This window comes from Aliidongia dinghuensis, assembly GCF_014643535.1.
Classification (GTDB): domain Bacteria; phylum Pseudomonadota; class Alphaproteobacteria; order ATCC43930; family CGMCC-115725; genus Aliidongia; species Aliidongia dinghuensis.
Genome location: NZ_BMJQ01000011.1, coordinates 1 through 54,994, shown reverse-complemented (window position 1 = coordinate 54,994; position 54,994 = coordinate 1). Strand labels below are relative to the sequence as shown.

Annotated in this window: 55 protein-coding genes; 30 read left to right on the top strand and 25 right to left on the bottom strand. The window is 68.0% G+C overall.

Annotation, left to right across the window (positions count from 1 at the left end; translation table 11 throughout):
- Positions 1–456 precede the first annotated feature (456 nt).
- From IEY58_RS20505 to IEY58_RS20485, 5 genes are all read right to left on the bottom strand, one after another.
- Positions 457–1,761 carry a DUF2336 domain-containing protein gene (locus IEY58_RS20505; RefSeq protein ID WP_189049223.1) on the bottom strand — a complete coding sequence of 435 codons (1,305 nt, stop codon included), beginning with the start codon at positions 1,759–1,761 and terminating at the stop codon, positions 457–459.
- Entirely contained in the window at positions 1,758–3,506 is a 1,749-nt protein-coding gene (locus IEY58_RS20500; RefSeq protein ID WP_189049221.1) for a GGDEF domain-containing protein, read from the bottom strand. The genes IEY58_RS20505 and IEY58_RS20500 overlap by 4 nt, the downstream gene beginning before the upstream one ends.
- 199 nt (positions 3,507–3,705) lie before the next feature.
- Complete coding sequence (locus IEY58_RS20495) at positions 3,706–4,434, bottom strand: Bax inhibitor-1/YccA family protein (RefSeq protein WP_189049219.1); 729 nt, start codon at positions 4,432–4,434, stop codon at positions 3,706–3,708.
- Positions 4,435–4,548: 114 nt separating this feature from the next.
- Complete coding sequence (locus IEY58_RS20490; RefSeq protein WP_189049218.1) at positions 4,549–7,134, bottom strand: ABC transporter permease; 2,586 nt, start codon at positions 7,132–7,134, stop codon at positions 4,549–4,551.
- A complete protein-coding gene (locus IEY58_RS20485) occupies positions 7,127–7,855 on the bottom strand; it encodes an ABC transporter ATP-binding protein (RefSeq protein ID WP_229743846.1) in 729 nt (242 codons plus the stop codon). The genes IEY58_RS20490 and IEY58_RS20485 overlap by 8 nt, the downstream gene beginning before the upstream one ends.
- A 139-nt stretch (positions 7,856–7,994) precedes the next feature.
- Between IEY58_RS20485 and IEY58_RS20480 the strand changes: the two genes are divergently transcribed.
- From IEY58_RS20480 to IEY58_RS20455, 6 genes are all read left to right on the top strand, one after another.
- Positions 7,995–8,600: an arylesterase gene (locus IEY58_RS20480; RefSeq protein ID WP_229743845.1), complete on the top strand. Its 606-nt coding sequence runs from the start codon at positions 7,995–7,997 to the stop codon at positions 8,598–8,600.
- Positions 8,601–8,639: 39 nt separating this feature from the next.
- Entirely contained in the window at positions 8,640–9,767 is a 1,128-nt protein-coding gene (locus IEY58_RS20475) for an FIST signal transduction protein (RefSeq protein ID WP_189049214.1), read from the top strand.
- Positions 9,768–9,845: 78 nt separating this feature from the next.
- On the top strand, positions 9,846–10,355 hold the full coding sequence (locus tag IEY58_RS20470; protein WP_189049212.1) for a winged helix-turn-helix transcriptional regulator: 510 nt from the start codon (positions 9,846–9,848) through the stop codon (positions 10,353–10,355).
- An 80-nt stretch (positions 10,356–10,435) separates the two neighbouring features.
- Positions 10,436–11,476 carry an NADP(H)-dependent aldo-keto reductase gene (locus tag IEY58_RS20465; RefSeq protein ID WP_189049210.1) on the top strand — a complete coding sequence of 347 codons (1,041 nt, stop codon included), beginning with the start codon at positions 10,436–10,438 and terminating at the stop codon, positions 11,474–11,476.
- 74 nt (positions 11,477–11,550) lie between these two features.
- Positions 11,551–12,087 (top strand): RNA 2',3'-cyclic phosphodiesterase, encoded by a 537-nt coding sequence (gene thpR / locus IEY58_RS20460; RefSeq protein WP_189049208.1) that lies wholly within the window; start codon positions 11,551–11,553, stop codon positions 12,085–12,087.
- A 130-nt stretch (positions 12,088–12,217) separates the two neighbouring features.
- A complete protein-coding gene (locus tag IEY58_RS20455; protein WP_189049206.1) occupies positions 12,218–14,284 on the top strand; it encodes an ATP-binding protein in 2,067 nt (688 codons plus the stop codon).
- Positions 14,285–14,294: 10 nt separating this feature from the next.
- Here IEY58_RS20455 and IEY58_RS20450 read toward each other — a convergent pair whose 3' ends face one another.
- Complete coding sequence (locus IEY58_RS20450; RefSeq protein ID WP_189049204.1) at positions 14,295–14,915, bottom strand: TetR/AcrR family transcriptional regulator; 621 nt, start codon at positions 14,913–14,915, stop codon at positions 14,295–14,297.
- A 101-nt stretch (positions 14,916–15,016) separates the two neighbouring features.
- On the opposite strand from IEY58_RS20450, the gene IEY58_RS20445 reads away from it, so the two are divergent.
- The 4 genes from IEY58_RS20445 (at position 15,017) to IEY58_RS20430 (ending at position 18,212) form a co-directional block, all read left to right on the top strand.
- Positions 15,017–15,967: an NAD-dependent epimerase/dehydratase family protein gene (locus IEY58_RS20445; RefSeq protein WP_189049202.1), complete on the top strand. Its 951-nt coding sequence runs from the start codon at positions 15,017–15,019 to the stop codon at positions 15,965–15,967.
- Between the two features lie 87 nt (positions 15,968–16,054).
- The gene (locus IEY58_RS20440) at positions 16,055–17,047 is read left to right on the top strand and encodes a hydroxyacid dehydrogenase (RefSeq protein WP_189049200.1); all 993 of its coding nucleotides are present in this window, start codon (positions 16,055–16,057) and stop codon (positions 17,045–17,047) included.
- A gap of 165 nt (positions 17,048–17,212) precedes the next feature.
- A complete protein-coding gene (locus tag IEY58_RS20435; protein ID WP_189049198.1) occupies positions 17,213–17,698 on the top strand; it encodes a DUF334 domain-containing protein in 486 nt (161 codons plus the stop codon).
- Between the two features lie 28 nt (positions 17,699–17,726).
- Positions 17,727–18,212, top strand: coding sequence for a hypothetical protein (locus IEY58_RS20430; protein WP_189049196.1), 486 nt, complete (start codon positions 17,727–17,729; stop codon positions 18,210–18,212).
- 187 nt (positions 18,213–18,399) lie between these two features.
- Here the strand turns inward: IEY58_RS20430 and IEY58_RS20425 are convergent, their stop codons facing one another.
- Together IEY58_RS20425 and IEY58_RS20420 are read right to left on the bottom strand one after the other, a co-directional pair.
- Positions 18,400–19,557 carry a pyridoxal phosphate-dependent aminotransferase gene (locus IEY58_RS20425; RefSeq protein WP_189049194.1) on the bottom strand — a complete coding sequence of 386 codons (1,158 nt, stop codon included), beginning with the start codon at positions 19,555–19,557 and terminating at the stop codon, positions 18,400–18,402.
- Positions 19,558–19,616: 59 nt separating this feature from the next.
- Complete coding sequence (locus IEY58_RS20420) at positions 19,617–20,237, bottom strand: TetR/AcrR family transcriptional regulator (RefSeq protein ID WP_189049193.1); 621 nt, start codon at positions 20,235–20,237, stop codon at positions 19,617–19,619.
- A gap of 83 nt (positions 20,238–20,320) precedes the next feature.
- On the opposite strand from IEY58_RS20420, the gene IEY58_RS20415 reads away from it, so the two are divergent.
- The 5 genes from IEY58_RS20415 (at position 20,321) to IEY58_RS20395 (ending at position 25,078) form a co-directional block, all read left to right on the top strand.
- Positions 20,321–21,490, top strand: a complete 1,170-nt coding sequence (locus IEY58_RS20415; protein ID WP_189049191.1) for a serine hydrolase domain-containing protein — start codon at positions 20,321–20,323, stop codon at positions 21,488–21,490.
- A 112-nt stretch (positions 21,491–21,602) separates the two neighbouring features.
- Positions 21,603–21,848, top strand: coding sequence for a hypothetical protein (locus IEY58_RS20410; RefSeq protein WP_189049189.1), 246 nt, complete (start codon positions 21,603–21,605; stop codon positions 21,846–21,848).
- A 122-nt stretch (positions 21,849–21,970) separates the two neighbouring features.
- The gene (hmpA, locus tag IEY58_RS20405) at positions 21,971–23,188 is read left to right on the top strand and encodes an NO-inducible flavohemoprotein (RefSeq protein ID WP_189049187.1); all 1,218 of its coding nucleotides are present in this window, start codon (positions 21,971–21,973) and stop codon (positions 23,186–23,188) included.
- A gap of 196 nt (positions 23,189–23,384) precedes the next feature.
- Positions 23,385–23,789, top strand: coding sequence for a YciI family protein (locus tag IEY58_RS20400; protein WP_189049185.1), 405 nt, complete (start codon positions 23,385–23,387; stop codon positions 23,787–23,789).
- A complete protein-coding gene (locus IEY58_RS20395) occupies positions 23,786–25,078 on the top strand; it encodes an RNA polymerase sigma factor (RefSeq protein WP_229743844.1) in 1,293 nt (430 codons plus the stop codon). The genes IEY58_RS20400 and IEY58_RS20395 overlap by 4 nt, the downstream gene beginning before the upstream one ends.
- On the opposite strand, the gene IEY58_RS20390 is transcribed toward IEY58_RS20395, so the two are convergent.
- The 7 genes from IEY58_RS20390 to IEY58_RS20360 form a co-directional block, all read right to left on the bottom strand.
- Positions 25,053–25,877: a sulfotransferase domain-containing protein gene (locus tag IEY58_RS20390; RefSeq protein WP_189049183.1), complete on the bottom strand. Its 825-nt coding sequence runs from the start codon at positions 25,875–25,877 to the stop codon at positions 25,053–25,055. The genes IEY58_RS20395 and IEY58_RS20390 overlap by 26 nt on opposite strands.
- Before the next feature lie 112 nt (positions 25,878–25,989).
- Positions 25,990–26,640 carry a CoA transferase subunit B gene (locus IEY58_RS20385; RefSeq protein ID WP_189049181.1) on the bottom strand — a complete coding sequence of 217 codons (651 nt, stop codon included), beginning with the start codon at positions 26,638–26,640 and terminating at the stop codon, positions 25,990–25,992.
- A 20-nt stretch (positions 26,641–26,660) separates the two neighbouring features.
- Positions 26,661–27,371: a CoA transferase subunit A gene (locus IEY58_RS20380; protein ID WP_189049179.1), complete on the bottom strand. Its 711-nt coding sequence runs from the start codon at positions 27,369–27,371 to the stop codon at positions 26,661–26,663.
- A gap of 435 nt (positions 27,372–27,806) precedes the next feature.
- The gene (locus IEY58_RS20375) at positions 27,807–29,906 is read right to left on the bottom strand and encodes a phosphocholine-specific phospholipase C (RefSeq protein ID WP_189049177.1); all 2,100 of its coding nucleotides are present in this window, start codon (positions 29,904–29,906) and stop codon (positions 27,807–27,809) included.
- 125 nt (positions 29,907–30,031) lie between these two features.
- Complete coding sequence (gene aroQ / locus IEY58_RS20370) at positions 30,032–30,481, bottom strand: type II 3-dehydroquinate dehydratase (RefSeq protein ID WP_189049175.1); 450 nt, start codon at positions 30,479–30,481, stop codon at positions 30,032–30,034.
- A 105-nt stretch (positions 30,482–30,586) separates the two neighbouring features.
- A complete protein-coding gene (locus IEY58_RS20365) occupies positions 30,587–31,390 on the bottom strand; it encodes an ABC transporter substrate-binding protein (RefSeq protein WP_189049173.1) in 804 nt (267 codons plus the stop codon).
- Between the two features lie 104 nt (positions 31,391–31,494).
- Positions 31,495–33,936, bottom strand: coding sequence for a response regulator (locus IEY58_RS20360; RefSeq protein WP_189049171.1), 2,442 nt, complete (start codon positions 33,934–33,936; stop codon positions 31,495–31,497).
- 309 nt (positions 33,937–34,245) lie between these two features.
- Between IEY58_RS20360 and IEY58_RS20355 the strand changes: the two genes are divergently transcribed.
- Complete coding sequence (locus tag IEY58_RS20355) at positions 34,246–35,007, top strand: SDR family NAD(P)-dependent oxidoreductase (protein WP_189049169.1); 762 nt, start codon at positions 34,246–34,248, stop codon at positions 35,005–35,007.
- Between the two features lie 38 nt (positions 35,008–35,045).
- Here the strand turns inward: IEY58_RS20355 and IEY58_RS20350 are convergent, their stop codons facing one another.
- Complete coding sequence (locus IEY58_RS20350) at positions 35,046–35,525, bottom strand: Lrp/AsnC family transcriptional regulator (protein WP_229743843.1); 480 nt, start codon at positions 35,523–35,525, stop codon at positions 35,046–35,048.
- A 114-nt stretch (positions 35,526–35,639) separates the two neighbouring features.
- Here IEY58_RS20350 and IEY58_RS20345 point away from each other — a divergent pair, with 114 nt between their 5' ends.
- Entirely contained in the window at positions 35,640–36,254 is a 615-nt protein-coding gene (locus IEY58_RS20345) for a glutathione S-transferase family protein (RefSeq protein WP_189049167.1), read from the top strand.
- Positions 36,255–36,263: 9 nt separating this feature from the next.
- Here the strand turns inward: IEY58_RS20345 and IEY58_RS20340 are convergent, their stop codons facing one another.
- A complete protein-coding gene (locus IEY58_RS20340) occupies positions 36,264–36,611 on the bottom strand; it encodes a 4a-hydroxytetrahydrobiopterin dehydratase (protein ID WP_268237588.1) in 348 nt (115 codons plus the stop codon).
- A gap of 107 nt (positions 36,612–36,718) precedes the next feature.
- Here IEY58_RS20340 and IEY58_RS20335 point away from each other — a divergent pair, with 107 nt between their 5' ends.
- Complete coding sequence (locus tag IEY58_RS20335) at positions 36,719–37,120, top strand: metallopeptidase family protein (RefSeq protein ID WP_189049163.1); 402 nt, start codon at positions 36,719–36,721, stop codon at positions 37,118–37,120.
- A 156-nt stretch (positions 37,121–37,276) separates the two neighbouring features.
- Positions 37,277–37,819 (top strand): PAS domain-containing protein, encoded by a 543-nt coding sequence (locus IEY58_RS20330; RefSeq protein ID WP_189049161.1) that lies wholly within the window; start codon positions 37,277–37,279, stop codon positions 37,817–37,819.
- 32 nt (positions 37,820–37,851) lie between these two features.
- Here IEY58_RS20330 and phoU read toward each other — a convergent pair whose 3' ends face one another.
- From phoU to IEY58_RS20315, 3 genes are all read right to left on the bottom strand, one after another.
- Positions 37,852–38,529, bottom strand: coding sequence for a phosphate signaling complex protein PhoU (gene phoU / locus IEY58_RS20325; protein WP_189049159.1), 678 nt, complete (start codon positions 38,527–38,529; stop codon positions 37,852–37,854).
- 71 nt (positions 38,530–38,600) lie between these two features.
- Positions 38,601–39,263, bottom strand: a complete 663-nt coding sequence (locus tag IEY58_RS20320) for a TetR/AcrR family transcriptional regulator (RefSeq protein ID WP_189049157.1) — start codon at positions 39,261–39,263, stop codon at positions 38,601–38,603.
- Positions 39,264–39,336: 73 nt separating this feature from the next.
- A complete protein-coding gene (locus IEY58_RS20315; protein WP_229743842.1) occupies positions 39,337–39,954 on the bottom strand; it encodes a uracil-DNA glycosylase family protein in 618 nt (205 codons plus the stop codon).
- 244 nt (positions 39,955–40,198) lie between these two features.
- Here IEY58_RS20315 and cobB point away from each other — a divergent pair, with 244 nt between their 5' ends.
- Entirely contained in the window at positions 40,199–40,909 is a 711-nt protein-coding gene (gene cobB, locus IEY58_RS20310; RefSeq protein WP_189049156.1) for a Sir2 family NAD+-dependent deacetylase, read from the top strand.
- 118 nt (positions 40,910–41,027) lie between these two features.
- On the opposite strand, the gene IEY58_RS20305 is transcribed toward cobB, so the two are convergent.
- The 3 genes from IEY58_RS20305 to IEY58_RS20295 all read right to left on the bottom strand — a co-directional run bounded on the left by IEY58_RS20305 (position 41,028) and on the right by IEY58_RS20295 (position 44,378).
- Entirely contained in the window at positions 41,028–41,858 is an 831-nt protein-coding gene (locus IEY58_RS20305; protein WP_189049154.1) for an SDR family oxidoreductase, read from the bottom strand.
- 6 nt (positions 41,859–41,864) lie between these two features.
- Positions 41,865–42,983: an alanine dehydrogenase gene (gene ald / locus IEY58_RS20300; RefSeq protein ID WP_189049152.1), complete on the bottom strand. Its 1,119-nt coding sequence runs from the start codon at positions 42,981–42,983 to the stop codon at positions 41,865–41,867.
- 72 nt (positions 42,984–43,055) lie between these two features.
- Positions 43,056–44,378 (bottom strand): aspartate aminotransferase family protein, encoded by a 1,323-nt coding sequence (locus IEY58_RS20295; RefSeq protein ID WP_229743841.1) that lies wholly within the window; start codon positions 44,376–44,378, stop codon positions 43,056–43,058.
- A 161-nt stretch (positions 44,379–44,539) separates the two neighbouring features.
- On the opposite strand from IEY58_RS20295, the gene IEY58_RS20290 reads away from it, so the two are divergent.
- Together IEY58_RS20290 and IEY58_RS20285 are read left to right on the top strand one after the other, a co-directional pair.
- Positions 44,540–45,088 carry a cupin domain-containing protein gene (locus IEY58_RS20290; RefSeq protein WP_189049150.1) on the top strand — a complete coding sequence of 183 codons (549 nt, stop codon included), beginning with the start codon at positions 44,540–44,542 and terminating at the stop codon, positions 45,086–45,088.
- A gap of 133 nt (positions 45,089–45,221) precedes the next feature.
- Complete coding sequence (locus tag IEY58_RS20285; RefSeq protein ID WP_229743840.1) at positions 45,222–45,614, top strand: RidA family protein; 393 nt, start codon at positions 45,222–45,224, stop codon at positions 45,612–45,614.
- A 4-nt stretch (positions 45,615–45,618) separates the two neighbouring features.
- Here the strand turns inward: IEY58_RS20285 and IEY58_RS20280 are convergent, their stop codons facing one another.
- Entirely contained in the window at positions 45,619–46,476 is an 858-nt protein-coding gene (locus tag IEY58_RS20280; RefSeq protein WP_189049148.1) for a LysR family transcriptional regulator, read from the bottom strand.
- 114 nt (positions 46,477–46,590) lie between these two features.
- Between IEY58_RS20280 and IEY58_RS20275 the strand changes: the two genes are divergently transcribed.
- The 3 genes from IEY58_RS20275 (at position 46,591) to IEY58_RS20265 (ending at position 49,505) form a co-directional block, all read left to right on the top strand.
- Positions 46,591–47,376 (top strand): SDR family oxidoreductase, encoded by a 786-nt coding sequence (locus tag IEY58_RS20275; protein ID WP_189049147.1) that lies wholly within the window; start codon positions 46,591–46,593, stop codon positions 47,374–47,376.
- A 245-nt stretch (positions 47,377–47,621) separates the two neighbouring features.
- Positions 47,622–48,614 (top strand): substrate-binding domain-containing protein, encoded by a 993-nt coding sequence (locus IEY58_RS20270; RefSeq protein WP_189049145.1) that lies wholly within the window; start codon positions 47,622–47,624, stop codon positions 48,612–48,614.
- 69 nt (positions 48,615–48,683) lie between these two features.
- Positions 48,684–49,505 (top strand): alpha/beta hydrolase, encoded by an 822-nt coding sequence (locus IEY58_RS20265; RefSeq protein WP_189049143.1) that lies wholly within the window; start codon positions 48,684–48,686, stop codon positions 49,503–49,505.
- Positions 49,506–49,515: 10 nt separating this feature from the next.
- On the opposite strand, the gene IEY58_RS20260 is transcribed toward IEY58_RS20265, so the two are convergent.
- Positions 49,516–50,067: a cysteine hydrolase family protein gene (locus IEY58_RS20260; protein ID WP_189049141.1), complete on the bottom strand. Its 552-nt coding sequence runs from the start codon at positions 50,065–50,067 to the stop codon at positions 49,516–49,518.
- A 120-nt stretch (positions 50,068–50,187) separates the two neighbouring features.
- Here IEY58_RS20260 and IEY58_RS20255 point away from each other — a divergent pair, with 120 nt between their 5' ends.
- The 5 genes from IEY58_RS20255 to IEY58_RS20235 all read left to right on the top strand — a co-directional run bounded on the left by IEY58_RS20255 (position 50,188) and on the right by IEY58_RS20235 (position 54,897).
- Positions 50,188–51,177 carry a GlxA family transcriptional regulator gene (locus IEY58_RS20255; protein ID WP_189049139.1) on the top strand — a complete coding sequence of 330 codons (990 nt, stop codon included), beginning with the start codon at positions 50,188–50,190 and terminating at the stop codon, positions 51,175–51,177.
- 225 nt (positions 51,178–51,402) lie between these two features.
- Entirely contained in the window at positions 51,403–51,612 is a 210-nt protein-coding gene (locus IEY58_RS20250) for a hypothetical protein (protein WP_189049137.1), read from the top strand.
- Positions 51,613–51,721: 109 nt separating this feature from the next.
- Positions 51,722–52,654: a dihydrodipicolinate synthase family protein gene (locus IEY58_RS20245; RefSeq protein ID WP_189049135.1), complete on the top strand. Its 933-nt coding sequence runs from the start codon at positions 51,722–51,724 to the stop codon at positions 52,652–52,654.
- A 2-nt stretch (positions 52,655–52,656) separates the two neighbouring features.
- The gene (locus IEY58_RS20240; RefSeq protein ID WP_189049133.1) at positions 52,657–53,445 is read left to right on the top strand and encodes an SDR family oxidoreductase; all 789 of its coding nucleotides are present in this window, start codon (positions 52,657–52,659) and stop codon (positions 53,443–53,445) included.
- Between the two features lie 444 nt (positions 53,446–53,889).
- Positions 53,890–54,897, top strand: a complete 1,008-nt coding sequence (locus IEY58_RS20235) for a hypothetical protein (protein ID WP_189049131.1) — start codon at positions 53,890–53,892, stop codon at positions 54,895–54,897.
- The last annotated feature ends 97 nt before the right edge of the window (positions 54,898–54,994 follow it).

Below are 54,994 nucleotides of genomic sequence, written 5' to 3'. Positions count from 1 at the left end.
CATCACCTCCAAGCGGGACGTTTCCCGGCTTCAAGGCGACGCACGATCCCCGTCAGAAGGTGGGGGCCCGTACGCCGGCACTCGCGGCCGGCGAGAAACTTCCGTAATTTTGCGCGGTGCCCAGGCCGGAAGGATCGACTTCGATATCGACTCCGACAAGGGCGCCACTACTGTGACTGGCCATTTCACTCTCTGAAGGGCGATGGGCGTTCCGGAACAAGGCATTGGCGCCGCCCCGGAACGGTCTCGCATTAGGCCGTTCGCCGCAGGCTGTCAATCCGCAGAAGATGACAATTGTGACAGTCGAAAAGCGAGTGAAAACCTGTGTCGCGGAAGCACCACGCGACGGGCGGTAGAATTTCCTTCATCGGCGCCTGACCGAGCGTCAATTCCCTGAAGGGCCGAAGGCATCGGCCACATGCTCAGGCGACGCGATCGGTCATTTCGGAGGCGAGCTTACAGGGCGCTCTGCCGCTGGCTGCCTTCGGCCGTCATGTCGGCGAAGAAGTCCAGCTGCCAGGCGAGCGCCTCTTCCGACAAGGGGAAACCGCCGTCGGCCCGCGGCTTCAGGGTCTGGGGCGCCGGGATGCGCGCCACGACGCTCTGCAGCCGCACGGAAAACCGCATGGACAGGCCGGCCTTCCAGACGAGCGCCGTGATGCCCTTGGGACTGTGCGACGACAGGATCTTCTCGACGACGCCGAGCGGCTGTTCCGCCAGGACCGCGAGCCCGGCGTTGACCAGCTCCCGCCGGCCGTCGATGAGCGCGTCGACGAGTGCCGATTCGGTGAGCTTGCCGGCGTCCTTGAGCCGCCTCGCCTCGGCCAGCAGTCTGTCGCCGGCCGGCTCCGCCGCCGCCTCGCTGCCACCCTCGGCTTCGAGCCGGGCGAGCACGACCGCCTGCAGCGCCTTGATCGTGTCGAGCGCCAGGTCGCCGCGCGCCGTCAGATGCTGGATCAAGTCCTGTGCCACGAAACGGGCGAGCCGCTTCGCCGCACTGTCCGACAGGCGCGGACGCTCGACCAGCGGGCGGTGCCAGGCCTTGTGCGCCGGCGCCCGCTCGATGAGCACGTCGAGCGTCTCCTCGCGGATCTGTGCGCTCCCATTGCTCAAGAGCGCCGTAATCGCGTCGACATCGTCGCCGGCGCTGATCTCGTCCGAGACCGCAGCGGACAGGCCCTTCCGCTTGGCGATCGCCCGCACCGCGCCCGGGATCGGCATCTGGCGCACCAGGTCCAGCAGATCCTCGTCTGTCAGCAGCGGCGAATATTGCAGGAGCGGCCCGGCGACCGAGAGCTCCGGATCGCGCGCCAGATGCTGCACGATCTCGGGCGGGGCGTCGGGCATCTTTTTCAGCGTGTCGGCGACGATCTTGCGCACCTTCACGGTCTGGTCTCGGACGAGCGCCTCCAGCACCTGATAGGTGATTTCCTTGACCCGGTCGCTCTGACGCTGGGTCAGGGTCGGGGCCAGCCGAGCAATCTTGTGCGCGAGATCGGCGCGCACCGCCTCGTGTGCGTCCCGGGCGAGGATCAGGTCTGCCTGAACCGGCGTCGCCTCGTTGCCGGCGACCGCCGTGCGCACAGTCGGGTCGGGATCGCTCGCGAGGAAATAGAGGACTTCGGGCTTGACCTGCAGATTGCCGGCGACACGGCGCCGGTCGGCCGGATTCCGGCTCTGGATGAGACGCTTGGACTCTTCGTAGTCGATCACCGGCGACCCGGCGCCGATTTGAAAAATGCGTTGAAGCAGACCCTTCATTCCACCGACCCATCCGCTCGGATGGGCTCTCCGGCCATGCCGGCCATGGCGTCGAGCGGCTCCGGCGGGCCAGTATCGTCAGGCAGGAGCCGAGGCGCAATCTCGTATCCGCTCTTGCGCCGGGCCTTGACCCGGTACATCGCCGCGTCCGCGGCTGCGAGCAGCCGGTCGAGTGCCACCGGTGCCGCACCATCGTAGAGCGCCATGCCGATCGAGACGCCGAGCGGGCGATCCGGGACCACGGACAATTGCTCGAGCCGGTTCATCTGGAGGAGCAGCGCCTCGGCGCGCACGGGAGCGCTCTCCGCCGTGACGCCGTCGAGCCAGATCAGGAACTCGTCGCCGCCGATGCGCGCGATCAGGTCCGAGGCCCGCGTCGCCGCCTTGGTCAACTCGGCAAAGGTCAGGATCGCCCGGTCGCCGGCCAGGTGGCCGGCATAGTCGTTGAGCGCCTTCAGGTTATTGATGTCGAGATAGACGAGCGCGCCGCCGGTCTGCGCCACCATGTGCCGACCGAGCCGCCGTTCCAGATCGGCGAAGAAGGCGCGCCGGTTCAAGACGCCGGTCAGGCTGTCGGTGTTCGAGATCGTGACGATCTCGTGGAATTTCTTCAGCTGCGCGATCGCGAGGCCGATCTGGGCCGCGACGTCGCTCAAGACCGCCCGATCGCCGTCGCCGAAGCCGCGGCTCTCGGTCTTGCACCAGAACAGCACGGCACCGTTGATGCGGCCGTCGCCAGCGCTCGCATCCTCGGTCAGCTGGCCGATGAGCTGCAGGCCGCCACGCAGCAGATCGACCGCGCCCTGCTCGACGAGCGCCGCATGCGCTTCGGGGAAATCATGCTCGGGCAGCGGTTCGCCCCACGAGACGACGTCATAGCTCGCAGCCGCCGGATGGCCGGCGAGGATCATGCCGCCGTCGGCGCCGATCGCGAGGCCGGTGCCCGAGAGCGCCGCCGGCAGCGTCTTTTCGGGATTGATCTCGGTGCGGATCGTGTCGCCCAGATAGGTCATGAGCCGGTCGCGCAAGAGCCGCTGCTTCTCGGCCCGCTCCCGCTCGCGCTGCTCGGTCACGTCGCGGCCCATGCCGCGCGTGCCGCACCATTGGCCGTCGGGATCGTAGATCGGCACCGCGGTGATCGACTGGCACGAGGTGGTGCCGTCGGCCCGCTGCAGCCAGACGTCGGTCTGCAGCACCGTGTCGCGCGCCTGGAACACCGGATAGGGCAAGGGCGAGGCGTCGACCACGAAATCGGTCGCAAGCCGGCCGAGCAAATCGCGGGTCGCGTAGCCGAAGGCGCCGGAGCCCGACAGGAAGACGAAGCGGCCGTGGCGGTCGGTCTCCCAGACGAACTCGCTCGCCGCCTCGACCAGGTCGCGATAACGCTGCCGACTTTCGATGAGCGCGCGGCGCAGCGCACTTTCCGCCGGGTTGGTCGCGATCAGCACCAGGGCGCCGGCCGCACGGCCGACGAGCGGCTGAATGATCACGTCGGCGCAATCGCCGGGGAACGGGCCATTGAGCCGCTCCAGCCGGAGCGCCCCGGCCGCGATGGCCCGCGCGCCGGCGATCGCGACCTCGTGGACCGTGTCGTCGTCGAAATTGGCGAGCAGGTCGATGCCGAGGTCGTTCGCGCCCCGGACCTCGCCGGACGGCTCGACGACGAGGGCGGCCCCGCCGAAGCCCACGAGATTGGTGAGCGCGTGCGGCAGACTCTCGACGGTCTCGATGTTCGCTTGGCTCATCGGCCCCACGTTCGTGACGTCCTTTGGACGCGGATGCGCAAGGCCCCACCGCCGAATCGATTCCAGGGCGGGCCGTTCGCTCAAATTGTCGCGAAATCCATAAGAACCGGTAAACTCAGGCGCTACCGCTGCGCCACAAAGAAAACCGCCCGGAAGCGGTCGCTTCCGGGCGGTTCGCAGACACCGGCTGCAGCGTGGGTCAGTCGCGGCGTTGGCCGAAGAACTGCAGCAGCAGCATGAACAGGTTGATGAAGTCGAGATAGAGCGTGAGCGCGCCCATGATCGCCGTCTTGCCGACCGTCTGGCCGTCATAACCGGCGACATAGTCGTACTGCTCCTTGATGCGCTGCGTGTCCCAGGCGGTGAGGCCCGTGAACACGATCACGCCGATCACCGAGATCACGAACTGCAGCCCGCTCGAGTGGAAGAACATATTGACCAGGCTGGCGAGGATGATGCCGATCAGGCCCATCATCATGAACGAGCCCATCTTCGTCAGGTCCGCCTTCGTCGTGTAGCCATAGAGGCTCATGCCGAGGAAGGTCGCGGCCGTGATGAAGAAGGTGAGCGCTATGCTGGTGTGCGTAAACACCAGGAAGATGCCGGCGAGCGACAGGCCCATCAGGGCCGAATAGGCCCAGAACGTCGCCTGGGCGCCGCCGAAGCTCATCTTCTGGATCCGGAAGCCCAGCACCATGACCAGGATGAACGGTGCGAACATCACCACATAGATCAGCGGCGTGTGCGCGATCTGCAGGTAGAAACCGGTCTCGGCGGCGAGCCAGGCCGTGATGCCCGTCAGCGCCAAGCCCGAGGCCATGTAGTTGTAGACGCGGAGCATGAAGGCGCGGAGACCGAGATCGTACTCGGCCCCAACCGCCGCCGCGCTGCGGCCTACCGACCAGGGATCCTGAGAACCGTAAGACATTTAAGCCTCATATCGTAAACGTGGGTAAACCCAGCACCCGAGAATATTGGGATTTTCGTCCCCGATTCAATAAATAGCACAGGTCCGGAACATTAACGATTATTCATCCCGGAGCTATTCGTCCCGAAGCCGGGCGGCCGCCTTGGCGCCCAAGGCCCGCCAGGTGCCGGCGAAACCGACGACGAGGGTGAGGGCGACGCTCGCGAGCGCCGTCTCGACGACGCGCCAGCCGTCGAAGCTCCATTCGCCGTGCATCACCCGGGTAGTGAGCGCCCAGGCGGCGATCGTGCCGAGCCCGGCAGCGATCGCGGCCGCAGTCAGGCCCAAGAGCCCGTATTCAATGAGGAATCCGAGCGCGATGCGCCGGCGCGTGCCGCCCAGCACCTTCAGCACGATCGCCTCGTAGACCCGGCGCTGCTGGCCCGCGGCGATGGCGCCCGACAGCACGAGCGCGCCCAATCCCAGCGTGATGGCGGCGGTGATGCGGATCGAGGTGGCGATGTCGCCCATGATCTGGTTGATCGTGTCGAGCACGTCCTTGACCCGGATCGCCGACACGTTCGGGAACTTGTCGGTGACCGAGCGCTCGAGGGCCGCCGCCGCCGCCGGCGTGTCGGCGCGCACGGTCGCGAGATTGGTCTGCGGCGCATGCTCGAGCGCGCCCGGTGAGAAGATCGTGAAGAAATTGATGCCGAGGCTCGACCACTCGATATGCCGGAAATTGGCGAGCGTGCCGCTCACCTCCCGGCCCGCGACCGAGAAAGTAATGGTGTCGCCGAGCTTCAGATGCAGGCCCTCGGCCAGATTCGCATCGAGCGAGACGAGCGGCGGCCCCTGATAGTCGGCCGGCCACCAGGCGCCATTCACGACCCGGCTGCCGGCGGGCAGCGTCGCGGCGTAGGTCAACCCCCGCTCGCCGCGCACGGCCCAGAGCGCCGACGGCTCGACCGGCGCCTGGTCGACCGGCACGCCGTTGAGCTTGACGATGCGCGCGCGCAGGTTCGGCACCCGCTCGAGATCGGTGATGCCGGGCGCCTGGCGCGCAAGATCGGTGAAGCCCGGAACCTCGTCCGGCTGGATGTCGATGAAGAAGGTGCTGGGTGCCGCGGCCGGCAGCCGTTCCGTCACCTCGCGCCCGAGGCTCGATTCGACGAGGGCCACCGCGACCAGCACCGTCAGGCCCAGCCCCAGCGACAGGACGACGCTCGGCGTCGCGGCCCCGGGCCGGTGCAGGTTGGCGACCGCCAATCGAAGACTAGGCCAGCGCATCGCCGGCAGCCGCCGGGCCGCCGCCATGATGCCCGCGCTGGCGCCGCGGAACAGCACGAGTGCCGCCACGACGCCGCCGACGAACCAAAATGCCAACCGCTTGTCGTCAGCCGTGCCGATCGCGAGGCATGCCAGCGCCAGCGCCACCACGACGGTCGCGAGCCCGTCGCGCCAGCCGAGCCGGCCTTCGAGGCCGAGGATCGCCGCGCGGAACAGCGCCGCGGCCGGCACACCGCGCGCGCGGGCCAAGGGCCAGAGCGAGAAAGCGAGCGCCACCAGCGCGCCGAACAGCGCCGAGAGACCCAAAGGCCGCGGATAGAGTGCCAGCCGCGCCGCGACCGGCAGCTTGTCGCCGGCCAGCGCCACGACGCCCCAGGGCGCCACGGCGCCGATGACAAGGCCCAAGGCCACGCCGACGAGCGCGAGCGCCGCAATCTCGATCAGATAGGCCGTGAAGATCACGCGCGCCGAGGCGCCGAGGCATTTGAGCGTGGCGATTGTCTCGGTCTTCTCGCCGAGATGCGCCGCGACCGCATTGCCGACGCCGACGCCGCCGACGAGCAGGGCCGTGAGGCCGACGAGCCCCAGGAACAGGCCGGTGCGGTCGAGGAAATTGCGGATCGAGGGTGCTGCCTCCGTCGTGTCGCGCGCACGCCAGCCGGCGTCGGGGAAGGTCCGGTTCGCAGCCGCAATCACGTCCGCGGCCTTGACGCCGGCATCGAGCTTGAGGCGCGCCACGGTGACCGAGATGGTGCCCGGCTGGTCGAGGCCGGTTCCGGCCAGTGCTGCGCGCGCGATCATGACGCGGGGCCCGAGCTTGAACGGGTTGGCGCCGGCGTCGGGCTCGCGCGTCAACCGGGCGCGGATCTCGAACTGGCCGTCCCCCAGCCGGATCCGGTCGCCAAGCTTCAGGCCGAGCCGGTCGAGCACCAGCGGATCGACCACGGCACCGGGCACCCCGTCCTGGTCGGCGAGCGCTTGACCCAGCGACATTGCAGGATCGAGCACGACCGTACCGTAGAGCGGATAGGCGACGTCGACCGCCTTCAGCTCGACGAGCGCCCGCGCACCGCCGTCCGCCGTGCGCGCCATGCCGCGCATCTCGCGCGCGACGCTCAGGCGCCCCTCCCCGGCCAGATAATTCTCCTCCGCCGCCGGAATGCCGCGCTGGGTCAGGCGGAACTCGACGTCGCCGCCGAGGATCGCCTGGCCGTCGGCGCGCAGGCCTTGGGTGAGCGCCGTCGACAGCGAGCCGACGCCAGCTATCGCCGCGACGCCGATCGCCAGGCACAGGATGAGGACGCGGAAGCCCTTGAAGCCGATGCCGAGGCCGGCCTTGAGCTCGCTCCGTGCGATGCGGAGGGCGAGTGCCAGCGTCGACGGCTCGCGAGCGATGCCACTCGCGACGCCGGCTTTCGCGATGTCAGCCATGGACCGCGACCGGCGCCAGGGTCCGGCGGCGATCGCCGACGACCCGGCCGTCCGCCAGCTCGATCACCCGGTCGCAGCGTTCGGCCAAGGCCGGGTCGTGGGTCACGAGCAGCATGGTCGTGCCGGCCTTGGCCTGCAGGCTGAACATCAGGTCCATGATCTTGCGGCCCGTCGCCTGGTCGAGGTTGCCGGTCGGCTCGTCGGCGATCAGCAGCCGGGGCTCGACCGCGAAGGCACGGGCGAGCGCCACGCGCTGCTGCTCGCCGCCCGAGAGCTGGCTCGGGTAATGGTCGAGCCGATGACCGAGCCCGACCGCAATGAGCCCGTCGCGCGCCCGCTCGAACGCATCGCGCCGGCCGGCGAATTCGAGCGGGATCGCGACATTCTCGAGCGCGTTCATGGTCGGCAGCAGGTGGAACGACTGGAAGACGATTCCCACGTGATCGCGGCGGAACCGGGCAAGCGCGTCCTCGTCGAGTCCGCTATAATCGACGCCGGCGACGGTGACGCGGCCGCCGGTCGGCCGCTCCAGCCCACCGATCACCATCATGAGGGTCGTCTTGCCGGAGCCGGAGGGGCCCACGATGCCGACCGTGGCACCGGGATCGATCGCCAGATCGATCCCGTTCAGGATGTTGACCTCGCCGCCGGCGCTCGTCAGTTTGAGCGTCAACGCATCGAGGCGGATCATGGCATCGTTGTTGGCGGGAGCCGAATTCATGCCGGGGCCTTCAGGAACGGAACGGGCTGGATTAGGACGTACTGGATCAGGACGGGCGAGGTCGACGGGATATGGCCCGCCGGCTTGGCTTTTCAACGCGTTCAGGCGCACAAGACTGCGCCATCTCGGCGCAGCGCTGTTGGCGTTCGGCCTCGCCGTTGGCGCCGCGCAGGCGGCACCGACGACGATCCTCGCGTTCGGCGACAGCCTGACCGCCGGCTATGGCGTGGCACCGGAGGACGCCTATCCGGCGAAGCTCGAGGCCGCGTTGAAGGTCAAGGGCTACGACGTCCGCATCATCAATGCCGGCGTCTCGGGCGACACGTCGGCGGGCGGGCTCGCCCGGCTCGACTGGGCGCTCGGCGACCATCCCGACTATGCGCTGGTCGAGCTCGGCAGCAATGACGCGCTGCGCGGGCTCGAGCCCACCGAGACGCGCAGCAACCTTGACCATATCCTGGGCGCGCTCGAGCAGGCCAAGGTCAAGGTGCTGCTGATGGGCATGCTGGCGCCGCGCAACTGGGGCACCGACTATGCTCAGCGCTTCGACCGGATCTATCCGGATCTGGCGGCCCAGCACCGCGTGCCGCTCTATCCGTTCTTCCTCGACGGCGTGGCGCTCGACCCCAAGCTCAACCAGGCCGACATGCTGCATCCGACCCCGGCCGGCGTCGACGTGATCGTCCACCGCACGCTGCCGGCGGTCGAGGCGCTGCTGGGCCCACCTGGGGCAGCACCGTCATGAGCGCCCCTGGCATGAGTACCCTGGCATGAGTACCCTGGCATGAGTGCGCTGGTCAGGAGCACGTCGTTCCGCCTGGGCCACGCCGGCGGCGACGATTGGCGGCAGCTCTACGCCGATTGCCTGGCGCAGATCGCACCGCTGCCGGCCGACGCCAATTTCGGCCTGGTCTATGTGACAGACCTGATCGCCGGCGAGTTGCCCGACATCATCAAGCGGCTCCGGCGCGAGACCGGGATCGAGGCCTGGGCCGGCGCCGTCGGGATGGGCATCTGCGCCACCGGCATCGAATATCTCGACGAGCCGGCGATTGCCCTCATGGTGGGCGCCTTGCCGCCGGGCAGCTTCCGCCTGTTCACGCTCGACAACGACGCACCGCCGGCATCGCTGACCCAGCCGGCGCCGGGCGGCGAACGGCTGGCCGCCGGCTTCGTTCACGGCGATCCGCGCTTCGCCGGCGTCGCCGATGCGGTCGCCGCCGTCGCCAGTGCGGCCCAGGCGTATCTGGTCGGCGGTCTCAGCTCCGCGCGCACGGCGCCCTGGCAGATCGCGGGCACGGTGGTCGAGCGCGGCATCTCGGGCGTGCTCTTCGACGACCGGATCGAGCTCGTCACCGGCATGACCCAGGGCTGCTCGCCGATCGGCCCGGTGCGACGCGTCACCGCCGGCGCCGACAATATTGTGGCCGAGATCGACGGGCGGCCGGCGCTCGAAGCGTTCAAGCGCGACATCGGCGACCTTCTGTCGCGCGACCTCAAGAAGGTGGGCGGACTGATCTTCGCCGGCCTGCCGGTGCCCGGCACCGACAAGACGGACTATCTGGTGCGCAACCTGCTGGCGATCGACCAGCAGGACGGCTGGATAGCCATCGCCGGCACCGTCGCCCCTGGCGATCCGATCCTGTTCTGCCGGCGCGACCGGGCGGCAGCCACAGCCGATCTTGGGCGCATGCTCGACGACGTGGCGCGTCGCGCCCAGGGCCGCGCCAAGGCCGGCGTCTATTTCTCCTGCGTCGGGCGCGGCCCCGGCTTCTTCGGCGGCGACGGCGTCGAGACCGCCGCGATCCGCGACCGGTTCGGCGACCTGCCGCTCGTGGGCTTCTTCGGCAATGGCGAGATCCTGTGCGATCGGATCTACGGCTACACCGGCGTGCTGGCGCTGTTCTTGTAAGACGCTGCTTGCGAACCGAAACTGGTTGAAAAAGCCGGGACCAGTGCGAATATGCAACTGGTCTCGGAGGATGTGCCTATGAACGACAGCCAGCGCTCGGGCTGCCCGATCAATCTTTCGCTCGAAGTGTTCGGCGACAAGTGGAGCCTGATCGTCATCCGCGACATGATGTTCGGCGACCGCCGGCACTTCCGCGAGCTCCTGACCCGCTCTGAAGAGGGCATCGCCTCCAACATCCTGGCCGACCGGCTGAAGCGGCTTCTTGAGCAGGGCATGATCAGCCGCGCCGACGACCCGAGCCACAAGCAGAAGGCGATCTACAGCCTGACCGAGAAGGCGATCCAGCTCGTGCCGATCTTCGCCATGCTCGGCGCCTGGGGTCGCCGGCACTTGGCCGTAAGCCAGGAGCTCAGCATCCGCGCCGAACTCCTGGAGAACGGCGGGCCGCCAATGTGGGATGATTTCATGGATGAGCTGCGCGCGCGGCACCTGGGTCACCCCCTGCCCGCCCACGCCGGCCCGTCGGTCGCCGAGCGGCTGCAGGCGGCCTACGAGGCGCTGGTCGCTGAGCGCACCGGCGCTGCTTGACCAACGGACGGCTGCTTGACCAGCGGACGGGCGACCGGGCATGGTCGGGGTCCCTCCCGCTCCTTTCCTATGAGTTGTCCATGGAATACCGCCGTCTCGGCCGGACCGATATCGAGGTGAGCCGCATCTGCCTCGGCACGATGACCTTCGGCGAGCAGAATACCGAGGCCGAGGCTCACGCCCAGCTGAGCCTCGCCGTCGAGCGTGGCATCAATTTCCTCGACGCGGCCGAGATGTATCCGGTGCCGCCGAAGCCCGAGACCCAGGGCCTGACCGAGCGCTACATCGGCAGCTGGCTGAAGGCGACGGGCCTGCGCGACCGGATCGTGATCGCGACCAAGGTCGTAGGGTCGTCGCGCGACATGAGCCATTTCCGCGACGGCAAGCCCCGGCTCGACCGCGCCAATATCCGCGCGGCAGTCGAGGGCAGCCTCGCTCGCCTCGGCACCGACCGGATCGACCTCTATCAGCTGCATTGGCCGGACCGGAAGACCACGACCTTCGGCCAGACGACCTATCGCCACGAGATCGATCCCGAGGAAGTGCCGATCGAGGCGACGCTGGAGGCGCTCGCCGAGCTGGTGCGCGAGGGCAAGATCCGGGCCGTTGGCCTCTCGAACGAGACGCCGTGGGGCACCATGCGCTTCCTGGCCTTGGCCGAGCGCTACGGCCTGCCGCGCGTCGCCAGCATCCAGAACGCCTATAGCCTGGTGAACCGGACGTTCGAGCAGGGCCTGGCCGAGGTGGCGCTGCGCGAGGATTGCGGACTGCTGGCCTATTCGCCGCTCGGCGGCGGCACCTTGAGCGGCAAGTACCTGAACGGCGCCCGGCCCGAGGGCGCGCGCATGACGCTGTTCAAGCGCTTCACCCGCTACGACCGCCCCGAGGCCGTGGACGCGACCGGCCGCTACGTGGCGCTGGCGCGCGAGCACGGGCTCGACCCGGCGCAGATGGCGCTCGCCTTCGCCCATCGCCAGCCGTTCGTGACCTCGACCATCATCGGCGCCACCACCCTGGACCAGCTCGAAAGCGACCTCGCCGCCTTCGCGCTGCCGCTCGACGAGACGGTGCTGGCCGGCATCGAGGCGATCCACCGGGCGATCCCCAATCCAGCCCCCTGAAGGCTGACAAGGGAAGCGAGCGGGACGGTCGTTTTCCCTTCCCGCTCGTCATGGTTTTGGTGTGTCATAAGTCCATGCTGAGGCTCTTCGTCGGCATCGATCTGCCACCCGAAACGAAACTGGCCTTGTCGGTCGCGGCCCAGGGGCTGCCGGGCGTCAAATGGGTCGAGCCGGGCAACTACCACGTGACCCTGCGCTTCATCGGCGAGGTCGACGAGGGTGTGGCGGCCGACATCGACGAGGCGCTGGCCGAGGTCCGCGCCCGGCGCTTCGCGCTCTCCATCGCCGGCGTCAACCTGTTCGGCAGCGAGGATAAGCCGCGCGTGCTCTATGCCGGCGTCGACCGGTCGGCGCCGCTCGTCGAGTTGCGCGACAAGGTCGGCCAGGCGCTGAACCGCGCCGGCCTGCCGCCCGAGGGGCGCCATTTCACGCCCCATGTGACGCTCGCCAACATCCGCGACGGCCGTCCGGTCCATCTCGGCCGCTATCTCGAGGGCAACAATCTGCTGCGCCTGCCGCCGTTCCCGGTCGAGCGGTTCCAACTTGTGCAGAGCTATCTCACCAAGGCCGGCTCGCTTTACGAAGCCGCCGCGGAATATCCGCTGGTCTAAGGTGGGTACGTGGCCGTCGGCCTGAAATCGGCACTGAATTAATTGAATCCGGTCGATCGTTGACCTGCCGTTAAACACAGCCGCACACACTATCCCAATCCGTTTGGATCGATCTCATAGGAACCTTTGCGTGCTGGATCCGGCGCCGGCGGCCGAGCCGCCCATATCGAGCCCCGTCCCCTCGTGCCAGCAATGGCTTCGCGACGAGGTCTATCGGCTCGAAGCGCAATTCGTCTGCCTCGTCCCCGACGGCCTCTGGCCGATCCCGGGCGTCGTTCAGCTGGCGCGGAAACAGGCGGACAACGGCCTGCTCGGCCGCGCGCTCTGCCTTCTGGCGCGCATGGAGCTCGTCGAGGGACGCCACGAAGCCGGCATCCGCGTCATCGACGAGGCGATCGCCCTCTTCGACAGCTTGGGCGACGAGGCGGCACTCGAGCTTGCGGGCCCTCGGGCAGAAGCCTGGCGCGTCGCCGGCAATGCACAAGTGAAGCTCGGCAATCTCGCCGAGGCGCTGCCGCTGCTCGAACGCTCGGTGGCGCTGGCGGAGCATGGCGTGGCGACCGGCCATGCCGACGAACGGCGGTTCTCCGCGATCCCGGCAGCGAGCGCGCTCGTCCGCAGCCTGAACAACCTCGGCTTCGCGCTCATGGGCATGAGCGAGATGAACGGTGCGGCGGAAGTCCTGCGCCAGGCGCTCGGCGTGGCCGATACCCATCCCGAGACCTTCGAGGATGTGCCGGAGGACATCGTCTTCGCGATCGGCAATCTGGTCGCCATCCTGCACCAGGGCGCCCGGGAGCGGCTTGCCGCCGGCGAGAGTGCCGACGCGGAGCTGGCAGAGGCGCGCAATCTCCTGGAACGGCGCGCGGCCCAGATCGTAGCACCAGCCGGCGACGCGTCCCCAGGAACAACCAAGGTCACGACCAGCGCCGAGCACGACTATCTCGAGAGCCTCGGCCAGAACCTCCTGCTCGACGGCCGGCTCGAGGAGGCGCTCGAGCAGTTCCGGCGCCTGGCCGACGCCAGCACCGAGAACCAGTCGCACGGCGCCGCCAGCAGGCGGGGCCTGGCCGAGACGCTGCTGGCGCTCGGCCGGCCGGCCGAGGCGCTGCGGCACGCCCAGGCGGCGCTTGCCGCTTACGACCAGAACGAAGAGGTCGTCGATCGTACGGCGGCGCTGCTTGTGCTGTCGCGGGTCCATCGGGCGCTCGGCCGGGACCGCGAAGCGCTGCTCGCGCTCGAGGAATATCATCGGCTGCGCGGGCGGCTCGACGCGCTCGCGACCCGCCGGTATGCAAGCTATCTGATGGCGCGGGTGGGCCTTGAACGCGCCCGGGCGGAGGCGCGGGCACAGCGGCAGATCGCGAGCGAACTCAAGGATCTCAACGACAAGCTGACGGGGCAGGCGGCGACCCTGGAGGCGCAGGCGCGGGCGCTGACCCGGGCGCGCGCCGAGGCGGAGGAAGCGAGCCGGGCGAAGTCGGCCTTCCTTGCGAACATGAGTCATGAGCTGCGAACGCCGCTGAACGCGATTCTCGGATTTTCGGAAATGCTGCGCGACGGCTTGGCAGGCCCGGCGGGCCCAACGTGGAACACCTATGCCGGCCACGTCCACAGTGCAGGCTACCATCTGCTCTCGGTGATCAACGACGTGCTGGATCTTTCCAAGATCGAGGCAGGGCGCGTCGAACTGGCGATCGAGCCGGTCGATCTGCCGGCAGCCCTCGCCGAGTGCCGGGAGCTGATCCAGCCCCTGGCCGAACAGGGCGACATCGCGCTCGCGATGGACTGCGACCCGTCGTTGGGCATGGTTCCGGCCGATCCGGTCCGCCTGAAGCAAATCCTGCTGAACCTGCTGTCGAACGCCGTGAAATTCACGCCGGCGGGCGGCCGCGTCAGCCTGACGGCATCCCGGTCCGACCGGTCTGTCGAGCTGCGCGTGACGGACACCGGCAGCGGCATGACCGAGGCCGAGCTCAAGGTGGCGCTCGAGGTCTTCGGGCAGATCGACAGCACGATCGCGCGCAAGCACCAAGGCTCCGGGCTGGGGCTGCCGATCGCCGTCAGCCTCGCCGAGCTCCATGGTGGCTCGCTTCAGATCAAAAGCGAGAAAGGCGGTGGCACCATCGCCACCGTGTCGCTGCCGATCTTCGGCGCGCCGTTCGACGCGGCGACGCTCTACGCGAAGGCGGTGTAGCAAACCGTCGCTAGGCCAGCATCCCGTCCAGCAGGCCGCGGATCAGCGCCGGCACCAAGGTCTCCGCCGGCGTCTGGGGAAAGCCGGGACAGGTGAGCTTCAGGCTGACCACGCCATGGAGTGCGGCCCAGAACGCGTCGGTCAGCACGTTCGGCTCGGCCCGATCGGCGAGCCGCCCGGCAGCCTTTAGATCGAGAAAGCAGCCGAGCAGCAGGCCATAGGCCTGGGTGCCCGGGTCATCCGGCCCGCCGATAGCCGGCCCCTCGTAGATCGCCTTGACGATGGTCGGGTCTTCCATGAAGACCAGCCGGTAGGTCTCCGGCCGTTCCAGGCCGAAGCGGACATAGCCTTGCGCCACCGCCTCGAGCCGGGCGCGCGGCTCCGCCGTCGCGGCGAGCGGGGCCAGGGCCGCGACCAGCTCGCGGAAGCCATCAATGCACAGCTCGCGCGCAATCTCGTCGCGCCCGGCGAAATGCAGGTAGAGCGTGCCTGGCGAATATTCGATCGCCTGGGCGATCTTGCGCATGGTGAGGCTGCCGTAGCCCTCGGCCAGCACGATCGCCCGCGATGCTTCGAGAATGCGCGTGCGCAGGTCCGCCTTCTGCCGCGCCTTACGTTCGGGAATGCCCATGGCGGCGAATTTATGCCTTGACCGGCGTCGGCGGCAAGTCTAAATGAACAGCGTTCACTGAACATTGTTCAAAAATAGATCATCGTTCATAGGAGGCAAAGATGGGCAAGGTCGCGTTGGTCGGCGCCGCGGGCGCCATCGGCAGGAGCATCGCGGCGGCGCTAAGCGCAGAGGGCCGGCCTTACCGGGTGATCGGCCGCTCCCATGCGGCGCTGATCCAGGCGTACGGCCGCGACCCGTTGGCGGAGATCGCCGTGTGGGATCCGGCTGACCCAGAGTCGGCGGCCCGCGCGCTCGACGGCGCCGAGGCTGCAGTCCATCTCGTCGGCGTGCCCTACCACCAGTTCGAGCTCCACCCGGTCGTGATGGACCAGGTGCTGAAGGGCGCGGTCGCGGCGGGCGTCGAGCGGCTCGTGCAGATCGGCACGGTCTATCCATTCGGCCGGCCGCGGACGCCGCGCGTCGCCGAGGATCATCCGCGCGAGCCGCACACGTTCCGCGGCCGCATGCGCAAGGCGCAGGAAGATCTGACGCTCGCCGCCCATGCCGAAGGCCGCATCCAGACGACGGTCCTGCGCCTGCCCGACTTCTACGGGCCCGACGGCGAGAAGAGCTTCCTCCACGGCCTGTTCGCCGCGGCGCTCGCCGGCAAGCGCGCGCTCATGATCGGGCCGATCGACCGGCCGCACGAGTTCGTCTTCACGCCGGACGCGGGGCCGATCGTGACCCGGCTCATCGACACGCCGGCGGCGTTCGGCCGGACCTGGAACCTGGCCGGCGCCGGCGTCACGACCCAGCGCGACTTCGCGCGGCGGATCTTCGCCACGGTTGGCCGGTCACCGAAGCTGCTGCCTATCGGCCGGCGCGGCCTCAGCCTGTTTGGTCTGTTCGATCCGCTGATGAAGGGGCTGGCCGAGATGAACTACCTCATGACCGAGCCGGTGCTGCTCGACGACAGTGCGCTCTCGAGCCTGATCGGGCCGCTCGCCAAGACGTCCTACGACGAGGGCATCGACCGGACGCTCGCGGCGCTCAGCCGCCGCGCAGCCTGAGCCCGGCAAGGCTGGCTTGCGTCCCCGGCGATTGCCGCCGCTCCCGCCCCCGGCTCCAATGCGGCGTTACTCAAGAGGAGCCGCAGCATGTCCCATCGCGTCGTCGTCACCGCCTCGCGCCTCGCCCGGCCGGCGATCGACCGGCTCGAGGCGTTTGGCGCGCGTCTCGAATTCCTCGACGACGCACTGACCGAGGGCATGCTGTTGGCGGTTGCCGGCGCGGGACGGCTCGACGCGATCCTGATGCGCAACAACCCGCCGATCACCCGGCGCGTGATCGCGGCGGCCGAGGGGCTGCGCGTCATCGCCAAGCATGGCGCCGGCTATGATTCCGTCGACGTGGCGGCAGCGACCGAGGCGGGCGTCCCGGTCCTGGTCGCGGCCGGCGCCAATGCCTATTCGGTGGCCGAGCACACGATCGCGCTGATCCTGGCCTTGGGCCGCGACGTGGTGCGGCTCGACGGCCGCACCAAGGCGGGCCTCTGGGACAAGTGGCACTATAGCGGCCGCGAGCTGCGCGGCCGCACGCTCGGCCTCGTGGGATTCGGCGCGATCGCCCGCCACGTCGCCCGCCTCGCCCGGGCGCTTGGGCTCGAGGTCCAGGCCTTTTCGCGCCGCCTGGAGGCGATCGACCCGGCGCTCGCCCGGCCGGTCGCAACGCTCGACGAGCTTTATCGGACGTCCGACATCGCGAGCCTGCATTGCCCGCTCGGACCCGAGACGCGCGGCATGATCAACGCGGCGACCCTTGCCCGCTTCAAGCCGGGGGCGCTCCTGATCAATACCGCGCGCGGCGGCCTCGTCGACGAAGCGGCAGTGACGGCGGCGCTCCACGGCGGCCGGCTCGCCGGCGCCGCGCTCGAGACCTTCACGGCGGAACCGCCGGCAGCTGACAATCCGCTGTTCCAGGCGCCCAACCTGATCGTAACACCGCATATCGGCGCGCATACGGCCGAAGCGGAAACGCAGATGGGCCTGATCGCGGCCGAGAACATCATCGCCGTGCTCTCCGGCGCGCCGCTCGACCCGGCGAACCTAGTCAATCCGGGGGTGCTCGACCGCCCTCACCCTTCCCGCTGACGCGGGAGAGGGTGCCGAGCATCGCGAGTCGGGTGAGGGTCGCCTAGCCCGAACGCCACGAGGCTGCTACGCACTCTGCATGCCGCGATAGTAATCGGCTGACGCGGCCTTCCCGCTTGATCACGCATTCTGAGAGCGATACTCTATTTCAATCAACGAAAAGTTATGGTGGAGATCGAGTTGACACCGCCGCCATCGACAACAACTGACGTTTATTATGAACTAATAAATACGATTCGCGATGGCGATACGCAAAACACCCCACGATCTCCAAATATTTCCGTTCTTGCATTGGTCACTTACGCCATATTTGAAAGAGATAGAATTGCAGCAGAAGAAAAACAATTAAAATCTAATGGAAAAAATTTAAATTTGAACGAATTTATTGCACTATATCAATTCAATGAAGCAAAATTAGAGGCCAAGCAAATTCTTTTTGACAGATATGAAATCTCCAAAATTAGCAATGAAACATCAAATATATTCCGAGAAATAAAGCAAGATCATCGATTTTTTCCTAATTTTTTTAAAGAAATATTTATTGGAATTGTATCGAATATAGCTTTCGTCCTTTTAGTATTTTTTGGCTGGATTGTGTTCAAGATTGACCCATCCCCCTTTGATCTCCTGAAGAAGGCCTTGTCGCAGTAATAATTCGACCTACCCTGAGGGATCAACCATGGCTGAAGCAGCACCCACGCGGTTTCCGGATAGTTTCAAAATAGGCACATCCGTGCTTTGCGACGCAGATCCGACTATAGGAGTCCTGCTGAAGTGGCGAGCGAGATCCGGCAGTGCTCGGATCCACCTTCCCGCGAACGATCAAACGGTCGAGCGCGATCAGCGGTGCCTGTTCCGTAAGAGCGACAGCGGAAAAAAGCAACATCAATTCATGCGAGGCAACCTGCTGTGCAAGGTCTACAGACACGAACTCTCCGGTCACACTAAACATAAACGCTCTGGCTCTCTCTATATGCTGAGGTGGCATCAAACCTGGGCCACGGGATACCAGGGGCGTCACATCGGCGGGGAAATAGATTATATTATTTACTGTATCATTTTGGATGGCGCCTTAGTTTATAAGCCCTTCGACTACCCGGAAATCACAGCACGGATCGGCGAAACAGCAGGTACGCCCGCCGGGGGCACGCTGTGCGTCCTATAAACGTCAATCCTGGAGATCTGCCGCAACAGTTGGTCAGCTCAGACAAACCCATAGCTGGGAGCTTCGCCGTCGTTCCCGCGCAGGCGGGAACCCAGCAAGAGCCGCGTCCGCGGCGACAAGACTCATATCCGCGCTACCGCGCGTAAACGACTGGGTCCCCACCTGCGCGGGGACGACGGAGCCATTCTTACCGCAAAAACGGCACCAGCCGTTCGAGTGCCGGTTCGAGCCGGTCGCGGGATGCGGCGAAGCACAGGCGGAGGTGGCCCTCGCCGCCCAGGCCGAAGGCGCGCCCGGGTGCGAGCCCGACCTTGGTCTTGGCCAGGATCTCCTTGGCGAATGCCACCGAGTCCGTCATGCCGTCGACCTTGATGAAGGCGTAGAAGGCGCCGTCAGGCGGCGCCACCTGGACCCGGTTCAAGCCGCGGAGCGCATCCAGCACGAGCGCGCGGCCGGCGCGGTAGCGTTCGGTCATCGAGCGCGCGAAGTCCTCGCCCTCGCGCACCGCTGTCACCGCGGCATGCTGGATGAAGGTCGGCGCGCCCGACACGTTGTATTGGATGAGCTTGCCCATGACCTCGACGATCTCGGGCGTGCCGACGAGCCAGCCCAGCCGCCAGCCGGTCATGGCCCAGGCCTTGGAGAAGCTGTTGACGACCACGACCCGGTCGTCCGGCTCGGCAATATCGAGCAGCGACGGCGCCACCGGCGCGTTATAGACGACGCGTGCATAGACCTCGTCGGCGATGAGATAAAGCCCGTGCTGGCGCGCATAGGCCAAGAGCGCCTCGCCCTCGGCCCGGCTCATGACCCAGCCTGTCGGGTTCGACGGCGAATTGACGAAGATCGCCCGGGTCCGGCCGTCGCGCGCCCGGTCGAGAGCGTCGAGATCGAGCCGGAAGCGGCCGTCATCCTGCCGGCCCAAGCCCACCTCGCGCGGCTCGCCGCCCATGATCTCGATCGCGGCACGCACGTTGGGCCAGACCGGCGAGACGACCAGCACATTGTCGCCCGGATCGACCAGCGCCTGCATGGTCAGCATGATCGCCTGCATGCCGGCGGTCGTGATCACGACCCGGTCGGCCGGGACAGGCTTCGCATGCAGCCGCGTCTCGTAGTCGGCGAGCGCTTGGCGCAGCGCCGGGATGCCGCGCTCGAACGTGTAGAAGGTTTCGCCCGCCTCGAGCGCCCGGGCCGCCGCATCGATGATGAAGCGCGGCGTCGGCAGATCGCCCTCGCCGAACCAGAGCGGCAGGACCTCCGGATCGCCCAAGCCCAAGATGGCGACCTCGGCGATGAGCGAGGCCTGGAGATTCTGGATGCGCGGGCGGATGGTGACGGGCATGGCTCGGTCAAGACCTCGACGGTTCCGGGGCCCCGACCTTAGCCGAACCCGGCGCCGGATCAACCCGGTGGTGGATCGACCCGGTGGCGGGCCAATTCGGCGGCGGCGATGCGCGCGACCGCCAGGAGTTCGTCCTCGGAAGCGCCGTCGCGCGCCTGGACCGACAGGCCCTGGATCACGGTCGCGACGAAGCGCGCCAGCGACGCCGCATCGGTATCGGGCCTGAGTTCGCCCTCGGCGATGCCCCGCTCGAGCCGCGCCTTCAGGGACACGAGCGCGCCCGTGCGCAGGGACGAGAGATGCTGGGCGATCGGCTGCGTCTCGGCGGCGCAGTACAAGACGGCGCTCGAGATCATGCAGCCGGACGGCCGGCCCTGCTGGCAGAATTGCCGGGCCCTGCCTTCGAGCAACCGCTCGAATGCCGTGAAGACCGACGGCTCCTCGCCAAACTCATGCCGGGGCGAGGCGCCGACCTCAGCCTGATACCAGCCGAGCGCCTCGTGATAGAGCTCGGCCTTGGATGAGAAGGCGGCATAGAGACTCTGCGCCGTGATGCCCATGGCCTGGGTCAGATCGGCAATCGAGGCACCCTCGTAGCCCTGCTGCCAGAAGACCTGGGCCGCCGCGGCCAGCGCTTCGTCCCGGTCGAACGCGCGCGGCCGGCCGCGGGGCCTTCGCATATTTTCCACAATGATCACTCTAGAAATGTCATCGACAATCGGATATCAGGAACGATCACTCAATATATAGGAGCCGGACGGTCATGCGCAGCCCTCTTCCTCGATCGCCCAACCCACGGCTCGGTGCCGGCCTCGACACGGTACTGGGACGCGCGCTCGCCGAGCGCCGCATCGTCGGCGCGGTCGTGCTCGTCGCCCATGACGGCCAGCTCGTCCATGCCGGCGTCGCCGGCCTCGCCGACCGCGAGGCGGCCCGCCCGATGCGGGAAGACGCCATCTTCCGCCTCGCCTCCATCACCAAGCCGATCGTGGCCGCCGCGGCGATGCGGCTCGTCGAGACCGGCACGCTGGCACTCGATCAGCCGGTGACACGCTGGCTGCCCGAGTTCGCACCGCAACTCGCCGACGGCACCGCCCCCACGATCACCATCGCGCACTTGCTGAGCCACACCGCCGGGCTCGGCTATGGCTTCCAGGAACCGGAGGACGGGCCCTACCATCGCCTCGGCATCTCGGACGGGCTCGATCAGCCGGGCCTGTCGATCACGGAAAACCTGGATCGCCTGGCCCGAGCGCCGTTGTTCTATGCGCCCGGCACTGGCTGGCGTTATTCGCTGGCGATGGACGTGCTGGGCGCGGTGATCGAGCAGGCGGCGGGTCGGCCGCTGCCCGATGTCGTGCGCACGCTCGTCACTGGCCCGCTCGGCATGGCCGATACCGGTTTCACCGTCACCGACCGGTCGCGCCTCGCCGCCGCCTATGCCAACGGCGAGCCCGAGCCGACCCGCATGGGCGCGGAGGCGGCCGTGTTCCTGTGGGACGGCTCGGTCCGCTTCGCGCCCGACCGGATCTTCGACCCGGCGTCCTATCCCTCGGGCGGCGCCGGCATGGCCGGCACGGCGGGCGACATCCTGGCCTTTCTCGAAGCGATCCGGACCGGCGGCGCGCCGATCCTTCGGCCCGAAACCGTGGGCACGATGATGCGCAACCAGGTCGGCGCGATGGCCGAGACCTTGGAGCCGGGCTGGGGCTTCGGCTATGGCTGGGCGGTGGTCGACGATCCGACGCCGACCGGCACGCCGCAATCAGCCGGCACGATCCGCTGGGGCGGCGTCTACGGCCACAGCTGGTTCGTCGATCCGGCCTGCCGCCTCTCGGTCGTGACGCTGACCAACACGGCATTCGAGGGCATGGCCGGCGCACTCACGCTCGAGATCCGGGACGCGGTTTATCACGGCCTCGCCCCGCGCTGAGCGGCCCGAGGCTCGCGCGGGCGGTGCGGTTGCCCCTGGCCGTCCGCCCGTGAATGTGCGATGGCTCTCGCCCGTTTGACCGTGCCAGAGCCCACAGAGAGACCGCCTGCCCATGATGCCGACCCCGCCCCGCCGCTGGATACCGTGGTATCTCCGCGCGGCAGCGCTCGGCCTGGCCGCGGGCGGGGCGGTCTATGTCATCGCGCTCTATGTCTACGGCATCCGGTTCGTCGACCTGGTGTCGAGCCTCCGGCCACCACCCGATAAATCGGCGATCGCCCATGACCCGCCGCCCCCGCCGAGCGAGCCCGGCGTCGTCACCTTCAGCATCGGTCCGCCGAAGCCGCCGGCCCATTGACGCCTCGGGCCGCCGAACACAAGCGTGTGCACTGCAACACAGCCATAAGATATATCCAGTTTGAATCTTAAGTTCGTCTCATAAGATGGATCTGCATTGAATCTTATCGAGAGAGCTGACCGATGCTGACCGAGAGCCAACGCGAGATCATCCGCGCAACCGTGCCGGTGCTGCGCCAATACGGCGAGCAGATCACGAAGCAGTTCTACAAGGACCTGTTCGAGGCCAACCCGAGCCTGTGGAACATCTTCAACCCGGCGAACCAGCGGTCGGGCGGCCAGGCGTCGAGCCTCGCGGGCTCGATCCTCTCCTATGCCGCCAACATCGACCAGTTGGAACGCCTCTCCGGCATGGTCGACCGGATCGCGCACAAGCACGGCAGCCTGGAGGTCCAGCCCGAACATTACCCGATCGTCGGCCACCACCTGCTGATCGCCATCCGCAAGGTGCTGGGCGAGGCCGCGACCGATGCGGTGATCGACGCCTGGGCCGCCGCCTACGGGCAGCTTGCAGAGATCATGATCGGCCGCGAAAAGGCACTCTATGACGAGGCGCGCGCGGCCGGCTGGGACGGCTTCAAGGAATGCCTCGTCATCCGCAAGGAGCGCGAGAGCCTGAGCATGGTCTCGCTCTATCTCCGGCCGGTCGACGGCACGCCGCTGCCGGCGTTCCGGCCCGGCCAGTATCTCAGCGTCAAGCTGCGCGTGCCCGGTCAGGACCATGACCAGATCCGGCAATACAGCCTGTCGATCGCGCCTGGCGGCCGGTTCTATCGGATCAGCGTGCGGCGCGAGCACGGCCTCGGCACCGGCACGCCCGAGGGGCTCATCTCCAACTACCTGCACGACCGCATCGAGGAAGGCGACACGCTTCAGGTCCACGCGCCAATCGGCGATTTCGTGCTCGACGAGACGAGCGATCGCCCCGTCGTGCTGTTGAGCGCGGGCTCAGGCATTACGCCGACGATCAGCATGCTGGAGCATCTGGCATCCGGCGCGCGGACCGTCCGCTTCATCCATGCGACGACGGAACGCGCCCACCATGCCTTCGGTGCGCACGTCCGCCGGCTGGCACGGAGCCGCCCCGGCATCGAAGCCGCGATCTTCTACGAAGCCGTGGGGCCAGATGACGTCGCGGGCGTGCATTACGACGCGGTCGGGCGCCTCGACGATGCGGCGCTTGCCGCCCGCCTGCCGTCGGCCGATTGCGACTTCTACGTTTGCGGCCCGGCCGGCTTCCTCGCCGTGGTCGACGCCATGCTCGATCGCCTGGGCGTGCCGAAGGCCCGCCGGCACAGCGAAGCCTTCGTGCCCGACCCGAACCAGCTGCTGGCGGCGTGATCCTCTAGCCGCATTTGACAAGGGCGTCGGCGCATTCTTCCGATCGGCAGCGGTCGAGGAATGCGCCGACGCGCCCCTAAGTTCTTTCCTTGGTTCCCTCGACGGCGTGACGCACTTGAGCTTTATTTTTGGCACTCCTGTCGATCAAGCCGTCCCTCGTTCGTCGTAGGATCGGACCAACCAAGGAGAAACACCCATGCGTTTCATGATGCTGATGATCCCCGGCGGCTACGAATCCGCGGCGCCCGACGCCATGCCCAGCGCCGAGGCGGTGCAGGCGATGATGAAATACAATGAGGAACTGAAGAAGGCTGGCGTGCTGCTGGCGCTCGACGGGCTGCATCCGCCGTCCTCGGGAGCACGGGTCAGCTTCAAGGGCGGGAAGCCGGCTGTCACCGACGGCCCCTTCCCGGAGGTCAAGGAAGTGCTGGGCGGCTATTGGATGATCGACGTGCGCTCGCGCGCGGAGGCGATCGAATGGGCCCGCCGCTGCCCCGCCTCGGAGAATGAGGTGATCGAGATCCGCCAGGTCCATGAGATGAGCGACTTCCCCGAGGACGTCCAGAAGGCGGCGGAGGGCTTCAACGAGCTGAAGGGTTGACGGCCACCGGGACCATCGAAGCGGCGGCCATCGAAGCAGTCTGGCGGATCGAGCAGCCGAAGCTCGCCGCCAGGCTCACCCGCTACTTGCGTGACGTCGGGCTGGCCGAGGAGATCGTGCAGGATGCCTTCCTCGAGGCGCTGGAGCGCTGGCCCCGGGACGGCATCCCGCGCAACCCGGCCGCCTGGCTGACCCAGGTCGCCAAGAACCGGGCGCTCGACCGGCTGCGCCGCACCACGCTCATCGACGGCAAACATCGCGAACTGGCCATCGACCTGGCCGAGCTGGAGCGTGAGACGCCCGACATCGAGGCGGCGCTCGACGAGGATATCGACGACGACCTGCTGCGGCTGATCTTCACCGCCTGCCATCCGGTGCTGCCGGCCGAGCAACGCACCGCCCTCACCTTGCGGCTCTTGGGCGGGCTCGCGACGCCCGAGATTGCCCGCGCCTTCCTGGTGCCTGAAGCCACCGTCGCCCAGCGCATCGTGCGCGCCAAGCGGGCGCTTCGCGATGCCGCCATCCCGTTCGAGACGCCGCGCGGGGCGGAGCGGCGGGAGCGCCTCGCCGCCGTGCTGGAGGTGGTCTATCTGATCTTCAACGAGGGCTATGTGCCGACGGCGGGGCCGGACTGGCTGCGCGCCGATCTGTGCGGCGAGGCGCTGCGCCTCAGCCGCTCGCTCACGGCGCTGATGCCGGAAGAGCCCGAGGTGCTGGGGCTGGTGGCGCTGATGGAGCTGAACGCCTCGCGCTTCGCCGCCCGCACCGACAAGGCGGGCGATCCGATCCTGCTGCTCGACCAGGACCGCAGCCGATGGAACTGGTCGCTGGTCCGGCGCGGCCTCGACGGCTTGAACCGCGCGATGGCGCTGACGCCCGCGCCCGGCCCCTATCTGCTGCAGGCGATGATCGCCGCCTGCCATGCCCGTGCGGTGACTGCCGCCGACACCGACTGGATCGCCATCGCCGCCTATTACCAGGCGCTGGCACTCGCAGCCCCCTCGCCCATCGTTGAAATCAACCGGGCGGTGGCGGTCGGCATGGCATTCGGACCGGCCCAGGGCCTCGCCATCGCCGACGCGCTCAAGGACGAGCCGCGCTTGAAGGGATCGCATCTGCTGCCCACGGTGCGCGGCGATCTTCTGGAGAAGCTGGGACAAATCGCGGCAGCCCGCGCCGAGTTCCACCGCGCCGCCGAAATGACCGGCAATGCCAGGGAGCGCGCCTTGTTGCTCGCCCGCGCCGATTCTCTACCCGGTAAAACTAGAGATAGCCGAAGCGCGCCATGACGGCGCCGTGGTCGCGCTCGATGCGCGCCACCTGGTCGGCGCTCAGCCCTTCGTGCCACTCACCGACCCGGCCCGAACGGAAGAACCGGTCGGCGCCGGCCGGCCGCTCGGCGAAGCCCTGCGCCTGCTCCTGGGCGCTCAGCACGTCGAACCGGCTGAACTCGACGGCGCGCGCCACCCGCTCGGGCGCCGACCGACCGCTGAGGAAATGGATGACGCGCCCGAACTGCTTCACCGGATCGGCCTGCAGGTCTTCATAGCGGAGCACGAGCAGATGCGGGCTGGGTGCCGGCGTCCAGCTCAGGACGTGGTTCGACCAGCTCGAATGTTTCTCGTAGACCTTGGCGTCGGTGCCGCCGACTGCGGCCTCCGGGTTGCCGAGGAATGCGATCGTGTCGTCGAGGCTCAGGCCCATGTGATGGCTGTAAGAGATCGCGACGTCGCGCGGATCACGCAGCATGTAGATGGCGCCGGCCGTGAGATCCGGCGTCACGAGCGGCACGCCCTCGACAAGGCCGGCCATGTTGTGGGTCTTGACGAACACCGGGCCCGGAAAGGCTTGCGTCAAGTCACGATGGACGAGCGGCCTCAGGCGCTGCACGTCGGCGATCGAATAGGTCGACGCCGGGCGCGGATCGTAATGCTGATAGAGCTTGGCGTCGCTGTCGCCGGCGGTGAAGTCGGTCAGCCGGTTGATGTCCCAGGGCTCGGCCGGCTGCCGCAGGTAATTGTGCAGCAGCGCGCGCAACCAGGTATTGCCCGACTTGGGATAGGAGGCGAGCCAGACCAGCTTGCCCATGCGTCACTTGCCCATGCGTCACTTGCCCATGCGTCACTTGCCCATGCGTCAGGGAGCCCCTCGCCTCATCCGCCAGGATGCCCCCTCCCGCTTACGGGAGAGGGCTCCGGTCTCAGGCTGCCTTGAGGCTCGGCGCCACGGTGTAGGTGGCGCCGGTCTTTTCCTTGATCTCGTCGAGCGTGACACCCGGCGCCAGCTCGGTCAGCACCATGCCGTTCTGGCCGATCTCGAATACGCCGAGCTCGGTGATCACGAGATCGACGACAGCGGCGCCGGTCAGGGGCAGGTCGCAGCGGTGCAGGAGCTTCTTCTCGCCGTCCTTGGCGGTGTGCTCCATCACGACCACGACCTTCTTGACGCCGGCGACCAGGTCCATGGCGCCGCCCATGCCCTTGACCATCTTGCCCGGGATCATCCAGTTCGCGAGATCGCCGTTCTCGGCGACCTGCATGGCGCCCAGCACCGAGAGATCGATATGGCCGCCGCGGATCATGGCGAAGCTGTCGGCGCTCGAGAAATAGCTCGAGGTCGGCAGCTCGGTCACGGTCTGCTTGCCGGCGTTGATCAGGTCCGGGTCCTCATCGCCCTCATAGGGGAACGGGCCCATGCCGAGCATGCCGTTCTCGCTCTGCAGCTGCACGGTCATGCCTTCGGGAATGTAGTTCGACACGAGCGTCGGGATGCCGATGCCGAGATTGACGTAGAAACCGTCCTCGAGCTCGGCGGCGGCGCGCTGCGCCATCTCTTCGCGGGTCCAGGGCATATCTGTCGCTCCTCTCGCGTTCAAGCCGCCGGCCGGGGCCGGGTGGTAACCTTCTCGATGCGCTTCACGTAGCCGGCCGCCAGCGGCACGATGCGCTGCACATAGATGCCGGGCGTATGGATATGGTCCGGATCGATCTCGCCCACTTCGACCAGATGCTCGACCTGCACGATCGTGACCCGGCCCGCCGTCGCCATCATCGGGTTGAAGTTGCGCGCGGTCTTGCGGAACACGAGGTTGCCCTCGGTGTCGGCCTTCCAGGCATGGATGATCGAGAGATCGGCGACGAGCCCGGTCTCCATGATGTAGCGCTGGCCGTTGAAGACGCGCTCCTCCTTGCCCTCGGCGACCAGCGTGCCGACGCCGGTCTTGGTGAAGAAGGCCGGAATGCCGGCACCGCCGGCGCGGATGCGCTCGGACATGGTACCCTGCGGGTTGAACTCGAGCTCGAGCTCGCCCGCAAGATACTGCTGCGCGAACATCTTGTTCTCGCCGACGTAGGAGCTGATCATCTTCTTGATCTGGTGCGTCTCGAGCAGCAGCCCGAGCCCGTCGCCATCGACACCGGCGTTGTTCGAAACGACCGTCAGGTTTTTGACCCCGGAGGCGCGGATCTCCTGGATCAGCGCGTTCGGCACGCCGCACAGCCCGAAGCCGCCCGACATGATCATGATGCCGTCCTTGAGCACGCCCTCGAGCGCGGACTTGGCGTCCTTGAAGACCTTATTCACGGAAGATTGCCTCGCTGCATTGAGGAAGCGGAAATTCGGTTTGGAATTCGGTTCGCCGGCCCAACAGTTCAGGGCCTCGACGTTGAACGTGCTTAGAAGCCTGGGGACGGCCTGTCAACGGCCCCCAATCAACGGCCCCGGGCCGCCGGCTCGGCGGCGCCGATAACCGCGGACCGGCGATGGAGCGCCGGGCGGTCGGGAAAATCCATGAATGCGGGGGATCGACCATCTTGTCGTCGTCGAGCGGCCGTGGCCGGCAGCCGGTCGGAACAGGGACACCGCGCGCCGGTGCGCGCCATTCTCAGGAACCGCATGTCTCTCTCCCCGATCGGTCTTTGCCGTCGAGGCTAGCCCTTAGCCGGGCTTCGCTCAATGGGGAGCGTCGAAACGTCATGGTCGGGTTGCCCCGGCCATGACGCTTATCGGAGCAGCGGGTCAGCTGTTCTGATGATGGTGCTTGCGGCCGCCGCCGATCGCCGGGTCGCTGACGCTGTCGCGCCCGGTCTCGACGTGGCCTGCAAGCTGGTGCAGGAACACGGCGTCGCCCTCGACCTGGACCTTGAGGTCGTACCAGCCGAACGAGTCTTCGAGCGCCCAATATTTCCCGACGCTCTCGCCCGGCGCCAGCACATGGGCGAAGTCCCGGCCGCTATAGGCGCTGGTGACGATGACGCGGCACGCGCCCTGGCCGCGGTTCACCACGACCAGCCCCAGGCCGCAGCCCATCGGGTCGACACTGGTGCCGACCTCGACATTGTTCAGCACCGGCGCCGAGAGATCGCCCTTGAAGCGCCGGAAGAAGCCGTTCGGCCCATAGACCGAATAGTCATAGGCGCCCGGGGCGATGAGCCAGCTGTCGGCGAGCGACTTGCCGGCCTCGACCGTGTAGCTGCGTGGCAGGGACAAGCCCGAGCCGTCGCGGACCTGGAAGCAGGCGCCGGCCGTGCCGCTGTTGGTGAAGGCGACATGGAACGTCGCCGTCGCGGCATCGACCCGGCCCTCGGCCTCGAGCACATAGGGCGCCGGCCGCGCCCGGCGCAGGCCCGGCTCCTGGTCGGGCACCGCCTGCTCGGCCGGCGGCACCGGGACATAGTCATTGTGCCGGAGCGCGTCCGGCGGGGCATAGCCGGCGGTGCTGGGCAGCGGTGCCGGCGCCTCGTTCGGCGTCGCGAAATTGAACGCAGCCGTCAAGTCACCACACACGGCCCGGCGCCAGGGCGTGATGTTCGCCTCGGCGAGCCCGCCGTGGCCGGGGCCGAAGCGGCGCTCGATGAAGCGGATGATCGAGGTGTGGTCGAACACTTCGGAGCAGACCCAGCCGCCCTTGCTCCAGGGCGAGACCACGATCATCGGCACGCGGGGCCCAAGGCCGTAGGGGCCGGCCGGATAGGAGGCGCTGCCCGGGAAGATCTCGTTCGCGGTGCTGACCGTCGACAGGCCTTGGGCGGCCGACGGCGGCGCATAGGGCGGCACCATATGGTCGAAGAAGCCGTCGTTCTCGTCGAACGTGATGAAGAGCGCGGTCTTGCTCCAGACCTCCGGATTGGCGGTCAGCGCGTCCAGCACCTGCGAGACGTACCAGGCGCCGTAGTTCGCCGGCCAGTTCGGGTGCTCGGTATAGGCCTCGGGCGCCACGATATAGGAGACCTGCGGCAGCCGGTTCGCCGCGATGTCGGCCTTCAGCACGTCGAACAGCGTGCCGCCGGCCGAGATGTTGGTACCGGTCCGGGCCTTCTCGTAGAGCGGGCTGCCCGGCTGCGCGTTCTGGTATTGATGGAAATAGAGCAGCGAATTGTCGCCGTAGTTGCCGATATAGGCGTTGCTGGTCCAGCCCCAGGAACCGGCAGCGTCGAGCCCCGTGCCGATGTCCTGGTAGATCTTCCACGAGATGCCGGCCGCCTCCAGCACTTCCGGGAAGGTCGACCAGCCGTAGCCGGCCTCGGCATTGTCGACGACCGGGCCGCCGCCCGAGCCGTCGTTGCCGACCCAGCCGGTCCACATGTAATAGCGGTTGGGATCGGTCGGCCCCATCAGCGAGCAGTGATAGGCGTCGCAGATCGTGAAGGCGTCGGCGAGCGCGTAATGGAACGGGATGTCGTCCCGCGTCAGGTACGCCATGGTCGTCGAGCCCTTGGCCGGGACCCACTGGTCGTAATTGCCGAGGTTGAACGCCGCGTGCGTGCTCGTCCAGTCATGGGCGAGGTCTTCCAGGAACTGCAGCCCCAGGTCCGGCGCCGTCGGATGGAACGGCAGGACCGGCGAGAGGCCATTGGGCTGGTACCAGACCGGCTGGCCCGACGGCAGCCGGACGGCACGAGGATCCTCGAAGCCGCGCACGCCGCGTAGCGAGCCGAAGTAATGGTCGAACGAGCGATTCTCCTGCATCAGGACGACGATGTGCTCGACATCCTCGATCGTGCCCGTGCGATGGTGCGCCGGTATCGCCATGGCGCGGCCGATGCTTTCCGGCAGCGCTGCGGCCAGGGCGGTACCGCCCAGGACACGAAGGAATGTGCGGCGATCGCTGGTCGTCATGACGGCCCTCCGCTAGGTCAGGACATGGATGATGGCCTCCTCTATAGCCGGGCAAAAAGGCAGTCAGGCTTAAGTTGCGTAACAGCGAGGCGGCGGTTTTGCGACCGGGATGCGACAGTCAGCCCCTATTTCTCGCTGTCGTCGATGAGGCGGGCGAGGCGCTGCAGCGCCAGCGGATAGCCCTGCGTCCCGAAACCGGCGATGACGCCGGATGCCACGAGCGAGACGTAGGAATGGTGCCGGAAGGGCTCGCGCCGATGCACGTTCGAGATGTGCACCTCGATGATCGGGAACTCGCAGGCATTGAGCGCATCGAGAATCGCGACGGAGGTATGGGTGAAGGCGGCCGGGTTGATGACGATGCCGCCCGCGCGTTCGCGCGCTTCGTGGATCCAGTCGATCAGCTGGTATTCGGCATTGCTCTGGCGGAATTCGAGCTCGAGCCGGAGCTCGGCCGCGGTGCGGCGGCACTCGGCCTCGACGTCGGCCAGCGTCTCATGGCCGTAGATATGGGGCTGGCGCTTGCCCAAGAGATTGAGGTTCGGGCCGTTCAGGACATAGACGATGCGGCTCATGATGGGTCCTCCCGTTGGCGAGACTCGCGCGTTGGCTTGGGGTCGCGGCCGAGGCCGCCAACGCAGTCTATGCCGACGGAGGCAACTTCGGTCACTCCCCAGGGGTCACTGCTCGCGCGGCGGGACGATCACATCGGGCTGGCCGCTGACGCCGAACGCCTTCGCGACGAAGCCGGTCGACTTCATCTCGTCGATGAAGGAGCGCAGGAAGCGGGCGCCGGCCGGGCGTCCCTTGGGCATGCCCATGGCCTGCGGGATTTCCATGAAATCGTCGTCGAGGACGCGGGCATCGCTGTGCGCCCGGGCATAGTCGGCGAGCGGCTGGCGGATGCAGGCCAAGGCGTCGACCTGGTTCCGGCGGAAGAGGTCGGTCGCCGCCGCCGTATCCGCCGTACGAACGAGCTCCGCGTGCTTCAGCGACCGGCTGAGATAGAGGTCGTAGGCGCTGCCCGCGGCAACGCCGATCCGGACGCCGTTCCGGTCGACATCCTCGGCGCGCTTCAGTGGAGACGCCGCCGGCACCAGATAGGTGCCCTCGATCATCGCATAGGCCGCGGTGAAATCGATCGTGCCGGCGCGCGCCGGATCGACGGCGAGGAAGGCGACGTCCCAGGCGTTCGACTTCAGCGCGTCCACCACCTGGCCCGCCTCATCGAACGGCACGAGCACGACCGGCACGCCCAGTTCCCAGGCGAGTTCGCGAGCGAGGGCGACCGAGACGCCGGCCGCAAGCCCCGTGTCCGGGTCCCGCTGCGCCAGCACCGGGTTGCCGAAATTGATGGCGGCGCGCAGCTGGCCGCCGGGGGCCAGATCGGTGAGCGTGTCGGAGACGATTTCGGCCGGCGCGGCCGTGGCGGAAACGCACAGAGCAAGCCAAAGGCTCGCAATCGAAAGAACGAGCTTGACCATGGTCCCTCGCGGGGTTGCCGGCGCCACGGCTTCAGGCCGGACGCCGACATCCATTGAGCGCCCAGGGATTCAATCTGTCCAGTCCATCGGACAGCGACTACCCGTCAGACGCGAGCCGCCAGGTCGGCGAGCCAGCGGCCGACCCGCTCGACCAGCTCGTCGAGATCGAGCGGCTTCGAGATGTAATCGTCCATGCCGACCTCGAGGCAGCGCTCCCGATCGCCCGTCATGGCGTTGGCGGTCATGGCGATGATCGGCAGGGTATGGCCTTGCGCTCGGAGCTGCCGGGTCGCCTCGAATCCGTCGAGCTGCGGCATCTGCACGTCCATCAGGATGAGATCCCACGGCTCGCGCGCCACCGCGTCGAGCGCCTCGAGCCCGTCGCCCGCAACGCCGACCGTATAGCCGGCGTCACGCAAGACCTCGGTCGCCAGGATCTGGTTGACCTCGTTGTCCTCGACCAGCAGCAGCCGGGCACCGGCGGCGGCCACCGCGGTTGCGTGCACCGGCATCGTGCCGTCGACCATCGCCGGCACGTCGACGGCCGGCTTGCTGGCGCCCATCAGCCGGGCCAGGCACTCGACCAGCGCCTGATGCCGTACCGGCTTGGTCAAGGCCGCATCGAACCGGGTGCGTGCCCGCCCGCTCCGGCCCGGCCCGTCGACGGACGACACCAGTACCAGCTTCGGCTGGCGCCATTCGACATGGAGCCGGATGGTCTCGCCCAGGTGATCGCCGGTCATGCCCGGCATATCGTGGTCGAGCAGCGCGATATCGAACGGCCGGCCCGCCTCGTCGGCGTGTCCCAGCGCTGCGAGCGCCTCTGCCGCGTCGGCCGCTTCCTCGACCTCGATGCCCTCGTCCGCGAGCTGCTGATGGAACACGACACGGTTCATCTCGGTATCGTCGACCACCAGCACCCGAAGGCCGGCCAGCACCGACGGGTCGGCGGCGCCACGGGCGAGCCCGCTCTCGCCATCGGGCAGGACCAGCACGACCCGGAAGACCGTGCCGCCGCCCGTCCGCGGCTCGGCGTGGATCGTGCCGCCCATCAGGCCCAGGAGCTGCTTGCTGATGCTGAGGCCAAGGCCGGTGCCGCCGAACCGCCGGGTCATCGAACTGTCGCCCTGCTCGAACTTGTCGAACAGCCGGCCGGCCAACGCCGGGCTGATGCCGATGCCGGTGTCGGCAACGGCGATCTCGATGCGCGTCAGTCCCTGCCCGAGCCGCTCGCCCGACGCCGTGATCGCGACCGCACCATGCAGCGTGAACTTGATCGCATTCGACAGGAGATTGAGCACGATCTGGCGCAGCCGGTTGGAATCGCCGCGCACGACGCGCCGCGCCTCGGCGTCGATGAAGCACGAGAGCTCGAGCCCCTTTTCCCGGGCCTTGGGTGCCATGAGCTCGACCGGCCCTTCGATCACCTCCGTCAGGTCGAAGTCGATCGCCTCGAGCTGGAGCCGCCCGGCCTCGAGCTTCGAGAGATCGAGGATGTCGTTGATGAGGTCGAGCAGCACCTCGGCCGAGCGGCGCACGGCATCGGCGAAGCGGCGCTGCTCGGCGTCGAGGTTGGTGCGCAGCAGGAGCGTGTTCATGCCGATGACGCCGTTCATCGGCGTGCGGATCTCGTGGCTCATGTTGGCGAGGAAGTCGCTCTTGGCCCGGTTCGCCGCCTCGGCGAGACGGCGCGCCTCCTCGATGGCTGCGGCCTGGCGGCCCAGCGCCCCATGCGCCTCGGCGAGCCGCCCGTAAAGCGCCAGGGTCTGCAGCAAGAGGACGACGAGCACGAAGCTGGAGGCGAAGAGTCCGTAGATCCGGCCGGCATAGAAGCCCAGGTCCCAGCGGGCCGCGTTCAGCATGCCGCTCAAGGCCACATCCAGAAGCCACGCCGACAGCACGACCATGAGCCAGAGATCGAGCACCGTTATCGGCCGGCGGACGGCCATGGCCACCAGGGCAATGAGATCGAAGGTCCAGACCGTCCAGATGGCGATTTGCTGGGCGGGCGTGAAATGGTTGGCGACCATGAGCGCCGGCAGCGCCGACGCCCATGTGGTGGCGAGCGCCGCCAGAATCGCGGCCACGGCCGCGACGAGAAGGATCGCGCCCCCAATCATGTACCTGACATGTCGGACGCGCCTGCGTCGGACATGCTCGGGCGCCGCGGCCCCGTTCCTGGGTTTCAGGACGGCATAAAGGACGACGGCGAGCGGGAAGCCGCCATGCCAGAACATATAGAGCCACGCGGTGCTCTGCGGGCCGGCACCCAGGAGGCCGCCCGGCGCGAACACCCCCGGAAAGCTCATCAGATGCAGGGCTGCAAGGAGGGCGGTAAACAGATAGCCACCCACGAGAGCCAGCAGCGCCGGCGTGCGCTCCATGCGGAACTGGCCAATGAGCAGCGCCACGGTCAGCAGGTCGTTGATGACGACGGCCGACTCGTAGATCGGGATGAAGGCCGGCACGCCCGCGAACTGGATCTGGGCGAACGGCACGCAGAGCGCGAACACCAGAACGGAGACCAGGCCGACACCGACTGCCACCCGTTGCTCCCCGCGGGACGGCAAGGCAGTCGAAAGGAACATGCGTTCGCCCGTATCGGTCATCCTCGCCCCGTCTTACGCGTCGGCTTCGCCCCGATCTCTCTGCCTAGGATTGCAGATGAGATCGCGGATTGCGATCAAGAAGCCGTCGCCGCCGCCGATGTTCACTCAAACGCCCGCCGGCCGCCCCACGATGCCCCCCCATGATGCCCGAAGTGGCGACCCGCCCGATCATTTGCTATGAGCGGGCGCACGACCGGGCGGCTACGACCCGGGTAGCAGAAATCCCAAGGGCAAGGAACATCCTCGATGCAGATCCAAGGACATGCCGCGATCGTTACCGGCGGCGGCTCGGGCCTCGGCGCCGGCACGGCGCGGGCACTCGCCAAGGCCGGGGCCAAGGTCACCCTGTTCGACGTCAACCTGGACGCGGCCAAGGCGGTCGCGGCCGAGATCGGCGGCCACGCGGTCGCGGTCGACGTCGGTGACGCGGCGTCCGTCGAGGCCGGCTTCGCCGAAGCCGAAGCCCGGCACGGCATCGCGCGCATCCTGGTGAATTGTGCGGGCATCGCGCCGGCCGCGCGCATCGTCGGCAAGACCGGCGCCATGCCGCTCGCCGATTTCGAACGCGTCATCAAGGTCAACCTGATCGGCAGCTTCAACACGATGCGTGTCGCCGCCACCGCCATGCAGACGCTCGAGCCGTTGGCCGACGGCGAGCGCGGCATCATTATTTCGACCGCGTCGGTCGCGGCGTTCGAGGGGCAGATCGGCCAGGCCGCCTATGCCGCGTCCAAGGGTGGCATCGTCTCGCTGGCACTGCCGGCGGCGCGCGAGTTCGCCCGCTTCGGCATCCGGGTCAACACGATCGCGCCGGGCCTGTTCGGCACGCCGCTGCTCTTGGGCATGCCGCAGGAGGTGCAGGACAGCCTGGCCGCGACCGTGCCGTTCCCGAGCCGTTTCGGTCTGCCCGAGGAATATGCCCGCCTCGCGATCCACATGATCGAGAACGCCATGATCAACGGCGAGGTGGTGCGCCTCGACGGCGCCATCCGCATGCAGCCGAAGTAACGGCGCCGCGCCCCTAGGATTGTGCTTCCTCGGGGCGCCTAGCGCTTTGCGGCGGCGATGAGCTCGCGGCTGATCGGCTTCGCGGGTTCGCCGCGCAGCACGACCGACGTGGTAACGGCGCCGAACCGGCCGATCGCGTCGACGATGATGGCCAGATCCTCCGGCGCCGGCACCAGCACCTTCAAGACGAAGCAGTCGTCCCCAGTGACCCGGTGGACCTCGATCACCGACGACAGGGCGGCGAACTGTTTGAGGCACGCCTCGATTTGCTGGTGCGTCGTCTTCAAGCGCAGGATCGCCGTCATGCGCAGGCCGAGCGCCGCCGGGTCGATGCGGGCGCCGTAGCCGGTGATGACGCCGCGCTCCTCGAGCCGCTTCACCCGCTCCGACATCGCCGGCTGCGACAGGCCGACGCGGCGGCCGAGTTCGGAGAATGCGATGCGGCCGTCCGCCTGCAGCGCTTCCAGGATCGCGATATCCTTGGCATCGAGCTCGACCGGCAGCGGCATCCCGTTCATCCCCTTTGAATTCATCGGCAAAAACGTCTTAGGGCCGATGACCCGCCATGTCACGGGGCCGCGGGATCTGCCATCCTGCCGGCCGTTCAACCAGGGAATGAGGGAGCTCGTGACATGCGCCTGATCGGCATGCTGGATTCGCCCTACGTCCGCCGCACGGCGATCTCGATGCATCTGATGGACCTGCCCTTCGCGCAGGAGCCGATCTCGGTATTCCGCCAAGTCGACGCGTTCGCGGCGATCAATCCGGTGGTGAAGGCGCCGACGCTCGTCACTGACGACGGGACCGTGCTGATGGAGTCGGGCCTGATCCTGGAATATCTCGACCGCCTCGCCGCCCCCGAGCGGCGGCTCAACCCGAGCTCGCCCGGCGACCATGCCCGCGCCCAGCGGCTGATCGGGCTCGCGCTTGCCGTCTGCGAGAAGGCGATCCAGATCGTCTATGAATTCGAACTGCGTCCGGCGGACAAGCGGCACCAGCCCTGGCTCGACCGGGTGACGGGCCAGCTGCAGACCGCCTGCAGCCTGCTCGACCGGGAAGTGGATGCGGGCGACGACTGGCTCTTCGGCGACCGGCCGCTGCAGGCCGACGTCAGCGCCGCCGTCGCCTGGCGCTTCACGCAGCTGATGGTCGCCGACCGGGTCCCGGTCGATCGCCATCCGGCGCTCGCCGCACTCTCGGCTCGCGCCGAAGCGCTGCCGGCGTTCCGCGCAGCGCCGCCGGTCTGATCAGGCGCCCTAGCCCAGCAGCGCGTCGATCGCCTTGGCCAGCGCCACATCGCGAGCGGAGAGCCCGCTCGCGTCGTGGGTCGTCAGCAGGATCTCGACCCGGTTGTAGACGTTCGACCATTCCGGATGGTGATCGGCCTTCTCGGCCAGGAGCGCCACGCGGGTCATGAAGCCGAACGCGCCGACGAAATCGCCGAACTTGAAGGATTTCCGGATCGCGTCGCGCTCGGGCACTACGGTCCAGCCGGTGAGTTCGGCCAGCGCCGCGGTGCGTTCGGCTGCGGTCAGTTTCGCTGTCATGTCGTCCTTCCCTCCCGCCGCCCTTCCCTCTCGCCCGGGGATGCGGCATCTTGGCATAGAGCGCGCGTCCGGAGATATCGCCAGGATCCGCCCCGTGCCGCAATAGCCCGTGCCGCAATAACCCGTGCCGCTCTGGCTCATCGTCCTCGAAAGCCGCCTTTATCATGCCCGACGAATCGATCCTACCCCCTGGTCTCGATGATCTCGAACGCCTGGCCCGGGAAGCGTTCGAGGGCATCCCTCCGACGCTCGCCAGCTTCGTCAAGGACGTCGAGATCCGCGTCGAGGAGTTCCCGGACGAGGAGACCGAGCAGGAGATGGGCCTGGAAAGCCCGTTCGATCTCTTGGGCCTCTATCGCGGCGTGGCCTTGCCGCACAAGAGCGTCAGCGCCACCCAGTCCGACCTCGACCGCATCTTCCTCTATCGCCGGCCGATCCTCGACTATTGGTGCGAGACGGGTGAGGATCTCTACGATATCGTCCGCCATGTGCTGATCCACGAGATCGGCCACCACTTTGGCTTTTCCGACGCCGACATGGAGCGGCTGGAGGATGAGGCGGAATAGCGGCCTATCCACGCTCATGCCGTCCACGCCCACGCCGGCCGCCCCGTGCCCGCCACCTCGGCGCGAGTGGCACGAAGCCTGCAGTTGACGTTTCGAAATCCGCCCGAAGGGCTGCGTACAGTCTGCCCGGGAAGATAATCGAGGAAGGCTTCTGCGATGCTGGCAAGTACCGTTTCACCGGTCGCGATCGCCTCTGGCGCGCACCTGATGACCCCGGAACTGACGCTTTATAGCGTTTCCGTCCCTGCCGACGATCTTCCTGAAGAGCGGCTGACCGACAAGCACCGGCGCGCGCTAACCTATTGGCGGGCCAAGCGCGGACCGTTCGGCGCCCCGCGCCGGGCGGACATCGATCCGTGCGACCTCGGCCCCGTCCTGCCCAACATCATCCTCTGGCAGATCGACAGCACGATCGACTATCGCTGCCGGCTCGCCGGCACGGAGGTCTGCCACAACCTGATTGGCAATATGCAAGGGATTTTGCTAGGCGACTTGCCTTGCCCTTTGCTGCCGGAGACCCGGCGCGAGTTCGACGCCGCGCGCGACGGCGGCCTCGTGACGCTTGCCGAGCGCACGCTCAACTGGCTCCATCGCCCCCTCGTCTATTATCGCCACCTGCTGCTGCCGCTGGTCGACGACTCTGGCCGCCGGCACCAGCTCATGAGCGTGCTGACGTTCCATCGGACGGAAGCGCACTGAGGCGACCGCGCCCGCACGGTCAAGCCGCCGGTCTATTGCGGCTCATCATTCGCCCGCGGGCGGTCCTCCTTGGGTAGCGTGCCGCGCACGGCGAAATGCACCCGTTCGGCGATGTTGGTCGCCTGATCGCCGATCCGCTCGAAATTGCGGGCGGCATAGAGCATGAACACGCTGGGCCGGATCGCCGACCGCTCGTCCTCCATCGCCTCGAGCATCGCCTCGAGATAGGTCTTATGGAGGCGGTCGAGCTCAACATCGTGCGCGCAGACGTCGAGCGCCAGCTCCGCATCATCGGTCTCATAGGCCCGCATCGCATCGGCCAGCTCGCGGAGCGCCATCTGCCCGATCGCGACCAGCCTCGGGTCGGCCGGGTTCGGCAGGCCCGCGCGCACCGCCGGCACGCGCTTCGCCACTGTCTTGGCATGATCGCCGACCCGTTCGAGCGCGGTGGAGATGCGAAGTGCCGCCAGCAAGCGGCGCAGGTCGGCTCCCTCCGGCTGCTGCAACGCCAGCAAGCGCAGGACGATAGTGTCGATTTCGCTCTCGGCCCGATCAAGCGCGCCGTCCGCCGCGGCGACATCATGTGCGAGGCCGACATCCCGGTGCTCGACCGCCTGGAGCGCACCGTCGAGTTGGGCGACGGCGAGGCGGCCCAGCGCCACGACCCGGATCTTGAGTTCCGCCAATTGGCGATCGAAAAGCTCGCGCATTGCGCTCTCCGGCCTACGGACGGCCCTGGCCTTGCCGCGGCAACGCCGTCACGAGACTGTCATCGATTGTGTCACGCGCGGCGGCATCCGTCGAGGAAGATGCGGACCGCGAAATCGGCGCGCCGGTCAAGCGCCGCGCGGTCCGGAAGCGGCTCGACGCCCAGCACGGCGCGGCGATGGATACCGCCGACCGCCAGATGCAGGAACTGATCGGCCGCCGTCTCCGGGTCGTCAAGCGTGAGCCGGCCGGCCGCGACCTCGGCGGCGAGGAAGCGAGCGAGCGCTGCCTGGATGCGGGCCGGGCCATTTTCGTAGTAGCCATGGGCGAGCTCGGGGAAGGCGCGGGCCTCGGCCTGGATCATGGCCGAGAGCATGACGCCCTCGCGGCTGACGGCGGCATTGAGCGCATGCCGGGCGAAGGTGCGGAGCGTCGCCGACAGCGCGTCGCCGTCGGCCGGCAGCGCGCCCAACCCGTCGAGCCACCGGTCGGACAGGCGGCGCAGCACCGCACCGAACAGCGCCGCCTTGCCGCCGAACCGCCGATAGATCGTTTTCTTGGCGACGCCCGACTCCCGCGCCACAGCCTCGATCGTCGCGGCGCCATAGCCGTGGCCGAGGAACAGCGCGGTCGCGACGTCGAGCAGATGTTCGACCCGCCGCGCCGATTCGGCCCGGGTCGGCCGCCCGCCGTTCCGACCGTGCGACGGCACGCACATGACCGGTTGCTCGCCCATGCGAAAAGCATGCGACCAGCGGTGGTCCCGGGGCAAGGCTCGCCCGCGTCGCAGCCCGCGGGCGGAAGCGGGCTCAGCCCCGCTCGTTCAGCACGACACCGTCCAGCACGGCTCGCACGCGGAGGCGCAAGACCGGCAGCAGCTCGTCCGTGAACCAGGGATTGCGCTTCAGCCAGCCCGTGTTGCGCCAGCTCGGATGCGGCAGCACGAAGCGGTCCGCCGGCTGCTCGCGCCAGCGGGCGACCCGCTCGCTCACGCTGAGCCGCTTCGTCTCGGGCAGGTAGCGCTGATGCGCGTGCAGGCCGATGAGGAGCGTGAGCTCGATCGCCGGCAGCAGCGGCAGCACGCGCGGGTGCCAGAGCGGCGCGCATTCCGGCCGGGGCGGCAGGTCGCCGCCGTGCCGGTCGACGCCCGGATAGCAGAAGCCCATCCCCATGATCGCGATACGGCTTTCGTCATAGAACTCGTCCCGGCTCACCCCCAGCCAGTCGCGCAACCGGTCGCCGCTGCGGTCGTTGAACGAGAGCCCTGTCTCGTGCACGCGTGTGCCGGGTGCCTGGGCGATGATGAGGAGCCGCGCCGTGACGCTCGCCCGGATGACCGGCCGCGGCCCCAAGGGCAGTTGGCTCTCGCACTCGCGGCAGGCGCGGATGTCGGCAAGGGTCTGGGCGAGGGCATCTTCTTGGGGCACGCTCGAACTCGAAGAATCGTCACATGAAGCCCTCGTCCGCGGCAGCGGGAGAGGGCGGCCGAGCACAAGCGAGGCGGGTGAGGGTGTCTCAGCTACACTGCCCTCACCCTCCCCGGCCCAACGGCCGGGTCCCCTCCCCCTCCCGCTCTCGCGGGCGAGGGCTATTGCGCCACTACGGTCGCACGTCATATGGCACGCGGCGGCCCCCGCTTCTAGGATCCGGCCGACACGGGAGAGGCAGTTCATGGCCGACATGCAATCGATCGTCATCCTGACCGGCGCCGGCATCAGCCGCGAGTCGGGGCTCGCGACCTTTCGCGATGCCGATGGCATCTGGGCGACCGTCAGGATCGAGGATGTCGCGACCCCCGAGGCGTTCCGGCGCAATCCTGCGCGGGTCCAGGCCTTCTACAATGCCCGGCGGCGCCAGTTGCTCGACCCCGCGGTCCAGCCGAACGCAGCCCATATCGCCCTCGCCCGGCTGGAGCGAGACTGGCCCGGCCCGGTGCTGGTCGTCACCCAGAACATCGACGACCTGCACGAACGCGCCGGTACCCGTGGGCTGCTGCACATGCACGGCGAGCTCCTGAAGGCGCGCTGCACCGGCTGCGGCCGTGTCGTGCCGGTGACCGAGGAGCTGACCCAGGATTTCGCCTGCGCCGGCTGCGATGGCACGGGCTCGCTCCGGCCCGACGTCGTCTGGTTCGGCGAGATGCCGATGCACATGGCGGAGATCGAGCAGGCGCTTGCTCAGGCGGACCTGTTCGTCTCGATCGGCACGTCCGGCAACGTCTATCCGGCCGCGGGCTTTGTCGACGAGGCGCGCCGCGCCGGCGCGCGCACGGTCGAGCTCAACCTCGAGCCGTCCGAGGGGGCCAGGCTGTTCGACGAGGCGCGGCACGGCCCCGCGACCGAGCTGGTCCCGGCGTTCGTCGAGGAGCTGCTGCGGGCCTAGAGCCGGATCGGAATGAGTGGAATCGCTTGGCGATCCACTCATTCCGTGAATCCGTCTCTAATCAAATAGGTAGAGCGCGATTCACGCATTGGCTGGTTCCAGCCAATGCGACCGCGCTCTAGCGCGGCCCGCCGATCTCGAAGGCGCGTGGCGAGACGCCGAGGCGGCGGCGCATCTCGCCGATGTCGTAGGCCTTGTCCTCGACCAGCCGGCGCAGGCTGCCGCCCAGGCCCGCGAGCCCGGGCACCAGCGCCAGGAGCCGGCCCAAACCGGAGAACAGCCAGCCCGGCAGCGCCAGAATGACGACCGGCCGGCCGATGCTGCGCGCGATGGTGCGCACCATGGCGCCATAGCTCATCGGCGCGGGGCCGGCGATGACAATGGGCGCGCCCGGCGCCGCGTCGCGCACGATCGCGGCCACGAGCGCCGCCGCCACGTCGTCGATATGGATCGGCTGGACCAGCGAGCGGCCGCCGCGCGGCAGCGGCAGGAAGCGCGACCGGCGAAGCCGGGCCGCCAGCCCGTCGACGACACTGCCGCCGGCACCGTAGATCAGGCTCGCCAGCAGCATCACGCTCGGCACCGGCAGCTCCGCGAGCAGCGCCTCGGCCCGCCGCACATGCTCGGCCGTGGCATCGGGTACGGCGGAAAACCGCCGGGTCGAGCCCATGAGCACGAGCCGCTCCGGCAAGGGCGCCGGCAGGGCCGCAAGGATTGCCGGCACATGGGCGGCATTGGCACAGCTGACGATGCACGTCGCATCGGCGAGCGCCACCTTGAGTGCCGTCGCGTCGCCGAAATCCGCGACGCGGCGGACCACGTCCTCAGGCAGGGTCGTTAGTTTCGCCGGGTCACGGCCGACGGCGATGACCGCGTGCCCCTCGGCACGCAGATGCCGGACGAGCGCCTGCCCCAGGCGCCCCGTCGCCGCCAGTACCGTGACCCGCATGCTTCCTCAATCGGCCAAAACCTCGTCCGGCACGAGATAATGGTAACCGAGCGCATGAGCAACGGCTTCGTGGGTCACCCGGCCGAACGCGATGTTGAGCCCGTCCTTGAGGTGCGGGTCATGTCTGAGCGCGCGCTTCCAGCCCCGGTCGGCGAGGGAGATGACGAACGGCAGGGTCGCGTTGTTGAGCGCCACGGTCGAGGTGCGAGCGACGGCGCCCGGCATGTTCGTGACGCAGTAATGCACGACGCCGTGCTCGATGAAGGTCGGCTTGTCGTGGCTGGTCGGCCGCGAGGTCTCGAAGCAGCCGCCCTGGTCGATCGCGATATCGACCATGACCGCGCCCTGCTTCATCTGGCGCACCATGTCGCGGCTGACGAGCTTGGGCGCCGCCGCCCCAGGGATCAGCACCGCGCCGATCACCGCGTCGGCATCGATGACGGTGCGCTCGATGTTCTCGGCGGTCGAGAACAGCGTGTGCAGCCGGGCGCCGAACTGCATGTCGAGTTCGTTCAGCCGCTGCAGCGACCGGTCGATCACGGTCACATGGGCCTCCATGCCCATGGCCATGCGCGCGGCATTGGTGCCGGACACACCGCCGCCCAGGATCACGACCTTGGCCGCCGGCACGCCGGGCACGCCGCCCAGGAGCATGCCGCCGCCGCCCTGCTGGGTTTCCAGGCAATGGGCTGCGACCTGGATCGACATGCGGCCGGCGACCTCGCTCATGGGTGCGAGCAGCGGCAAGCCGTGGCGCACATCGGTCACCGTCTCGTACGCGATGCAGACGGCCTGGGACCGGATCAGCGCCTCCGCCTGCGCCTTGTCCGCCGCCAGGTGCAGATAGGTGAACAGGATCTGCCCCTCGCGCAGCATGGCGCATTCGCTCGGCTGCGGCTCCTTCACCTTCACGATCATCTCGGCGCGCGCGAAGACGTCAGCCGCCGTGGCGACGAGCTCCGCGCCGACCGCGCCATAGGCCTCGTCGGAAAAGCCGATGGCGGCGCCGGCGCCGCGCTCGACCAGCACCCGGTGACCGTGCTGCACCAGCTCGCGCACGGAGCCCGGCACCAGGCCGACCCGGTTCTCGTTGCTTTTTATCTCTTTTGGAACGCCGATCAGCATGACCCGTCTCCTCCCGGTGTCTCGTTGTGGCCGGCATTCGCCCGCCGATCAGCGGGACCGCGATGAGCGCGATCAGTCGATGTCGCGCAGCACCTTGGAGAGAATGCCGAACAGTTCGTCGATCTGATTCTTTTCGATGATCAAGGGTGGCGAGAGCGCGATGATATCACCGGTCGTGCGGATCAACAGCCCTTGCTCGAAGCATTTGACGAGCGACTCGTAAGCGCGTGCGCCGACCTTGCCCGGGCGCGATTCGAGCTCGATGCCGGCGACGAGCCCGATGTTGCGGATGTCGATGACGTGCGGCAGGCCCTTCAAGGCGTGGGCGGCTTCCTCGAAGTACGGCGCCAACGATGCCGCGCGCTCGAACAGTCCCTCCTCGCGATAGAGGTCGAGCGTCGCGATCGCCGCGGCGGACGCGATCGGATGGCCCGAATAGGTATAGCCGTGGAACAGCTCCATGGCGTTCTCCGGCCCCTGCATGAAGGCCTGGAAGACCGGCTCGCGCACGCCGACCGCTGCCATTGGGATGACGCCGTTGGTCAGGCCCTTGGCCATCGTCACCATGTCCGGCAGCACACCGAAGTGCTCCGAGGCAAAGGCAGAACCCAGGCGCCCGAAGCCGGTGATGACCTCGTCGAAGATCAGGAGGATGCCGTACTTGTCGCAGATCTCGCGGAGCCGCTTCAGATAGCCCTTGGGCGGCACCAGCACGCCGGTCGAGCCCGCGACCGGCTCGACGATCACGGCGGCGATGGTGGAGGCGTCGTGCAGCGCCACGATCCGCTCGAGATCGTCGGCCAGATGCGCACCCCATTCCGGCTCGCCCTTGGTATAGGCGTTCTTTTCCAGGTTATGGGTGTGCGGCAGGTGGTCGACGCCGGTCAAAAGCCCGCCGAAGAACTTGCGGTTGTTGACGATGCCGCCGACCGAGATGCCGCCGAAGCCCACGCCGTGATAGCCGCGCTCGCGGCCGATGAGGCGGGTCCGCGAGCCCTCGCCGCGCGCCCGGTGGTAGGCCAACGCGATCTTGAGCGCGGTGTCGACCGCCTCCGACCCGGAATTGGCAAAGAAGATCCGGTCGAGATCGCCCGGCAGCAATGCTGCCACGCGCGAGGCCGCCTCGAACGCCTTCGGATGACCCATCTGGAAAGTCGGCGCGAAGTCGAGCTCGGCCACCTGTTTCTGCACCGCCTCGACGATCTTCTGCCGGCCGTGGCCGGCGTTGACGCACCAGAGGCCGGCGGCCCCGTCCATCACCTTGTGGCCGTCGGCCGCGACGTAGTGCATGTCCTTGGCCGAAACCAGAAGGCGCGGTGCCGCCTTGAACTGGCGGTTCGCCGTGAACGGCATCCAGAAGGCTTCGAGGTCGTTCGGCATCTGGGCATAGGACATGGGGCGCGCACCTGAAAAGGACGGGAACAGGCCGCCATTGTCCCGCCTTCGCAGCAACCGCGACAGGCTATTTCTTTTGTCGTTCAACCGCTTGAAATCATTGAGCCCACCCCGCGTTTCGTTAAATATGTTGAACGGGTGAAACAATGGGACGTCCGGCAATGAGCGACGACGTCGGCCCGCGCCTGGTCGAGATCCGGCGGCGGCACGGGCTTTCGCAGCGGGCGCTCGCGCGCAAGTGCGGCGTCACCAACGCCACGATCTCGCTGATCGAGAGCGGGGCCGTCAGCCCGTCGGTCGGCTCGCTGAAGCGCATCCTGGACGGCATCCCGATCGGCTTGGCCGAGTTCTTCGGCTTCCCGCTCGACGACCAGGAGCGCGTGTTCTTCACCGCCGACCAACTGGTCGAGATCGGCGAGGGCGGCGTGTCGTTCCGCCAGATCCTGCCGGACCTGAAAGGCCGCGCGCTGCAGATCCTGCACGAGCATTACCAGCCCGGCACCGACACCGGGAAAGTGCTGCTGACCCATGAAGGCCAGGAGGGCGGCGTCGTCATCCGCGGCCGGCTCGAGGTCCAGGTGGGATCCGTGAAGCGGGTGCTGGGGCCGGGCGACGCCTATTATTTCGAGAGCTCGAAGCCGCACCGCTTCCGCAACGTCGGCGACGAGGTCTGCGAAGTGGTGAGCGCCTGCACGCCACCGAGTTTCTGAGGGCGAGCTTTTGGGGGCGAGCTTCTGGAGGCCGCGTGCGGTCAGCCTCATGGCCGCTGTTCCATTTCCGCGTGCGCATCCCCAAATGACCGCGGGCGATTCGATCCGTCGCCCAACAGCCACAGGAGCGAGCATGATCACGATCCGCAATCCGAAGGACCGGCCGGCGCCGGAGGCCTATCACCACGGCGTCGAGGTTTCGGGCAACAACCGTACGCTCTATCTCGCGGGGCAGATCGGCATGCTGCCCGATGGCACGATCCCCGAGGGCATCGAGGCGCAGACGCGCGCGCTCTATGCCAACCTGAAGGCGGTGCTGGCCGAGGCCGGCATGGATTTTTCCAATATCGTCAAGACGACCATTTTCCTGACCGACCCCAAGAACCGCCCCGCCTTCTCTGCCGCCCGCACCGAGGCGACCGGCGGGATCAAGAGCGCGTCCACCCTCGTCTATATCTCCGGGCTGTTCCTGCCGGAGCTGCTGGTCGAGGTCGAGGCGATCGCGGTGAAGGAGGTTGGCGCATAGCCGCTCACCCGGCGGGCCAGCCTTCGATGATCGCGTCCAGCACCGCGCGGACGCGGGCCGAGCGCGCCAGATCGGGATGCACCACCAGCCAGAGCTCGTGGCGCTGCGGCCGGTCGGGCCAGAGCGGCACGAGCGACGGGTCCGTGTCACCCAGATGCTCGAGCAGCGAGGCGATGCCCAGGCCTTGCTGCGCCGCCTCGGCCGCCGCCAGCATGGAGTTGGTCTCGAGCACGACGCGGCCGGCGCCGATCGGTTCGCCATGGAACGGCCCGGCAGGCGCCGGGTACGGCAGGATCAGGTCATGGCCGGCGAAGCCGCCGCCCGGCGCCGGCACGCCGCGCCGCGCCACATAGTCGACGGAGGCATAGAGCCGGGACGTGAGCGCCCCCAGCCGCCGCACGATCAGTTCCGGATCGTTCGGGCGGACGATGCGGACGGCGATGTCGACCTCGTCATGGGCGATATCGACGAGCGTGCGCGCGGTCAGCAGCACCGTGCGGATCTCGGGATGGCGCGCGTGAAGCCGGGCGAGCGCCGGCATCAGGAGGCCGCGGGCAATGCCGTCGCCGGTCGCGATGCGCACGGTGCCGTGGAGCCCGGCCTCCGTGCCGGCGGCGCGGCGGCCGAGCGCCAGCGCCTCTGCCGCCATCCGGCGCGCCCCGGGCAGGATCGCCTCGCCCACCGCCGTCACGACATAGCCGGACGGCGTGTGGACGAACAGTTTGGTGCCCAGCTGCGCCTCTAATGCGACCAGGCGCCGGCCGGCCGTCGCCTGGTCGATGCCGAGCGCCCGGGCGGCGCCGCGCAGCGAGCCGGCATCGGCGAGTGCCAGGAGCACCTTCACATGATCCCAATCCATCATCGCTGCATTTTTGCATCAATCTGATGCGACACCGAAGCTTTATCGCAGCAGGGGCGACCGTCATCTTTCTGCCGAGGGGTGCCGCAGGCATCCGCATGAGAAGGGAGGATGCGAATGGATCTTGGACTGCGTGGCCGCAAGGCCATCGTCTGCGCCGCCTCGCAAGGGCTGGGGCGCGCCTCGGCCATGGCGCTTGGCAAGGAGGGCGTCGATCTCGTCATCAACGCGCGCGGCGCGGCAGCCCTCGAAGAAGCCGCCGAGGAGATCCGCCGTGAAACGGGCGTCCGCGTCACGCCGGTCGCGGGCGACATCACCACCAGTGCGGGTCGGGACGCGGTGCTGGCCGCCTGCCCCGATCCCGGCATCCTCGTCAACAACGCCGGCGGCCCGCCGCCCGGCGATTTCCGCAACGTCAGCCATGAAGACTGGCTGGCCGCGGTCGAGGCCAACATGCTGACGCCGATCCTGCTCATCCGCGCGGTCATCGACGGCATGACGGCGCGCGGCTTCGGCCGGATCGTCAACATCACGACCTCGGGCGTGAAATCGCCGGCAACCTATCCGCAGCTCGGCGTGTCGATCGGCGTGCGCGCCGGCTTGACCGGCTTCGCAGGCGTACTCGCCCGTCAGGTGGCGCGCCACAACGTGACGATCAACGGTCTCCTGCCCGGCCGCTTCGAGACGGCACGGCTGGCCCAGAACCTGAAGTTCGCCGCCGCCGAGGCCGGCGTCGACGAGGCCGAGCTCGCCGCCCGGCTTCGGGCCGAGAACCCGGCCGGGCGCTTCGGCCGGGCGGAGGAATTCGGCCAGATGTGCGCGTTCCTGTGCAGCGCCCAGGCCGGCTATCTCAACGGCCAGAACATCGTGCTGGACGGCGGCGCCTTTTCCGGCCTGTTCTGAGACCGGGTTCCGAGTGGGGGTGCCGCGCCTCCTAGAGCTTTCGGCGCACCCGGCATAAGATAGGCCCACAGGCGGACCCCACTCGGGTCCGCAAAAGGCCGGCGCCAAGCCGGCGGGACCGAATGCGCGGATCGACCGGAACGGCTGACCAGGGGACCACGAGGCAGAGAACCGGCAGGCTCGGCGCCAGACGGCATATCGCGCATCGATGGGCAGGCGCGTACGCCCTGCTGCTCATGGCCTGCATGGTCACGGGCATCGTCGCCCGCCCCGCTGCCGGTGCCGGCTGGCACGGCCCGCCGGCCGGCCCCGCGGGCGCCGAGGACAAGCGTATTGCGGTCGTCGCCCTGGACATGCGCAACGACGGGGTCAGCGGCGTTGTCGACGGCCTGACCGAGGCAGCAGGCGTCCTCGGCTGGCACCTCGTCGTGCTCGACGGTGCCGGCGATCCGACCGATCTCGCCGCCGCCCTCCGCACGGCGGTCGCGGAGGATACCGCTGCCGACGGTGTCGTGCTGGTCGGCCTCGATGCGGTGCGCGAGCGGCCCTATTACGGCGCCGCAGCCGAGGCGCGCCTCTTGCCGCTGGTCGGCTGGCATGTGGGCCCCCAGCCGGGCCCGGTGCCGAGCACACCGGTCGCCGTCAACGTCACGACCGATCCGCGCACGGTCGCCCGGCTCGCCGCGGAGGCGGCGATCAGCCGGTCGGGCGGGCATGCCGGCGTCGTCATCCTGACCGACTACCAGTATGCGATCGCCGTCGCCAAGGCGCGCGGCATAGCGAACCGCATCCGGGCCTGCGCCCAATGCAACCTGCTCGAGCTGGTCAACCTGCCGCTCACCGAGACCGGGCGGCGCATGCCGGCGGAGATGGCGCGTCTCTTGAAGCAATATGGCGATGCGCTGACCGACGTGCTGGCCATCAACGATCTCTATTTCGACGACGCCGTCGGGGAATTGCAGCAGGAGGGGGTGCCGACCGACCGGCTGTCGCTGATCTCGGCCGGCGACGGCAGCCCGAGCGCGCGCGACCGCATCCGCCGCGGCTTTTACCAGACCGCGACCATCGCCGAGCCCCTGGAGCTGCAGGCCTGGCAGCTGCTCGACGAGCTCAACCGGCTGATGGCCCATCAGCCGACGAGCGGCTTCGTCGCCGAGCCCGAGGTCGTCACCCGCGCCGATCCCGAGCCCGAAGACCCCGATTTCCGCGCGAGCTACCGGCGGATCTGGCAGCGCTGAGCCGGCGATGGCGGCACGCCGCGCCACCCTCTATGCTCGCTGCCCACGAGGCGAGCGAAAGGATCTGCCATGAGTCTCTACCGGGGTATGGATCGCGAGGCGCTGGACCGAGCCTATAACAATAGCGCGGCCGTCCCGGACGCGGCGGCCTTGATGGCGGATTTCGTCAAGCGCAGCGCCACCGTCTATGAAAGCTTCGACGTGAAGCGCGACCTCGCCTATGGGACGGCGCCGCGCCAGCGGCTCGACTGGTTCCCGGGCCCCAAGCTCGGCGCCCCGACGCTCGCCTTCATCCATGGCGGCTATTGGCAGAGCCGCACCAAGGAGGAATTCGCCCATGTCGCCGCGGGGCCGCTGGCGCGCGGCTTTAACGTGGCGCTCATTGAATATACGCTCGCACCCGAAGCCCGCATCGGCGCGATCATGAACGAGATCGGCCAGGCGGTCGAATTCCTGGCCGCCCATCTCGCCGAATGGGGGGCCGATCCCAAGCGCCTCTGCCTCAGCGGGCATTCGGCCGGCGGCCATCTCGCCACCTGCTTTCGCGGCCATCCGGCGGTGGCACTCGTGCTCGGCATCAGCGGGCTCTACGATCTGGAGCCGATCCAGCTCTGCTATCTCAACGACAAGCTCGATCTCACGCCACAGGAAGTGGAGCAGTACAGCCCGGATCGCTATGCCCGCCGGGGCGCCAGGACCCTGCTCACGGTCGGCAGCGCCGAGCTGCCGGAACTGGTCCGTCAGACCACGGACTATGCCAGGCTCCTCATGAGGTGCGGCGCCGCCGTCACGCTGATCGCCGCACCCGGCCATAATCATTTCACCGTGCTGGACCTGATCGCCCTGCCCGACGGCCGGGCACTGGAGATGGTCGCCAAGGCATTTTCCTAGAGCCGGAACCTCACGCCTCGGCGAGATGCTCAGCGGTCGAGCGCAGGGTCGCGTAGGCGAAGGCGAGTGCCGCCATGAAGGCGGCGTGGACTTGAGCTGCCGGCACCTTGACGCCGTCGAACTCGAGATCGCGCGTGGCGCAGGCGTCGTGGATCACGGTGACGCGATAGCCGAGGTCGGCGGCCGCACGGGTGACCGCATCGACGCACATGTGGCTCATGGCGCCCACCACCACGACATCCTCGACCCCGGCATCGTCAAGGATCGCCTCGAGCCCGGTCTCGCGGAACGCGTTGATGAAGTTCTTGACCACCACGGGCTCACCCGGCCGGTTCAGCACCTTCGGATGGATCGCGGCCCCCGTCGTGCCCGGCACGAAGAACGGCGCGTTCTCGCGCAGCGATTCATGCCGGACATGGATGACGAGATCGCCCCGGTCGCGCGCCGCGGCCAGCACCTGGGCCGCGTTGTCGGCCGCCGCCTCGATGCCGACAAGCGGCCATTTGCCGGCCGGGAAATAGTCGTTCTGGATATCGACGACGACGAGCGCACGCTTGGTCATAATCCCTTGATCCTCTGTTGATTCCTCGCTGGAAGGGGCCGCCTTCCGATGGACAAGCTAGCGCGCTGCCGGCATGGTGCGGATTGGCGAAACCGACATTTTTCGCGGCAAAACTGACAAATGAGCGATCCGGCCGAAATCGGCATCCTGCTCTATCCGCGCGCCCAGCTCGCGGCGATCCATGGCCTGACCGACCTGTTCCAGGTCGCGAGCCGGCTTGCAGCCGGCGGCGAGGCCGAAGCCCGGCCGGCCCTGCGCGTCAGCCATTGGCAAGAGGGGCCTGACAGCGGCGCGATCGAGCGCGTGTTCGATACGCATCCGGGCTGGCCCGGCCGGCCCGGCATCCTGATCCTGCCGCCGAGCCTGGGCGCACCGATCACGCCGGAGGCGGCGGCCGCCCCGGCGCGCTGGCTGAGCGCACGCCAGGCCGAAGGCGCCACGCTCTGCTCGGTCTGCGCCGGCGCCTTCCTCTTGGCCGAGACCGGCCTGCTCGCCGGACGCACGGCCACGACCCACTGGACCTATACCGAAACGCTGGCCCGGCGCTTCCCCGATGTCCGCGTCGATACGGACCGGCTCGTCATCGACGACGGCGACCTGATCACGGCGGGCGGGCTCATGGCCTGGACCGACCTGGGGCTGAAGCTGGTCGACCGGCTCATGGGCCCGACCGTGATGCTGAAGACGGCACGCTTCCTGCTGGTCGATCCGCCGGGCCGCGAGCAGCGCTACTACTCGAGCTTCGCGCCGCCGCTGCAGCATGGCGACCAGCCGATCCTCAAGGCGCAGCATTGGCTGCAGGCGACGGGTGCCCGCGACGTCAGCCTCGCCGCCATGGCAGGCCGGGCCGGGCTAGAGGAGCGCACGTTCCTGCGCCGCTTCCGCAAGGCGACCGGGCTCAAGCCGACCGAATATTGCCAGCAGCTGCGTGTCGGCAAGGCGCGCGAGATGCTGGAACTGACCAGCCGTACGATCGACCAGGTCGCCTGGGACGTGGGCTACGAGGACGCGGGCGCCTTCCGGAAAGTGTTCCAGAAGGTGATGGGCCTGACACCCGGCGAATATCGCAGCCGGTTTGGCACGGCACGGGGCAAGACAATCCGCGATTGACGGCGTGACATACCGCTCGGTATGGTTTCGCCATGCAGATGACGAGCGCCCGCCTCCGCCGACGCGACCGTGACGCCACCTTCGAGGTGGGGCCGCGGCGTTTCCGGCTGGGATAAGCCTCCCCCATCAGCGGAAACAACGAAGGCCTCGCCGGCACGGGCGAGGCCTTCGTCGTTTTGAAGTCTGCTCCTGCGCCGGTTTCGCCCCTCTCCCAAGGACGAGACGATGACAGCAGCAGAAGAGGCGGCAACCGCGCCGCCCAACGCGAACACCGCGCCGCTACCGATCTGGCGGCACGCCCAATGGCCAGAGGGTCTCGCCCGGTGGTGGCGTGGCATGATGAACCGCCGCCGCGATCATCGGGCGCTTCGCCACCTCGGCCGCCCCGCACTCCGGGATCTCGGCCTCGAGCCCGACGACCTCAGCGGCCTGTGACCGATCCTAAGCGCGTGTCCACCCGCGGCAGATCGCCCCTCGCGGCTTGCCCTGCCACGCCAGGGCGGCGCATGATCGTAACCCCTTCCATGGTATCGGATGTCGCTTCATGCCTTTGATCGACGAGACCGCGCGGGGCGTCTATATCATCGCCGCGACCCCCTTCACCGATGCCGGCGCACTCGACCTTGCATCGGCCGACCGGCTGATCGAGTCCTATCTCGCGGCCGGGGTCGACGGCGTCACCATTCTGGGCGTGTTCGGCGAGGCGCCGAAGCTGTCGAACGAGGAATCGCTCACCTTCGCCAAGCGCGTGCTCGCCCGCATCGACGGCCGCGTGCCGGTCGTGGTCGGCGTGAGCGCGCCCGGCATGGACGTGATGCGCGATTTCACCAAGACGGTCATGGACCTGGGTGCCGCCGGCGCGATGGTGGCGCCCTTGACCGGGCTCAAGACCGACGACCAGATCTACGGCTATTACGCGCAAGTGACCGCGGCGCTGGGCTCGACGCCGATCGTGCTGCAGGACTATCCGCAGACGACCCAGGTCACCATGGCCCCGTCGCTCATCAATCGCCTCTTCCATGATTTCCCGAGCCTCAAGATCCTGAAGCACGAGGAGACGCCCGGCCTGAAGAAGATCACGCTCGTGCGCGCCGACGAGGCAGCGGGCAACCGGCGCCGCGTGTCGATCCTGGTCGGCAACGGCGCCATGCACCTTCCCCTGGAGCTGCACCGCGGCGTCGACGGCGCCAATACCGGCTTCGCCTTCGCCGAGATGCTGGTCGACGTCGTGCGCCTGTTCCATGCCGGCGAAAAAGAGCGGGCTGAGGATCTTTACGACATCTACCTGCCGCTCGTCCGCTACGAGAACCAGCCGGGCCTGGGGCTCGCCATCCGCAAGGAGGTGTTGCGCCGGCGCGGCCTCATCGGCTCGGCCAAGGTGCGCAGCCCGGGGCCGAGCCTCGACAAGCACGACCATGCCGAGCTGGACCATCTTTTGGCCCGGCTCGACAGGGCCAAAAGAGAAAGGGGTTTCTGACCATGGATCTGGGTCTCACGGGCAAGCGCGCCCTGGTGATGGGCGGTGGCCGCGGCATCGGCCGCGGTATCGCGACCGCGCTCGCGGCCGAAGGCGCCTCGGTCGCCATCGTCTCGCGCAACCGCGAGGTGCTGGAGAGAGCGGCACTCGAGATCGGCGACAAGACCGGGGCCCCCATGATGGCGGTCGCGGCCGACCTTGCCGACCATGCGAGCATCGCCAAGGCCTTTCACCGCATCGCCGAGGCGTTCGGCGGCGTCGACATCCTGGTCAACAATTCCGGCGGCCCGCCGCCGTCTGGTGCCGCCGGCATAGCACCCGAGCAATGGCAGACCCAGTTCGAAGCGATGGTGCTGAACGTCATCGGCTTGACCGACCTGGCCTTGCCCGGCATGCGCTCGCGCGGCTGGGGCCGCGTGCTGACCGTCGCCTCCTCGGGCGTCATCCAGCCGATCCCGACGATCGGCATGTCGAACACGCTGCGCTCCGCCCTCGTCGGCTGGTCGAAGACCTTGGCGGGCGAAGTCGGCAAGGACGGCGTCACGGTCAACATGCTGCTGCCCGGCCGCATCCTGACCGAGCGCGTGACCTCGCTCGACCATGCCGCCGCCACGAAGCAGGGCAAGACGGTCGACGAGATCGCCGCCAAGGCCGCCGCCGAGATCCCGGTCGGCCGCTACGGCACGATCGAGGAATTCGGCGCCGTCGCAGCGTTCCTCGCCAGCGAGAAGGCGAGCTACGTCACCGGCTCCATGATCCGCATCGACGGCGGCGCCACCCGGTCGATCTGAGGCCGCACCAGAAGCCCCCTCGCCCGCGCGAGCGGGAGAGGGCGGCGAGCGAGAGCGAGCTGGGCGAGGGTGGCGGCGCCCGCGAAGTTGGTTGCTCTATCCGGCAGGGCAAGTCGGAGCGCATGCGGCGCATATGTTCTACTTTTGTTCCAATTTCGCTTGACCGTTCCGAGTTAATCCGGTTCCTTAACCCAACATAGCGAAGGCGCGCCCAAGCGCTTCTCGCCGCAACCGACCGCCGGCTGGCCCCGCCTCCGGCGGTTTTCTTTTGCCCAAATTCCGGAGAGCCATTCCATGCCGATCGTCTCGATCGCGCGGGCGCCTTGTCGTGCGCCGGCGCGGCCGCGCCTGCTTATCGCCAAGGCTGGGGCCGTCTGGCTCTGGCCGGGCATCCCGCTCACCGACCGGCACGGCAGCCCCGTCCGGCCGATCCCGCCCGACGCAATGCGCTTCTGGCTGACCAAGCTCTTGGGGCCGGAGGTCGCCGGCCAGCCGGTGCCGATGCAGGTCGCGCGCGCGGCCGAGCATCTAACGGTCGACGACGAGGCGGCGGCCCAAGCCTGTCTCGATCGGGCGTCCGCCGGCACCTTGTCGCCTGAGGGCGCCATGCTGGTCCGGGCGGTTGCGGCCCGGCTTGGCATCGATGTACCAGCCATACCGATCGCCAAGCGCATGCCGCTTTGGGACCGGCGCTTTGTTGAGGGGCTGGCACCGGTCTTCGACCGCTTCGCCGAGGCCGCCGACTGGCTCGACAAGGCCGGGGTCTGGGACCCCGACAAGCATCCGCGTTGGCCACCGGGGGCTACTCAAGGTCGGCCCGGGCAGTTTCGGCCGGTCGACAAGCCGGCCGTGTCGGTGCCAAGCGTACCGCGTCCCGACCCGAACCGCCCCGGCATCGGCCATAATGGCGGCCCGCCGCTGTTCGACGATGCGCCGCTCGTCCCACCGGAGGATCCCGGTAACTCCTATCGCTGGCCAATCATCAAGGCGTTGGCGCGCTGGGCGGCGAAGCGCGCTGTGATCCTGGCCGGCGAGGATGCGGTCGGCGGCCCGATCGGCCTGGCCCTGAACGCCGCCCAGATCGCCGCGTGGGTCTATGAGTACTATCCCTATATCAAGGCCTATAGTGACACGCCGAAGTCGCTCGACGAACTGCAGCAGGCGGCTCAAGGCCCGGCGCGCCGCGGCTACGACGTGCACCACATCGTGGAGCAGGCGTCGGGCCGCAGCGGCGAAATACCATCGGAGTTGATAACCTCCGGCGAGAACCTGGTCAGCATTCCCAAGCTGAAGCACTGGGAACTCAACGCGTGGTATCAAAAGGCAAATCGAGAACTCAAAGACAAAGATGGCAACGAAATGACGCCGCGAGATTATCTCAAGGGCAAAGGCTATGCAGACCGCCTCAGGGTTGGTTTGGTAGTCGTCCGTGATCAATCGATAGGCGATTGATCTGGCGCGGTTTTCCGGAGCGCTGAAGTAACTGGATTTGCAGGAAAGCCGTGTCAAGACGGCGGTTTTTCTGCGTTTTCGATTCCCCATTTCGGCG

Coding starts and splice junctions, on each gene's coding strand:
- IEY58_RS20255 (WP_189049139.1), top strand. CDS start 50,188: ATGAGCGATCCGGCCGAAATCGGCATCCTGCTCTATCCGCGCGCCCAG.
- hmpA (WP_189049187.1), top strand. CDS start 21,971: ATGCTGACCGAGAGCCAACGCGAGATCATCCGCGCAACCGTGCCGGTG.
- phoU (WP_189049159.1), bottom strand. CDS start 38,529: ATGCGCGAGCTTTTCGATCGCCAATTGGCGGAACTCAAGATCCGGGTC.
- IEY58_RS20330 (WP_189049161.1), top strand. CDS start 37,277: ATGCTGGCAAGTACCGTTTCACCGGTCGCGATCGCCTCTGGCGCGCAC.
- IEY58_RS20260 (WP_189049141.1), bottom strand. CDS start 50,067: ATGACCAAGCGTGCGCTCGTCGTCGTCGATATCCAGAACGACTATTTC.
- IEY58_RS20435 (WP_189049198.1), top strand. CDS start 17,213: ATGGTGGAGATCGAGTTGACACCGCCGCCATCGACAACAACTGACGTT.
- IEY58_RS20470 (WP_189049212.1), top strand. CDS start 9,846: ATGAACGACAGCCAGCGCTCGGGCTGCCCGATCAATCTTTCGCTCGAA.
- IEY58_RS20320 (WP_189049157.1), bottom strand. CDS start 39,263: ATGGGCGAGCAACCGGTCATGTGCGTGCCGTCGCACGGTCGGAACGGC.
- ald (WP_189049152.1), bottom strand. CDS start 42,983: ATGCTGATCGGCGTTCCAAAAGAGATAAAAAGCAACGAGAACCGGGTC.
- IEY58_RS20375 (WP_189049177.1), bottom strand. CDS start 29,906: ATGACGACCAGCGATCGCCGCACATTCCTTCGTGTCCTGGGCGGTACC.
- IEY58_RS20265 (WP_189049143.1), top strand. CDS start 48,684: ATGAGTCTCTACCGGGGTATGGATCGCGAGGCGCTGGACCGAGCCTAT.
- IEY58_RS20270 (WP_189049145.1), top strand. CDS start 47,622: ATGGTCACGGGCATCGTCGCCCGCCCCGCTGCCGGTGCCGGCTGGCAC.
- IEY58_RS20465 (WP_189049210.1), top strand. CDS start 10,436: ATGGAATACCGCCGTCTCGGCCGGACCGATATCGAGGTGAGCCGCATC.
- IEY58_RS20355 (WP_189049169.1), top strand. CDS start 34,246: ATGCAGATCCAAGGACATGCCGCGATCGTTACCGGCGGCGGCTCGGGC.
- IEY58_RS20390 (WP_189049183.1), bottom strand. CDS start 25,877: ATGGGCAAGCTGGTCTGGCTCGCCTCCTATCCCAAGTCGGGCAATACC.
- IEY58_RS20450 (WP_189049204.1), bottom strand. CDS start 14,915: ATGGGCATTCCCGAACGTAAGGCGCGGCAGAAGGCGGACCTGCGCACG.
- IEY58_RS20475 (WP_189049214.1), top strand. CDS start 8,640: ATGAGTGCGCTGGTCAGGAGCACGTCGTTCCGCCTGGGCCACGCCGGC.
- IEY58_RS20240 (WP_189049133.1), top strand. CDS start 52,657: ATGGATCTGGGTCTCACGGGCAAGCGCGCCCTGGTGATGGGCGGTGGC.
- IEY58_RS20275 (WP_189049147.1), top strand. CDS start 46,591: ATGGATCTTGGACTGCGTGGCCGCAAGGCCATCGTCTGCGCCGCCTCG.
- IEY58_RS20415 (WP_189049191.1), top strand. CDS start 20,321: ATGCGCAGCCCTCTTCCTCGATCGCCCAACCCACGGCTCGGTGCCGGC.
- IEY58_RS20345 (WP_189049167.1), top strand. CDS start 35,640: ATGCGCCTGATCGGCATGCTGGATTCGCCCTACGTCCGCCGCACGGCG.
- IEY58_RS20305 (WP_189049154.1), bottom strand. CDS start 41,858: ATGCGGGTCACGGTACTGGCGGCGACGGGGCGCCTGGGGCAGGCGCTC.
- IEY58_RS20365 (WP_189049173.1), bottom strand. CDS start 31,390: ATGGTCAAGCTCGTTCTTTCGATTGCGAGCCTTTGGCTTGCTCTGTGC.
- aroQ (WP_189049175.1), bottom strand. CDS start 30,481: ATGAGCCGCATCGTCTATGTCCTGAACGGCCCGAACCTCAATCTCTTG.
- IEY58_RS20295 (WP_229743841.1), bottom strand. CDS start 44,378: ATGTCCTATGCCCAGATGCCGAACGACCTCGAAGCCTTCTGGATGCCG.
- IEY58_RS20250 (WP_189049137.1), top strand. CDS start 51,403: ATGACAGCAGCAGAAGAGGCGGCAACCGCGCCGCCCAACGCGAACACC.
- IEY58_RS20385 (WP_189049181.1), bottom strand. CDS start 26,640: ATGCCCTGGACCCGCGAAGAGATGGCGCAGCGCGCCGCCGCCGAGCTC.
- IEY58_RS20285 (WP_229743840.1), top strand. CDS start 45,222: ATGATCACGATCCGCAATCCGAAGGACCGGCCGGCGCCGGAGGCCTAT.
- cobB (WP_189049156.1), top strand. CDS start 40,199: ATGGCCGACATGCAATCGATCGTCATCCTGACCGGCGCCGGCATCAGC.
- IEY58_RS20400 (WP_189049185.1), top strand. CDS start 23,385: ATGCGTTTCATGATGCTGATGATCCCCGGCGGCTACGAATCCGCGGCG.
- IEY58_RS20290 (WP_189049150.1), top strand. CDS start 44,540: ATGAGCGACGACGTCGGCCCGCGCCTGGTCGAGATCCGGCGGCGGCAC.
- IEY58_RS20280 (WP_189049148.1), bottom strand. CDS start 46,476: ATGATGGATTGGGATCATGTGAAGGTGCTCCTGGCACTCGCCGATGCC.
- IEY58_RS20505 (WP_189049223.1), bottom strand. CDS start 1,761: ATGAAGGGTCTGCTTCAACGCATTTTTCAAATCGGCGCCGGGTCGCCG.
- IEY58_RS20485 (WP_229743846.1), bottom strand. CDS start 7,855: ATGAATTCGGCTCCCGCCAACAACGATGCCATGATCCGCCTCGATGCG.
- IEY58_RS20490 (WP_189049218.1), bottom strand. CDS start 7,134: ATGGCTGACATCGCGAAAGCCGGCGTCGCGAGTGGCATCGCTCGCGAG.
- IEY58_RS20410 (WP_189049189.1), top strand. CDS start 21,603: ATGATGCCGACCCCGCCCCGCCGCTGGATACCGTGGTATCTCCGCGCG.
- IEY58_RS20335 (WP_189049163.1), top strand. CDS start 36,719: ATGCCCGACGAATCGATCCTACCCCCTGGTCTCGATGATCTCGAACGC.
- IEY58_RS20440 (WP_189049200.1), top strand. CDS start 16,055: ATGTCCCATCGCGTCGTCGTCACCGCCTCGCGCCTCGCCCGGCCGGCG.
- IEY58_RS20235 (WP_189049131.1), top strand. CDS start 53,890: ATGCGCTTCTGGCTGACCAAGCTCTTGGGGCCGGAGGTCGCCGGCCAG.
- IEY58_RS20245 (WP_189049135.1), top strand. CDS start 51,722: ATGCCTTTGATCGACGAGACCGCGCGGGGCGTCTATATCATCGCCGCG.
- IEY58_RS20420 (WP_189049193.1), bottom strand. CDS start 20,237: ATGCGAAGGCCCCGCGGCCGGCCGCGCGCGTTCGACCGGGACGAAGCG.
- thpR (WP_189049208.1), top strand. CDS start 11,551: ATGCTGAGGCTCTTCGTCGGCATCGATCTGCCACCCGAAACGAAACTG.
- IEY58_RS20350 (WP_229743843.1), bottom strand. CDS start 35,525: ATGAACGGGATGCCGCTGCCGGTCGAGCTCGATGCCAAGGATATCGCG.
- IEY58_RS20425 (WP_189049194.1), bottom strand. CDS start 19,557: ATGCCCGTCACCATCCGCCCGCGCATCCAGAATCTCCAGGCCTCGCTC.
- IEY58_RS20340 (WP_268237588.1), bottom strand. CDS start 36,611: ATGCCAAGATGCCGCATCCCCGGGCGAGAGGGAAGGGCGGCGGGAGGG.
- IEY58_RS20445 (WP_189049202.1), top strand. CDS start 15,017: ATGGGCAAGGTCGCGTTGGTCGGCGCCGCGGGCGCCATCGGCAGGAGC.
- IEY58_RS20495 (WP_189049219.1), bottom strand. CDS start 4,434: ATGTCTTACGGTTCTCAGGATCCCTGGTCGGTAGGCCGCAGCGCGGCG.
- IEY58_RS20500 (WP_189049221.1), bottom strand. CDS start 3,506: ATGAGCCAAGCGAACATCGAGACCGTCGAGAGTCTGCCGCACGCGCTC.
- IEY58_RS20430 (WP_189049196.1), top strand. CDS start 17,727: ATGGCTGAAGCAGCACCCACGCGGTTTCCGGATAGTTTCAAAATAGGC.